The 57,671-nt window shown below is 63.1% G+C and carries 48 protein-coding genes, 1 other RNA gene and 1 riboswitch (2 of these 50 running past the window's edge); of the genes, 39 read left to right on the forward strand and 10 right to left on the reverse strand.

Going from position 1 to position 57,671, the window contains the following annotated elements:
* The 3 genes in view from J1902_RS02375 to J1902_RS02385 are tightly spaced (at most 56 nt apart) and all read left to right on the forward strand, a layout consistent with a single transcriptional unit that may run on beyond the window.
* Positions 1 to 1,134, forward strand: partial view of a CpaE/TadZ family protein gene (locus tag J1902_RS02375; RefSeq protein ID WP_207614661.1) — the 3' portion only. 180 nt of this gene lie to the left of the window's left edge; only the last 1,134 of its 1,314 coding nucleotides appear in the window; its start codon lies off the left edge, out of view; its stop codon occupies positions 1,132 to 1,134.
* 56 nt (positions 1,135 to 1,190) lie between these two features.
* On the forward strand, positions 1,191 to 6,044 hold the full coding sequence (locus J1902_RS02380) for an NAD-glutamate dehydrogenase (RefSeq protein WP_207614662.1): 4,854 nt from the start codon (positions 1,191 to 1,193) through the stop codon (positions 6,042 to 6,044).
* Between the two features lie 32 nt (positions 6,045 to 6,076).
* The gene (locus J1902_RS02385) at positions 6,077 to 7,546 is read left to right on the forward strand and encodes a sensor histidine kinase (protein WP_207614663.1); all 1,470 of its coding nucleotides are present in this window, start codon (positions 6,077 to 6,079) and stop codon (positions 7,544 to 7,546) included.
* A 111-nt stretch (positions 7,547 to 7,657) separates the two neighbouring features.
* On the opposite strand, the gene J1902_RS02390 is transcribed toward J1902_RS02385, so the two are convergent.
* The gene (locus J1902_RS02390; RefSeq protein ID WP_207614664.1) at positions 7,658 to 7,906 is read right to left on the reverse strand and encodes a WhiB family transcriptional regulator; all 249 of its coding nucleotides are present in this window, start codon (positions 7,904 to 7,906) and stop codon (positions 7,658 to 7,660) included.
* Positions 7,907 to 8,269: 363 nt separating this feature from the next.
* Here J1902_RS02390 and J1902_RS02395 point away from each other — a divergent pair, with 363 nt between their 5' ends.
* Positions 8,270 to 8,656 (forward strand): hypothetical protein, encoded by a 387-nt coding sequence (locus tag J1902_RS02395; RefSeq protein ID WP_242701509.1) that lies wholly within the window; start codon positions 8,270 to 8,272, stop codon positions 8,654 to 8,656.
* On the opposite strand, the gene J1902_RS02400 is transcribed toward J1902_RS02395, so the two are convergent.
* Positions 8,615 to 12,610, reverse strand: a complete 3,996-nt coding sequence (locus J1902_RS02400; protein ID WP_207614666.1) for an FtsK/SpoIIIE domain-containing protein — start codon at positions 12,608 to 12,610, stop codon at positions 8,615 to 8,617. The two genes, J1902_RS02395 and J1902_RS02400, sit on opposite strands and share 42 nt — an antisense overlap.
* 367 nt (positions 12,611 to 12,977) lie before the next feature.
* Between J1902_RS02400 and J1902_RS02405 the strand changes: the two genes are divergently transcribed.
* The 19 genes from J1902_RS02405 (at position 12,978) to J1902_RS02495 (ending at position 34,693) form a co-directional block, all read left to right on the forward strand.
* Positions 12,978 to 13,562: an acyltransferase gene (locus J1902_RS02405; protein WP_372434335.1), complete on the forward strand. Its 585-nt coding sequence runs from the start codon at positions 12,978 to 12,980 to the stop codon at positions 13,560 to 13,562.
* Positions 13,559 to 14,650, forward strand: a complete 1,092-nt coding sequence (locus J1902_RS02410; RefSeq protein ID WP_207614668.1) for a DegT/DnrJ/EryC1/StrS family aminotransferase — start codon at positions 13,559 to 13,561, stop codon at positions 14,648 to 14,650. The genes J1902_RS02405 and J1902_RS02410 overlap by 4 nt, the downstream gene beginning before the upstream one ends.
* Positions 14,650 to 15,651 carry a Gfo/Idh/MocA family protein gene (locus J1902_RS02415; RefSeq protein WP_207614669.1) on the forward strand — a complete coding sequence of 334 codons (1,002 nt, stop codon included), beginning with the start codon at positions 14,650 to 14,652 and terminating at the stop codon, positions 15,649 to 15,651. Before J1902_RS02410 ends, J1902_RS02415 begins: the two co-directional genes overlap by 1 nt.
* Before the next feature lie 195 nt (positions 15,652 to 15,846).
* Positions 15,847 to 17,034, forward strand: coding sequence for a UDP-galactopyranose mutase (gene glf / locus J1902_RS02420; protein WP_207614670.1), 1,188 nt, complete (start codon positions 15,847 to 15,849; stop codon positions 17,032 to 17,034).
* Entirely contained in the window at positions 17,031 to 17,897 is an 867-nt protein-coding gene (locus J1902_RS02425) for an ABC transporter permease (protein ID WP_207614671.1), read from the forward strand. Before glf ends, J1902_RS02425 begins: the two co-directional genes overlap by 4 nt.
* On the forward strand, positions 17,897 to 18,628 hold the full coding sequence (locus J1902_RS02430) for an ABC transporter ATP-binding protein (protein ID WP_207614672.1): 732 nt from the start codon (positions 17,897 to 17,899) through the stop codon (positions 18,626 to 18,628). The genes J1902_RS02425 and J1902_RS02430 overlap by 1 nt, the downstream gene beginning before the upstream one ends.
* Before the next feature lie 46 nt (positions 18,629 to 18,674).
* Positions 18,675 to 20,315, forward strand: coding sequence for a glycosyltransferase (locus tag J1902_RS02435; protein ID WP_207614673.1), 1,641 nt, complete (start codon positions 18,675 to 18,677; stop codon positions 20,313 to 20,315).
* Positions 20,312 to 21,214 carry a glycosyltransferase family 2 protein gene (locus J1902_RS02440; protein WP_207614674.1) on the forward strand — a complete coding sequence of 301 codons (903 nt, stop codon included), beginning with the start codon at positions 20,312 to 20,314 and terminating at the stop codon, positions 21,212 to 21,214. The genes J1902_RS02435 and J1902_RS02440 overlap by 4 nt, the downstream gene beginning before the upstream one ends.
* A gap of 174 nt (positions 21,215 to 21,388) precedes the next feature.
* Positions 21,389 to 22,669: an acyltransferase family protein gene (locus tag J1902_RS02445; RefSeq protein ID WP_207614675.1), complete on the forward strand. Its 1,281-nt coding sequence runs from the start codon at positions 21,389 to 21,391 to the stop codon at positions 22,667 to 22,669.
* Positions 22,670 to 22,820: 151 nt separating this feature from the next.
* Positions 22,821 to 25,088: a glycosyltransferase family protein gene (locus J1902_RS02450; protein ID WP_207614676.1), complete on the forward strand. Its 2,268-nt coding sequence runs from the start codon at positions 22,821 to 22,823 to the stop codon at positions 25,086 to 25,088.
* 3 nt (positions 25,089 to 25,091) lie between these two features.
* Positions 25,092 to 26,090, forward strand: coding sequence for a glycosyltransferase family 2 protein (locus J1902_RS02455; protein ID WP_207614677.1), 999 nt, complete (start codon positions 25,092 to 25,094; stop codon positions 26,088 to 26,090).
* Positions 26,087 to 28,333: a hypothetical protein gene (locus J1902_RS02460; protein WP_207614678.1), complete on the forward strand. Its 2,247-nt coding sequence runs from the start codon at positions 26,087 to 26,089 to the stop codon at positions 28,331 to 28,333. Before J1902_RS02455 ends, J1902_RS02460 begins: the two co-directional genes overlap by 4 nt.
* A gap of 216 nt (positions 28,334 to 28,549) precedes the next feature.
* Positions 28,550 to 29,692, forward strand: coding sequence for a DegT/DnrJ/EryC1/StrS family aminotransferase (locus J1902_RS02465; RefSeq protein WP_207614679.1), 1,143 nt, complete (start codon positions 28,550 to 28,552; stop codon positions 29,690 to 29,692).
* A 50-nt stretch (positions 29,693 to 29,742) separates the two neighbouring features.
* Entirely contained in the window at positions 29,743 to 30,678 is a 936-nt protein-coding gene (locus tag J1902_RS02470; RefSeq protein ID WP_207614680.1) for an NAD-dependent epimerase/dehydratase family protein, read from the forward strand.
* Complete coding sequence (locus tag J1902_RS19630) at positions 30,678 to 31,127, forward strand: acyltransferase (RefSeq protein WP_207614681.1); 450 nt, start codon at positions 30,678 to 30,680, stop codon at positions 31,125 to 31,127. Before J1902_RS02470 ends, J1902_RS19630 begins: the two co-directional genes overlap by 1 nt.
* Complete coding sequence (locus J1902_RS02480; RefSeq protein WP_207614682.1) at positions 31,124 to 32,179, forward strand: lysylphosphatidylglycerol synthase transmembrane domain-containing protein; 1,056 nt, start codon at positions 31,124 to 31,126, stop codon at positions 32,177 to 32,179. The genes J1902_RS19630 and J1902_RS02480 overlap by 4 nt, the downstream gene beginning before the upstream one ends.
* Positions 32,180 to 32,234: 55 nt before the next feature.
* Positions 32,235 to 33,419, forward strand: a complete 1,185-nt coding sequence (gene lhgD / locus J1902_RS02485) for an L-2-hydroxyglutarate dehydrogenase (RefSeq protein WP_207614683.1) — start codon at positions 32,235 to 32,237, stop codon at positions 33,417 to 33,419.
* A gap of 118 nt (positions 33,420 to 33,537) precedes the next feature.
* Positions 33,538 to 34,059: a helix-turn-helix domain-containing protein gene (locus J1902_RS02490; RefSeq protein ID WP_207614684.1), complete on the forward strand. Its 522-nt coding sequence runs from the start codon at positions 33,538 to 33,540 to the stop codon at positions 34,057 to 34,059.
* The gene (locus J1902_RS02495; protein WP_307794349.1) at positions 33,971 to 34,693 is read left to right on the forward strand and encodes a transposase; all 723 of its coding nucleotides are present in this window, start codon (positions 33,971 to 33,973) and stop codon (positions 34,691 to 34,693) included. The genes J1902_RS02490 and J1902_RS02495 overlap by 89 nt, the downstream gene beginning before the upstream one ends.
* A 104-nt stretch (positions 34,694 to 34,797) precedes the next feature.
* Here the strand turns inward: J1902_RS02495 and J1902_RS02500 are convergent, their stop codons facing one another.
* Positions 34,798 to 37,137: a GH25 family lysozyme gene (locus tag J1902_RS02500; RefSeq protein WP_307794350.1), complete on the reverse strand. Its 2,340-nt coding sequence runs from the start codon at positions 37,135 to 37,137 to the stop codon at positions 34,798 to 34,800.
* Positions 37,138 to 38,097: 960 nt separating this feature from the next.
* On the opposite strand from J1902_RS02500, the gene J1902_RS02505 reads away from it, so the two are divergent.
* The 16 genes from J1902_RS02505 to J1902_RS02580 all read left to right on the forward strand — a co-directional run bounded on the left by J1902_RS02505 (position 38,098) and on the right by J1902_RS02580 (position 52,271).
* Positions 38,098 to 39,582: a polysaccharide pyruvyl transferase family protein gene (locus J1902_RS02505; protein ID WP_207614686.1), complete on the forward strand. Its 1,485-nt coding sequence runs from the start codon at positions 38,098 to 38,100 to the stop codon at positions 39,580 to 39,582.
* Between the two features lie 64 nt (positions 39,583 to 39,646).
* On the forward strand, positions 39,647 to 40,705 hold the full coding sequence (locus J1902_RS02510) for a glycosyltransferase family 2 protein (protein WP_207614687.1): 1,059 nt from the start codon (positions 39,647 to 39,649) through the stop codon (positions 40,703 to 40,705).
* A gap of 125 nt (positions 40,706 to 40,830) precedes the next feature.
* Complete coding sequence (locus tag J1902_RS02515) at positions 40,831 to 42,054, forward strand: TadA family conjugal transfer-associated ATPase (protein WP_207614688.1); 1,224 nt, start codon at positions 40,831 to 40,833, stop codon at positions 42,052 to 42,054.
* The gene (locus J1902_RS02520) at positions 42,054 to 42,908 is read left to right on the forward strand and encodes a type II secretion system F family protein (RefSeq protein ID WP_207614689.1); all 855 of its coding nucleotides are present in this window, start codon (positions 42,054 to 42,056) and stop codon (positions 42,906 to 42,908) included. Before J1902_RS02515 ends, J1902_RS02520 begins: the two co-directional genes overlap by 1 nt.
* Entirely contained in the window at positions 42,905 to 43,846 is a 942-nt protein-coding gene (locus J1902_RS02525) for a type II secretion system F family protein (RefSeq protein ID WP_207614690.1), read from the forward strand. The genes J1902_RS02520 and J1902_RS02525 overlap by 4 nt, the downstream gene beginning before the upstream one ends.
* Before the next feature lie 76 nt (positions 43,847 to 43,922).
* Complete coding sequence (locus J1902_RS02530) at positions 43,923 to 44,126, forward strand: hypothetical protein (RefSeq protein ID WP_372434336.1); 204 nt, start codon at positions 43,923 to 43,925, stop codon at positions 44,124 to 44,126.
* Positions 44,127 to 44,129: 3 nt separating this feature from the next.
* Positions 44,130 to 44,558, forward strand: a complete 429-nt coding sequence (locus tag J1902_RS02535; protein ID WP_207614692.1) for a TadE family protein — start codon at positions 44,130 to 44,132, stop codon at positions 44,556 to 44,558.
* A complete protein-coding gene (locus tag J1902_RS02540; RefSeq protein ID WP_242701511.1) occupies positions 44,539 to 45,045 on the forward strand; it encodes a hypothetical protein in 507 nt (168 codons plus the stop codon). Before J1902_RS02535 ends, J1902_RS02540 begins: the two co-directional genes overlap by 20 nt.
* Positions 45,046 to 45,155: 110 nt before the next feature.
* Complete coding sequence (locus J1902_RS02545; RefSeq protein WP_207614693.1) at positions 45,156 to 45,569, forward strand: pilus assembly protein TadG-related protein; 414 nt, start codon at positions 45,156 to 45,158, stop codon at positions 45,567 to 45,569.
* A 70-nt stretch (positions 45,570 to 45,639) separates the two neighbouring features.
* Complete coding sequence (gene prfB / locus J1902_RS02550) at positions 45,640 to 46,755, forward strand: peptide chain release factor 2 (RefSeq protein ID WP_207614694.1); 1,116 nt, start codon at positions 45,640 to 45,642, stop codon at positions 46,753 to 46,755.
* A 153-nt stretch (positions 46,756 to 46,908) separates the two neighbouring features.
* Complete coding sequence (gene ftsE / locus J1902_RS02555) at positions 46,909 to 47,673, forward strand: cell division ATP-binding protein FtsE (protein ID WP_207614695.1); 765 nt, start codon at positions 46,909 to 46,911, stop codon at positions 47,671 to 47,673.
* Complete coding sequence (gene ftsX, locus J1902_RS02560; RefSeq protein WP_207614696.1) at positions 47,670 to 48,584, forward strand: permease-like cell division protein FtsX; 915 nt, start codon at positions 47,670 to 47,672, stop codon at positions 48,582 to 48,584. Before ftsE ends, ftsX begins: the two co-directional genes overlap by 4 nt.
* A 37-nt stretch (positions 48,585 to 48,621) precedes the next feature.
* The gene (locus tag J1902_RS02565; protein WP_207614697.1) at positions 48,622 to 50,028 is read left to right on the forward strand and encodes a M23 family metallopeptidase; all 1,407 of its coding nucleotides are present in this window, start codon (positions 48,622 to 48,624) and stop codon (positions 50,026 to 50,028) included.
* A gap of 67 nt (positions 50,029 to 50,095) precedes the next feature.
* Positions 50,096 to 50,566 (forward strand): SsrA-binding protein SmpB, encoded by a 471-nt coding sequence (gene smpB / locus J1902_RS02570; protein ID WP_207614698.1) that lies wholly within the window; start codon positions 50,096 to 50,098, stop codon positions 50,564 to 50,566.
* Between the two features lie 131 nt (positions 50,567 to 50,697).
* Positions 50,698 to 51,066: a transfer-messenger RNA gene (gene ssrA / locus J1902_RS02575) on the forward strand.
* 224 nt (positions 51,067 to 51,290) lie between these two features.
* Positions 51,291 to 52,271, forward strand: a complete 981-nt coding sequence (locus tag J1902_RS02580; protein ID WP_207614699.1) for a S1C family serine protease — start codon at positions 51,291 to 51,293, stop codon at positions 52,269 to 52,271.
* An 84-nt stretch (positions 52,272 to 52,355) separates the two neighbouring features.
* Here J1902_RS02580 and J1902_RS19635 read toward each other — a convergent pair whose 3' ends face one another.
* From J1902_RS19635 to rsgA, 7 genes are all read right to left on the reverse strand, one after another.
* Complete coding sequence (locus J1902_RS19635; RefSeq protein WP_278253585.1) at positions 52,356 to 52,490, reverse strand: hypothetical protein; 135 nt, start codon at positions 52,488 to 52,490, stop codon at positions 52,356 to 52,358.
* A 47-nt stretch (positions 52,491 to 52,537) separates the two neighbouring features.
* Complete coding sequence (locus tag J1902_RS02585; protein WP_242701513.1) at positions 52,538 to 52,912, reverse strand: hypothetical protein; 375 nt, start codon at positions 52,910 to 52,912, stop codon at positions 52,538 to 52,540.
* A 41-nt stretch (positions 52,913 to 52,953) separates the two neighbouring features.
* A complete protein-coding gene (locus J1902_RS02590; protein ID WP_207614700.1) occupies positions 52,954 to 53,667 on the reverse strand; it encodes a metal-dependent transcriptional regulator in 714 nt (237 codons plus the stop codon).
* A gap of 30 nt (positions 53,668 to 53,697) precedes the next feature.
* Positions 53,698 to 54,483: a class I SAM-dependent methyltransferase gene (locus J1902_RS02595; protein WP_207614880.1), complete on the reverse strand. Its 786-nt coding sequence runs from the start codon at positions 54,481 to 54,483 to the stop codon at positions 53,698 to 53,700.
* Positions 54,484 to 54,592: 109 nt separating this feature from the next.
* Positions 54,593 to 55,999: an aminotransferase class V-fold PLP-dependent enzyme gene (locus J1902_RS02600; protein ID WP_207614701.1), complete on the reverse strand. Its 1,407-nt coding sequence runs from the start codon at positions 55,997 to 55,999 to the stop codon at positions 54,593 to 54,595.
* 34 nt (positions 56,000 to 56,033) lie between these two features.
* Positions 56,034 to 56,148: riboswitch (SAM riboswitch) on the reverse strand.
* Positions 56,149 to 56,329: 181 nt separating this feature from the next.
* Positions 56,330 to 57,142 (reverse strand): histidinol-phosphatase, encoded by an 813-nt coding sequence (hisN, locus tag J1902_RS02605; RefSeq protein WP_207614702.1) that lies wholly within the window; start codon positions 57,140 to 57,142, stop codon positions 56,330 to 56,332.
* Between the two features lie 55 nt (positions 57,143 to 57,197).
* Positions 57,198 to 57,671: the end of a ribosome small subunit-dependent GTPase A gene (rsgA, locus tag J1902_RS02610; protein ID WP_207614703.1), read on the reverse strand. The gene runs 642 nt beyond the window's last position; only the last 474 of its 1,116 coding nucleotides appear in the window; its start codon lies off the right edge, out of view — the gene reads right to left on this strand; its stop codon occupies positions 57,198 to 57,200.

Consider the following 57,671-nt stretch of genomic DNA (forward strand, 5'->3'; position numbering starts at 1 on the left):
GCCTCCTTGGTGGACCGGCTCGCAGCCGTCGGCGTATCCATAGTGGCCTTGACCGATGACGCTGAGGAAGCATCCAGGCTACGCGGCATTGGCGTAGTGCCGGCCCTTCGCGGCATCGACCCCCCAGCCCTGGCTTCGAGGATTTCCGATGCCGTGGACCTGCTCTCCGGGCGGAATCCCGGGCACGCCCACCATCGGAACACCGGTTTCGCTGACACGGCGGCTGAAATGCAGCAGATCCCGGCCGTCGGGGAATCTGAGCCGGTGCCTGCCGGCCAGGGCCAGATCATCGCCGTCTGGGGTCCCACGGGAGCTCCTGGGCGGACACTTGTAGCCACCAACATCGCCGCTGAACTCGCGGCTGAGGGGAAGTCCGTGCTGCTCGTGGATGCGGACAGCTACGGGGCAAGCATCGCAGCAGTCCTGGGCCTCCTCGATGAATCCGCAGGACTGGCACAGGCTTGCCGGCTCGCCGACCAGGGGCTGTTGGACACCGCGGCTTTGAAAAGGATTGCGACGCCGGTGTTCACCAAGGCCGGCGAATTCCGGGTCCTCACTGGCATATCGCGCGCCGACCGCTGGACAGAGCTCCGGGCTGCCGCGCTCTCCTCGGTGCTGGAACGGGCCCGTGAGATAGCCGACGTCGTCGTCGTGGACGCGGGCTTCTGCCTCGAAGCGGACGAGGAGCTCAGCTTCGACACCATGGCGCCGCGGCGAAACGCTGCAACCCTTCGAAGCCTGGAAGTTGCAGATACTGTCTACGCCGTGGGCTCCGCGGACGCAATCGGCGTTCCCCGTCTCGTCCGTGCGCTGGCTGAACTTGAGCTGGCGGTTCCGCAGGCGTCGCCACGGGTGGTCCTGAACAAGGTCAGGCCTTCGTCCGCAGGGCGGTTGCCGGAACGCCAGCTGGCGGATGCCTGGGACCGCTATGGCCCGGGTACGGCGGTGGATGCCTACCTTCCGGCTGATTTTGACGCTTGCGATGCCGCGCTGCTGTCGGGCTCCGTTTTGTTTGAGGCAGCGCCCGCTTCTGCACTCCGTCGTGCCATCGCGGACCTGGTCTGTGCACCTGTCCAGCAAAATCGCAAATCCTCTGTACTTTCTTCCAGGGCGATGCGCCTCCTTAAGCGTTAGGCTCGCCATGTGGGCTGCAAAGTCGCAGCAATCAACGTGTATGGAGGCGTTTGTCGATGTCGTCAGGATCCAGCGTGGAGGATCAGTCCAAGTCAACAGTTGTCCGTGAAGGATTCTTCGGAGACTACTACGAACATCTGGCGGAGGAGGACTCCCGGGCGTACTCACCTGAAGTTCTGACCTCACGGGCTGCCCAGCACCGGGAGATCGCCACGTCCCGCCGGCCAGGGCACGCCACCATCGAAATCGTCCACGAGAAGGACCGCAGCGTCCTGTACATCGTTACCGACGACATGCCGTTCCTCGTGGATTCCGTGAATGCCGAACTGGTGCGGCAGAACTGCGCCATCCGCCTCGTCATGCACCCCCTGTTCATCGTTACCCGGGACCGGAGCAGCGGGGACGTCACCGGAATCTCCCGGGTCCCTTCCAACATCGGACTTTCCAGCGGCGACACTGCGGCGCTGCCGGTCGTCTCCCATCTTGTGGGGCAGGGCGACAACGTCTCGCACATGGAGTCATGGATCGCCGTCGAGATCGACCGCGTCAGTGACGAGGTGCGTGGACAGCTCATCACCGGGCTCCGGCGCGTCCTGGGCGACGTCGCTGTCTCAGTCGAGGACTGGCCCAAGATGCGCAGCAAGGCCCTTGAACTTGCCGCGTCGCTGGCGACAGTCACGCACCCCGAGCAGATCGCCGAACTGCGGCAGGCCCAGGACCTCCTGCGCTGGCTCGACAACGGCAACTTCACCTTCCTTGGCTACCGCGAGTACGACCTCGTCAACGAGGACGGCGAAGACGTACTTGAGCTGCGCGAGGACAGCGGCCTGGGTCTGCTGCGTGCCGGCGACGACACCCGCCAGATCCAGCACCTGACCGACGCCGGCCGGAAGCGTGCCCGCGAGAAGCGCGCGCTGGTCATCACCAAAGCCAACTCCCGCTCCACAGTGCACCGCCCGGCATACCTTGACTACATCGGCGTGAAGAGCTTTGACTCCGCGGGCAATGTCAACGGTGAGCGCCGCTTCATCGGCCTCTTCGCCACGAGCGCCTACACCGGATCGGTGCGCAGCATCCCGATCGTCCGCGAGAAGGTCGACTCCGTCCTGCGCAATGCGGGATTCCCGCGTGACTCGCACTCCGGCAAGGACCTCCTCGGCATCCTGGAGACCTACCCCCGCGACGAACTGTTCCAGATCGAAGTACCGGATCTTGCCGCCACCGCCACCGGCATCCAGCGGCTGCAGGAACGCCGCCGGACCAAGCTCTTCCTGCGCCCGGACATCTATGGCCGCTTCATGTCCGCCGTCGTCTACCTGCCGCGTGACCGGTACACCACCAGCGTCAGGCTGCGCATTGAGCAGGAACTGCGCGAGACCTTCCAAGCTGAAAGCATCGACTACGAGGCACGGATCACCGAATCCGCACTGGCCCGTGTGTTCTTCCGCATCCGCCTTCCCCGGACCGCCGAACTGGCCGAGGTAAACGCCGAGGAGCTGGAACTCCGGCTCGTGAGGGCCTCGCGCTCTTGGGGCGAAGGCATAGCCGGGGTGCTTCGTGGCAACCGGGCAGCGGACGACGCCGAGGCACTGTCGGCGTTGTGGGCCGAAGCTTTCCCCGCGGGCTACCGCGTGGACTACGAGGTGGAGGACGCGCTCGAGGACATCGAACGGTTCGAAACGTACGGCGCCACCGCTGAGCGAATGGCCGGTGCCGGCCAGGTCCGCCCGGGCGTGCACGTGTACCTCCCGGCCGGTGCCGGGGAATCGCTGGAAGAGGATGCACGCGTCAAGCTCTACCTGATGGAACCCAAGAGCCTCAGCCAGATCCTGCCGTATTTCCACAACCTTGGCCTGGAAGTCCTGGATGAGCGCCCCTTCGAGATCGAAACCGCCGACCAACGCGACTTCTTCCTCTATGACCTGGGCTTGAAGTACCCGGCAGGCATCGACGCCGTTGCAACCGGAGAACTGCTGGCAGATTCCTTCGGTGCAGCCATCACGGGTGCGGTGGAGTCCGACAGCTTCGACCGGCTGGTCCTGCGCGAAGGCATGCACTGGCGCCAAGTGGTGGTCCTGCGTGCCTACGCCAAGTACATGCGGCAGATGGGGAACACCAACTCCTTCGAGTTCATGGCAGACACCCTGCTGGCGAACGCTGACGTCACCCGCGGCCTCAGCGCCTTCTTCGCAGCCCGCTTCGATCCTGCCGTGGACGAAGCGCAGCGTCCTGCCCGCCAGGCCGAAGCCCGCGCGGTGCTGGCTGAAGCCATCGAAGAGGTCGCCACGCTCGACGCCGACCGTGTGCTGCGGACCTTCATCAACCTGATCGAAGCCACCCTGCGCACCAACTACTTCCAGGGCAAGCCCTACGTCAGCTTCAAGCTCAGCCCCACCATGATTGAAGGCCTGCCGTTCCCGCGGCCGATGTTCGAGATCTGGGTCTACTCGCCACGCGTTGAAGGCGTCCACCTGCGCTTCGGCAAGGTGGCCCGCGGCGGTCTGCGCTGGTCGGACCGGCGTGAAGACTTCCGCACCGAAATCCTCGGCCTGGTCAAGGCCCAGACGGTGAAGAACGCGGTGATCGTCCCCACGGGGGCCAAGGGCGGCTTCTTTGCGAAGCGCCTGCCCAACCCGGCGGTCGACCGTGCGGCCTGGATGGCCGAGGGCATCGAAAGCTACAAGACCTTCATCCGCGGCCTGCTGGATGTCACGGACAACCTCGTGACCACGGCCGACGGCGAACAGCTCGTGCCGCCGTCGGACGTCGTCCGCCACGACGGGGACGACTCCTACCTCGTTGTCGCTGCCGACAAGGGCACGGCGACATTCTCGGATACCGCCAACGGCCTCGCCGCGGAATACGGCTTCTGGCTGGGTGACGCCTTCGCCTCCGGCGGCTCGGTCGGCTACGACCACAAGGCCATGGGCATCACGGCCCGCGGCGCCTGGGAATCGGTCAAGCGCCACTTCAGCGAGCTGGACCTTGATACCCAGTCCGAAGAATTCACCGTAGTGGGCGTCGGGGACATGTCCGGCGACGTTTTCGGCAACGGCATGCTGCTTTCACGGCACATCCGCCTGGTGGCGGCCTTTGACCACCGCCACATCTTCCTGGATCCGACGCCGGATGCCGCGGCCTCATTCGGCGAGCGGCAGCGGCTGTTCGAACTCCCGCGCTCGTCGTGGGAGGACTACGACAAGGCTCTCATCAGCGCCGGCGGCGGCGTCTACCCGCGCCAGGCCAAGGTGATCCCGATCTCGGCGCAGGTCCGCGCCGCACTGGGCCTGCCGGACGGCACCACCCAGCTCAGCCCGCCCGAACTGCTCCGGGCCATCCTGCTGGCACCTGCCGACTTGCTCTACAACGGCGGCATCGGCACGTACATCAAGGCAAGCACCGAAACGCATGCCCGGGTGGGGGACAAGGCCAACGACGCCATCCGCGTCGACGGCCGTGAACTGCGGGTCAAGGTGGTCGGCGAGGGCGGCAACCTGGGCCTGACGCAGCGGGGCCGCATCGAAGCCGCCCTCCAGGGCGTCATCCTGAACACGGATGCCATCGACAACTCCGCCGGCGTGGACTGCTCGGACCATGAAGTCAACATCAAGATCTTCGTGGACCGGATGGTGGCGGCCGGCAAGCTGGAGGCCGCCGACCGTGCCGCGTTCCTCGCAGACATGACGGACGAAGTGGGCCGTCTGGTGCTCGAGGACAACATCGACCAGAACATCCTCCTGCTCAACGACCGCACCCGCGTGGCCGAGTGGAGCCCGAGCTACGAGCGCCTCATGGACTGGCTTGAGCGCTCCGCCGACCTCAAACGCGAGCTGGAAGCGCTGCCCACCACGGACACGCTGCGCGAGCGGCTGGAACAGGGCCAGGGGCTGACGTCCCCGGAGCTGGCGGTCCTGGCGGCCTACGCCAAGATCGAGCTCAGCTCCGCCCTGCGCGACAGCGATCTCGCCGACGACCCGTGGTTCCGTCAGACGATCCGCGCCTACTTCCCGAAGCAGCTTCGCGAGAAATTCGACGCCGAACTGGACACCCACCCGTTGCGCCGGGAGATCATCGCCACGGTGGTTGCGAACGACATGATCAACATGGGCGGCATCACCTTCGCCTTCCGTGCCATGGAGGAGACTTCCGCCAACGAGGTTGCCGTCGCCAAGGCGTTTGTGGCGCTGCGGGAGATCTACGACCTCGATTCCATGATTGCTGAGCTGAATGCTTTGCCGGCATCGTTCCCCACCGAGCACTGGAGTGAAGTCCACCTCGACATCCGGCGCCTGCTGGACCGCGCGGTCCGATGGCTGCTGGGACAGGGCACGCCCTCCCAGTCGATTGCCGACGTCGTGCAGCAGTTCAAACCGCTCATGGAACCCATGCGGGCCCGTCTGCTGGACTACCTGCGCGGCGACGACAAGGTCCGGATTTCCGGCCTGCTCGAGAAAGCGCACAGCTGGGAACTGCCGGAGACACTGGCGCACCGCTGGGCCGAGCTCTTCGAGAGCTTTGTCCTCCTGGACATCGCCAGGATCACGGAGTCCGGCAGCAACCGGGGGGACGACGTCGCCCATGTCTACTACACGGTCTTCAACCGCTTCCATGTGGACTCCCTGCTGGAGCGGATCAGCGCACTGCCCCGGGCGGACCGCTGGCAGGCCCTGGCCCGCGCGGCGCTCCGTGATGACCTCTACTCCACTGTTGCGGACATCACGACGTCGGTCCTGGAGTCGACGGCGTCCGGCGCCTTTGCCGAGGAGCGGCTGAGCTCCTGGGAAGCCCAGAATGCGGAACAGCTGGGACGCGCGAAGAGCATGTTTGACGAGGTCAATTCCCTCGAAGCGGACGACATGGCCTCCCTGTCGGTAGCATTGAGGCTCTTGAGGTCAATCGTTCGACGCTAGGGGACAAGCCCGGCGTCGCAAATGGAGGTGCAGTGGCAATCTTTACGGACCCCATCAGGGAACATGCTGATTTCGGGCCTGGGGATGCCGAATGGCTGCACCTCCTGGTCGGCGACTGGCAGATGGTCGCCGACTTGGCGTTCGCGGACCTGGCCTTGTGGTTCCCGCATCCGGAGCTGGGCTACATCGCCCTTGCCCACGTGCGGCCGTCCACGTCCCACACCGTGTTCCATGCCGACTTTGTTGGCGAGGGGATCCGTTCGGACCTGCGGCCGCTCGTGGACAAGGCGTGGTCCAGCCGTTCGATCGAGCGCTCCAGTGAAACCAGCTGGAGCAGCGAGATGGCGCTGCGGGTCGAAGCCGTCCCCATGGTCCGGAACGGGCGCACGCTCGCGGTGGTGACCTCGCACATGGACCTGTCCAGCTCCCGGATGCCGTCCCGGCTGGAACTGACGTACCGCCAGTGCGCGTACGACCTGCTGCGCATGGGTACATTGGGGCTCTGGCCCGATTTTGCCTCGCCCACGGGTTCACGCCGTGGTGCACCGCGCGTCGGCGACGGGCTGATCAGGCTCGACGCCGACGGCATGGTGCAGTATGCGAGCCCCAACGGGGTGTCCGCGTTCCGCCGCCTCGGCGAGGTGGAATCCCTGGAAGGCCGCTCTTTGGCCGAAGTGACGGCGGGTCTGCTGAAGGACCGGCGAATGGTCGACGAGACTCTGCCCCTGGTAGTGACCGGCCGCATGCCGTGGCGCAGCGAAATCGAATCGCGCGGCGTCAGCCTGTCGCTGCGTGCCATTCCCTTGCGCGACGAGACCCAACGTTTCGGTGCACTGGTCCTGTGCCGCGATGTGTCCGAGCTCAGGCGCCGTGAGATGGAGCTCGTCACCAAGGACGCCACCATCCGCGAGATCCACCACCGTGTGAAGAACAACCTGCAGACCGTGGCGGCCCTGCTGCGCATGCAGTCGCGGCGCATGGTCAGCGACGAAGCCAAGCAGGGGCTGGAGCAGGCCATGAGGCGTGTCGCCACGATCGCGCTGGTCCACGAGACCCTGTCCCAGGGACTCACGCAGAGCGTTGACTTCGACGAGCTGATCGGCCGCCAGTTCAGGCTGTCGGCAGAGGTGGCATCACCGTCCCAGCACGTCCGCACCGAGCGCTCCGGCCTCTTTGGTGAGCTGCCGAGCGACTTCGCGACGCCGCTGGCCTTGGTCATCAACGAGCTCGTCACCAACGCCGTGGAGCATGGGCTTGAAGGCCGGACCGGGACGGTGTGGCTGCTTGCCGACCGCGCCAAGGGGGACGGCGCCGATGAGTTCCTCACGGTGACAATCGCCGACGACGGCGTGGGACTTCCGGACGGACAGTACGCCGAGGGCCTTGGCCTGCAGATCGTGAGGACGCTCGTGACCAGTGAACTGGGCGGGAGCATCCAGTGGATTCCCCGTGACGGTGGCGGAACCGCCGTCGAGATCGTCCTGAACCTCGCCCGGGCGTAGGCTTCGCGAGCCCGGACCTGCGCCGGCTCTCGAAAAGCAGGCTCCTGACAACAAGGAAGGCCGCAGACCAATGGTCTGCGGCCTTCCTTGGTATGGAGACTCGGGTAGCGCCTAGGAGGCGCGGCGGGCCCGGGCGGCGCGGCGCTTCAGCGCACGGCGCTCGTCTTCGCTCATACCGCCCCAGACGCCGGCATCCTGTCCGGATTCGAGCGCCCACTGGAGGCACGTGTCGATTACAGGACAGCGGCGGCAAACGCTCTTCGCTTCCTCGATCTGCAGAAGTGCTGGTCCCGTGTTGCCTACTGGGAAGAAAAGCTCCGGGTCCTTGTCGAGGCAGGCTGCGCGATTACGCCAATCCATGCTGATCAGTCACTCCATTCGTGAGAACTAGATGAGCCTTTTGTGAAAACATTCACGAGAAGCTCCAAAGGAAAGGGGCCCTGTGGGCCCCCTTTGTCGTCTGAGTCAAGCGTTTCATGTTAACGCCTTGTAAACAAGGGGTATGAGCCGTTGAAATGGCGCGAAACCGTGAGCGATGCATCACATCAACTGCCAGTGTCCTCACTGGTATCCGACTATGTCCGGTAGTGTGCCAGTGTGTCAAGACCTCCTGTGAACCCTGCCCAGCCCGCCTTTGGACCGGAGGAGAACGGCGAACCCGGAGCGTCCCCGGGGGGGTTCGCCGGCGAGGCTGGAAGTGCGAGGCCTGCCGGGCCGCGCCCCTTGGGCATCATTATTGTCTCCCTGGTTGTCGGGGCCGAGGCGCTGACACTGCTCGGTGCTGCTGCCGTCTACGGATACCAGTTGGCCATTGGTGCGCCCGTGACGTCCTTCGCCGGTGCCCTGTTCACGCTCGCCCTGCTCCTGGGGCTGTCTGCTTGGCTCTTCGCCACGGGCTTGTTCCTGTTCCGGGGGTACCGTTGGACGCGCGCTGCGGCGCTGGTGGCGCAGCTGTTCGTCCTGACCATCGGCGTGCCGACACTGGCTGAGGGAGTTGTCCTGCCTGGGCTGGTGATGGTGCTTCCTGCCGTCGCGGCGATCCTCTTCCTATTCGGCAAAAGAGTCATTTCATTTGCCTCGCGGACTGGCGGGTCCGCGCCGGTCCTCTGAACCGGCTGCTGCGATCTGGATGGTTTGCGTGCTGCCGTCCTGGACCAGCACGGCCCGGCCCGGTGTCCGGGCCGGGTCCGCATCGATCCGAAGCCCGAAGAAGTCGCCGTCGGCCGGATTCCGGGGGCCAATCAGCAAGCCGTGGCCGTGGTTCCGGGCGCTCAGGCAAAGGGGACTCCTGTGCAGGAGCGGCGTGTTCAGTGCGGCCGTGGCCACGACGGTGAAACCCATCTCATTCAACGCCGACAGCTGCGTTCCTGCCGAGGCCGTCAGTTGCTCGGCGTCGTCAACCAGCAGGATGCCTCGAAGCGGGACGTCGCCTGGTGTCCCGCGATTAGACCCGCCACCGTCTGGTCCGTAGGTGGCATCTTCGCGGACAGCTGAGAACGCCCTCTGCCGGAAGGCCGTCCAGAACCGTTCAGGGTGGTCCTGCGGCCCTGGAGCTATCCAGCGGTAGCGGGGATTGAGCACGGGCAATGCACGCAGCAGGCCCGTCTTGCCGGAACCGGGACTGCCGAGCGCCAGGAACACGCTTCCCGCAGCCAAGCGAACAGATGCGGCCTCAAGTTCATCCCCGCCGAGACCGAGGAGGAGCGAGTATCTGGCCGCCGTTGCATCGAAGGCTGGACGCTGCGGCCATCCTGAGGCGGAGCCGTGCGCACGGCCCAGAACGTCGTCGACCGAGGTGAATGCGGGGAGGGGTTCCACGCGGAACGGCGTGGATCCCGCCGCCGCCGTCCCTGCATAGGGCCATGGAGTGTCCGGCGGGGGCGCGGCAAACTGGGCCACTGCCATGTTCCCGTCAAGGAAGCTTCCCGAGGCGAGAGCCCTGCCGGCGACGTTGTCGATTGCCCCGAACCGTGGCCACGCCAGTCGGCTCTCTTCGGTGCTTCCGGTGGGGAAGAACGCACGGTTCGGCAGTGCTGCGAACAGGCGGGACGCCACCAGTTCACGGTCGCCGGAGATGATGACGGTGATGCCTGCGCGGCCGCCGTCCCGGACAAGGCCTTGCAGGAGATCCTCCGCCCACGTCACAGGGCTGGAACGGAAGGCGGACATCCAGGCGCCCCAATTGCAGACCACAAGTGCCAAGGGCACGCGTGTCTCCTGCTCCGGGCGGGCTTGTCGTGAGGCCATCTCGTCCGTCAGCCGCTCCAGAATCCTGGCGGCACGGCGGGCTTCGTGAATCCCTGCCACGGCGCCAACGCGGTCTGCGCGGGAAGCCCCTGTGAACGAAGCGTCGCCGTCCAGAATGTAGAGATGCGATTCCGCAGGAGCAGTGGCCAACACTGACGCGATGGCCAGGACTGCCTCGGAAACGCCGCTGGCGCCAGGCCCCACCAATCCAAGATGTCCGTCGGCCCATGGCCGCCACAGCAGCCTTACCACCTGCTGATCGGCCGGGACGTCAACGAGCCCAAGGCAGACGGTGGTCGTCCCGATGGCTTTGCCCGCGGCCGCACGTCGGCCGGGCAGAGGAACATGCAGTTCCTTGCTGCCGATCGTCAGTGCCTCGGGCAACGGTGCGGCAACGGGCCGTCGGGGTGCTTCACCTCCCAGCTCCGCCCAAAGCCTTCGAGTTGCCTCGACGATCGGAGCGGCCGCCTGGGCCGGGGTCGCCGTCGGGCGGGAAACGGCCCTCGTATGCCCTGCCATTCCCGCCCGGAGTGCTTCGATGGCGGTCCGGGAAACCGCGGCCGACTGGCTGGTGCCGCCGGTGGGTCCAGTGAGTGATGCGGTCTGAAACAGCACCGGAGATGCGGATCCTCGTGCAATGTACGCGCGGCCCGGGAGCGAAACCGGGATTGACGCAGCATCCCGCGAATTGATGACATCCAGCGACTCCATGTCCGATTGGACCCGCAGTGCGATGCTCGTGGTGACGTTGGCACGGATGTCGGCGTTCAACGCCCCCTGGGGCCGCTGGGTTGCCATGACCAGGTGGACGCCCAGCGACCGCCCGATGGCGGCAACCCGCATGAGTTCCGCCAGCGCAGCGGGTGCCTCCTCCACAAGCATCCTGAATTCGTCGACCACCACAAGCAAATGTGGCAGCGTCGGCAGTGCTGGCGAGGCCTGGCCGTGGTAGGCGATGAGATCCGGCGCCTTGGCCCGGGCGAGCCATTCTTCTCGACGCCTCACTTCTGCCCTCAGGGACATGAGGGTGCGCTCCAGCGCATGCTGGTTCAGGTCTGTCAGCAGGCCAACGCAGTGTGGAAGGTCGATGAACGGTCCCAGCCCGGAACCGCCTTTGAAGTCAACAAACAGGAAGTTGACCCGGTCAGGGGCGTGGCTCAGGGACAAGGACGAAACCAGTGTCCGGAGGAATTCGGACTTACCGGATCCGGTGGTTCCCGCAACGAGGAGATGCGGTCCGTCGGTTTGCAGATCCAAGCTTGTGGGCCCTGATCCTCCATGGCCGACAACCGCGGGAAGACCCGGCGTGGATTGCCCGGATGCCCAGCGGGCAGCGATGCGCGCGGGGTCGTACGGCAACAGTTCACTAAGTCCGCATGCGTCCGGGATTCCCGGTGTAGCCGATGACGCTTTCGAAGCGGCAGCAATACTTCTGCAAAACCTGTCGAAGACCTCGGCAGGGACGAGGTCCGCGTCGAACTCCGTGGTGCGGCCGCCTGAGCGCAGGACTGCCTGCCTTCCGCCGACGTCCACGACCGTGTCCGAGGCATTCGTATTCACCGGCTGGGCGAGTACTACGTGCCAACCTGCTTCCTCGGCCACTCGACGCAGATCGGAATCCCTGGTGCCTGCGGCAGTATCGCCCATGAGGAACAGCCACCCCGGAGTTTCCGAACCGGATGCCAAGGCACGCCCGGCCTCCGTTGGATCCGAACAAAGAAGCGCTCCCGGCAGGAACCTCGCAGCCAGGGGCAGCAGCGCCGCGGGCCCATGGAGCAGGACAGGGAAGCCCGCGCAAACGGGGAATGAGGCCAACTGCATGAGGAGCGAGCGAAGCATACCTTGGACTTTCCGATCAGAACCGGACAGGGCGATGATTCTGTTCGCGGGGTCAAGAGCCAGCGGCATGACCCGCTCCGGGGGTTCAAACTCCGGATCGGCCGGCTGGACGCTGATGTTGGATTTCTGCAGGCAGGTGCCCATCCGCAGCCACACGTCGGCGGTGGCCCCGGTCACCGCAGGCCTCTCCACCTGGTGTCTGTCAGCCTCGACAGCCAGCACGGCGGCGCTCGGCAAGCAGCGCCGTCGTCGTTCATCATCCTTGCCGGCTGCCGCGCGGACGGCCTTCCGGAAGGCCCGGCGGTGCCCGCGACCAGACATCGCGGGGGCCAGCACTGCAACGGCAGACACTGCCGTGAACGCCAGGAACATCCACATTCCGGTAACAAGGGCCATCCCCACGCCAAGAGCGAGCGGCAGTCCAGCCGTAAGCAACAACTGGCTGCGGGCGCTCCCGTCAGGGCGTCGGGGAACGGTCAAAGGTTCTGCCACGCTCCGGCCTGCCTCCATCAGATCAGCCGTCCCGCCCGGGTCGTCGGCGAGCTGGATGGACATGCGGGAGCTCCCGCAGCGGATTTCGGACTTGGTGGAAACACCGCAACTCCGGATCTCCTGTCCATCCACGGCCGTGCCGTTCGCGCTCTTGTTGTCGGTGATGGTGATGGCGGTATCCGTGACATCAAGCTGGGCATGGTTCCGCGAGATGCCCGGGTCCGGGATGGAAACCGCTGCGCCCCGTCGCCCGATCCTGTAGGTGCCACGTTCCAGCGGGATCACAGTGCCTGCGGCAGGGCCCGTGTGGACCAGCAAGCGCAGAGGTGGGTGCGGTATCGCCGCAGCTGCGGCCGAGGATGGCGCGGCAGGGGAGGGGCCGCCGTCGACAAGTACGGCGCCATTGACCAAAGGAACCGTTCCGACTTCCAACACGCTCAGCGGCGTCCCGGCCACGGTCAGTTCGCCGGTTATGAATGTTCGCATCACTTCGGTTTGCACCTCGGTTCCCGGCGTGCCGTCGGCAACTGCAATGGACAGCTCATCGGGTTCTGCGCTGCGAGCGGCAAGTGGGCCACGGACCAAGGAGCAATGGAGGATCATGGCTGGGGTTCTCCCTTCTTCGGGCGGGGGCGTCTCGCCTGTCCGAACCACGGTAGACGCGGCCCGCTGGAGCTGTCCGGGGGTGACCTCCGCTATGTGGACAACCCCGCCCACACGCACAACACGGAAACTGTCTTAAATTCCGGTCGGGCCTGTGGGCTGCTCCCGGCCGCGTTCGGCGTCTCTCATCTCGGCTAAGATAGGCTACGTTGTCCGCGACCCCCATTAGGAAGGATCATCGCCAGTGATAGTGGTAGCTCCCAGCGCTGACGTGTCAGACAAGGCTGTGATCGGCGACGGTTCCAAGATCTGGCATCTGGCGCAGGTTCGCGAGGACGCTGAACTCGGCGCTAATTGCATCGTCGGGCGAGGCGCCTACATCGGCACCGGTGTCAAAATGGGGGACAACTGCAAGGTGCAGAACTACGCCCTGGTCTATGAACCTGCCGTCCTGGGTGCCGGTGTGTTTATCGGCCCGGCGGTTGTCCTGACAAACGATACCTATCCTCGGGCAGTAGCCCCGGACGGGAGCCTCAAGAGCGCACACGACTGGGAGCCGGTCGGTGTGACCATCAAAGACGGAGCCTCTATCGGCGCCAGGGCTGTCTGCATCGCGCCTGTCACCATTGGCCGGTGGGCGACCATTGCCGCCGGTGCCGTCGTCACTAAAGAAGTTCCCGATTTTGCTCTCATGGCCGGAGTTCCTGCCAAGCGCCTTGGATGGGTCGGCAAGGCGGGCTTCCCGCTGACGCAGGATGGCGATACCTGGGTTTGCCCGAAAACGGGCGACAAGTATGTTGAACACAATGAAACCCTCCGAGAGGTAGAGGCATGAGCCAAGAATTCATTCCCCCCGCGAAGCCGATCATCGGCGATGAGGAGCGGCGTGCGGTGGACGCCGTTCTTGCGACGGGACAGTTGGCTCAAGGGGCCGAAGTTGCAGAGTTTGAGAAGGAATTCTCTCAGGTACTTCTGGACGGGCGCGCTGCCGTCGCAGTGAACTCCGGAACCTCAGGCCTCCATCTCGGCTTGCTTGCTGCAGGGATCGGTCCCGGCGACGAAGTGATCGTCCCGTCCTTCACGTTTGCTGCCACGGCCAATTCCGTTGCCCTGACCGGCGCAACGCCCGTCTTCGCCGATATCGAGTTGGATCACTACACGCTTGACCCGGCATCGGTTGAAGCGATGATCACAGATAAGACAGCGGCGATCATGCCGGTGCACCTTTACGGCCACCCCTTCGACGTTGACGCCATCGGCGCCCTCGCCGCCAAGCACGGCGTGAAGGTCTTCGAAGACGCAGCTCAGGCACACGGTGCTGCCGTGAACGGCCGCAAGGTGGGAACCTTCGGTGATTTCGCAATGTTCAGCCTGTACCCGACCAAGAACATGACCTCGGGTGAAGGCGGGATGGTCAGCACCGGTCTGACCGACGTCGAACGCCGTCTCCGCCTGCTGCGCAACCAGGGCATGGAGCGCCAGTACGAGAACGAACTCGTCGGTTTCAACGCGCGCATGACCAACATCCACGCTGCAATTGGCCGCGTCCAGCTGACAAAGGTCGGCGGCTGGACACGTACCCGCCAGGAAAACGCCGCGTTTCTCGACGCGAACCTCTCGGGCGTCATCACGCCCGAGGTGGCCGAGGGCTGCGAGCATGTCTACCACCAGTACACCATCCGGGTTCCGGAAGGGCGTGATGCCTTTGCCCAGGCACTAAAAGATGAGTACAACGTCGGCTGCGGGGTTTACTACCCGATCCCGAACCACCGGCTGGCACCGTTCCAGACCGATGACGAATTACCCGTTACCGAGGAAGCTGCACAGACGGTTCTTTCGCTGCCTGTGCACCCCTCGTTGAGTCAAAACGATCTCGAGCGAATCGTTGAGGCTGTCAACAAGCTGGCGAAGGCAGGTAGCTAATGGCAAATCTGCGTGCGGGCCTTATTGGCCTCGGAATGATGGGACGCCACCACGCGCGCGTGCTGCGCGAGGTAGAAGGTGTGGATCTGGTTGCCGTTGCCGATGCGTTTGGTGATCCGCACGGCGTTGCCGACGGACTCAGTGTCTGCGGCAGCGTTGATGAACTGATCGATCAGGGTATCGACATGGCAGTCGCGGCTGTGCCGACCATTCTGCACGAGGAAGTTGCCCTCAAATTTGCTGCTGCCGGGATCCACTGCCTCGTCGAAAAACCGATCGCCAACGACTCAGCTTCCGGCCGCCGGATCGCTGCAGCCTTCGAGGCAGCCGGTCTGGTCGGCGCCGTTGGACACATCGAACGCTTCAACCCTGCACTGCAGAACCTGCGGGCGCGGCTGGAAGCAGGCGAGCTGGGAGATGTCTACCAGATCCAGACGCGCCGCCAGGGACCGTTCCCGGCCCGCATCGCTGACGTTGGCGTTGTCAAGGACTTGGCCACCCACGACATCGACCTGACGGCCTGGCTTGCACAGAGCCGCTTCGTTGAGGTTTCCGCCCACACCAGCACCCGAAGCGGCCGCCTCCATGAGGATATGGTCTCTGCAATCGGACGCCTTGAGAGCGGAGTTATCACGAGCCACGTTGTGAATTGGCTCTCACCGTTCAAGGAGCGGGCCACGGTTGTCTCCGGTGAACGGGGCGCCTTTGTCGCCGACACCATCACAGCCGACCTGACATTCATTGAGAACGGCACCTTCGAAACCGAGTGGGATTCCGTCGCGGCATTCCGCGGTGTATCGGAAGGCTCCAGCACTCGGTTCGCCCTCGCGAAGCGCGAACCGCTGAAGATGGAACACGAGGCGTTCCGCGATGCAATCCTTGGCAAGTCCATGAACATTGTCACCCTCGCCGAAGGACTCGCGACGCTGCAGGTGGCCGAGGCCGTCCTCGAATCGGCAACGAACAACACTAGCGTCAGCCTGGCTGAACTGGCCATTTGAGCCACCGGGAGAATCGCCTGCGCAGCGTCGCCCGGACGTTGAATGCGCAGCCGGCTCTCTGATTTTTCCATACCGCACGTAGCGTGCCACCGACGGCGGCCAGCCGCTGATTCATGCCCCCGATCAACATCGGGTAGCCTAGATCAGCGGTCGCTGCGTTGTTTGACCGCGCCCTCAATCAAACCAGGAGAGTTTGTGACCGCTGACCTCGTCATCGTAGGGTCAGGCTTCTTCGGCCTGACAATCGCAGAACAGGCCGCCACTGAGCTGGGCTTGAAGGTCGTCGTCATCGACCGCCGCCATCACATTGGTGGCAATGCTTACAGCGAAAAAGAAGAGCAAACCGGCATCGAGGTGCACCGCTACGGTGCCCACCTTTTCCACACTTCGAACGAGCGCGTCTGGGAGTATGTCAACCGCTTCACGACGTTCACCAACTACGTGCACAAGGTGTACGGCGTCCACAAGGGCGAGGTCTACTCCCTGCCGATCAACCTGGCCACCATCAACCAGTTCTTCCGTGCCAACCTGACTCCGGGCCAGGCACGTGAACTGATCAAGGAACAGTCCGGTGAGCTTGCTGGCACTGATCCCCAGAACCTCAACGACAAGGGCATCCAGCTGATCGGGCGGCCCCTGTACGAGGCGTTCATCAAGCACTACACGGGCAAGCAGTGGCAGACGGACCCCAAGGACCTGCCGGCCGGCATCATTTCCAGGCTCCCTGTTCGCTATAACTACGACAACCGGTACTTCAACGACAAGTACGAGGGCCTGCCGACGAACGGCTACACCGCCTGGATCGAAAAGATGGCGGAACACCCGAACATTGAGGTCAGGCTGAACACCGACTTCTTCGACGAGTCGCACGAGTACAGCAAGGACAAGGTGGTCGGCAACATTCCGGTCATCTACACCGGCCCCGTGGACCGCTACTTCGACTATGCCGAGGGAGACCTCTCCTGGCGCACCATCGACTTCGAGGAGGAAGTACTCGACGTCGGCGACTTCCAGGGCACGTCCGTTGTCAATTACAACGACGACGATGTTCCCTACACGCGCATTATCGAACCGCGCCATTTTCATCCGGAGCGCGATTACCAGACCGAAAAAACTGTCATTATGCGGGAGTTCTCACGCGCTGCTGAAAAGGGCGATGAGCCGTACTACCCGATCAATACGGCTGCTGACCGCGAACGCCTTAGCAAGTACAGGGATCTCGCAGCGGCCGAGCAGGACGTTCTTTTCGGCGGGCGGCTCGGCACCTACAAGTACCTCGACATGCACATGGCTATTGGTTCGGCCCTGACCATGTTCGATAACAAGGTCCGGCCGCACTTCGAAAACGGAGCCACGCTTGAAAGCGGGGGAGTCGACGCGTGAGCAGCGAGTCGTTGGCCGCTCCTGACAAAAGCGGCGGCCTTCTTGATGTACTTCGCCGCCGGGACCTGCTTCGGCTGATAGTCCGCAAGGAACTGAAGGTCCGCTACCGCAGCTCCGTTCTCGGGCTGCTCTGGTCCTACGTGAGGCCAGGCGTGCAGTTCCTAGTTTTCTATTTTGCCCTCGGGGTGTTCCTAGGACTTAACAAGCAGCCAAACTTTGTGATCTACATGTTTTCCGGAATTATTCTGGTGAATTTTTTTTCGGAGGCATTTGGTCAAGCGACACGGTCTGTTGTTGCCAACGGCGCGCTCGTCAAAAAGATATACCTTCCCAGGGAGTTGTTCCCCGTGGCCTCGGTATGGGTGGCGATTGTTCACTTCCTGCCGCAGTTCCTGATTCTTTTGGCCGCCTGTTTCTTTTTCGGCTGGACCCCAGGCTTCGGTCAGCTGATGGGGGCGGTCGGAGCATTTGTCATGGTGACCATGCTTTCCCTGGGGCTAGGGCTGCTTTTTGCGGCGGCCAACGTTCTCTTCAGGGACTCGGAGAACATCGTAGACCTCATGCTCATGATGGCCACGTGGCTCTCGCCGGTGCTTTATGCCTGGTACCTGGTGCGGGACACGTTGGGGGAGACCTTCTATTTCTTCTATCAACTGAATCCAATGACCATTGCGGTGGAGCTGTTCCATGCCGCATTCTGGTCGCCCACGGCTGCTGTCAGAAATGCTCCGGAAGGCGCACGGCTGCCGGACAACCTCCTGTCGCTGTGGCTTCCGGTCGGTCTGGTGATTTCTCTATTGATCCTCATGTTGGGACAGTCGGTCTTCCGTCGCCTTGAGGGCAGATTTGCGCAGGAGCTGTGATGGGATCAGAAGCAATCGTCGTCGAGAACGTTTCCAAGCGGTTCAACTTGCGGCACACCCGGTCCCTCAAAGAGACGGTCGTATGGCTGTTCAAAGGACGCCGCGGGGAACTTTCGTCCACGTTCATGGCGCTTGACGGCGTCAACGTCAGCGTAGACCGCGGGGAATCCGTAGCATTGTTGGGATTCAACGGATCCGGCAAATCGACACTCCTGAAACTCATTTCCGGAGTTATGAGTACGGACACCGGAAGCGTGCGGACCCGCGGAAAAGTGGCTGGTTTGATTGAGGTGGGGGCCGGCTTCCATCCGGATCTGACTGGCCGCGAGAATGTCTATCTCAATGGTGTGATTCTTGGGATGACCGAACAGGAAACTGCAGAACGCTTCGACGAGATCGTCGAATTCTCCGAGATCGGGAAGTTCATCGACACGGAAGTGAAGTTTTACTCATCGGGCATGTTCCTTCGCCTGGCGTTCTCGGTCGCGGTGCACACCCGCCCCGACGTCTTCCTGATCGATGAAATTCTTTCTGTAGGTGATGAGCCATTCCAGAAGAAGTGCCTCGCCCGGATCCAGGAACTTCGCGACAGCGGCTGCACACTGGTGGTCGTCAGCCATGATCTGGATATGGTGAGTAGAGTCTGCAGCCGGGGCGTTGTGCTTCGACAAGGCAAAAAGGTCGCCGACGGGCCGATCGAGGAAGCAGTCCGGCTGCTCCGGGAAAGCTGATACGGAACCAATACGCTGATGAACAAGACTGCAACGGGGAATACAGATGACTAACGCCCGCAAACTCTTTGAAATCGTCGACGACGGCGATTCGGGACTCGCGGGGGGCGATGGCCGCCTCTCCGAGCGCGAACTTGGCTTACTGGTGGGAGCCCTCAACTATCACTCTCTGATCCAGCCGGGCCGAGAGTTCAAGACAGTCGTTCTCCGGGGCCCGGACGGTGCCCTTCCCAGATTGACGAATGCATCCTGCCATCTCCTGGAGTGGGATTCCGACCGGGCTGTTGTCTGCACAGTAGGTGTGCGAAGCAGCGTTTCCGGCGGTCCGGGCGGTGCTTCCCCCCTGGTTCCCCTCGTGATTGACCTTGGAGGCGAAGGTTCTGAGGGTGGCGCCGCGTTCTACGACCGGGCGGGCCTCAAGGGCAAAGTGTTCCGCCGGGCCCGGTTCGGTGCTCCGATCGCGTTCGATGCCTTGCGTCAGGGGCTCACGGACGTCTACGAAAAACGCGTCACGCCCAAGCGCCGTGCACACCGCATGGCTGCAATAGAGTCGACCGCGATGTCCGTCACGCCTTCCAACAAGGAGCGACAGCCAGCCATCCTCTTCGGTCTGCATTGGTTTGAGATGGGCGGGGCGGAACGGTGGGCCCTGGAGTCCATTGCTTTGGCCAAGGAGGCCGGATTCCTCCCGATCGTGGTGACGGACCGGGATTCGTCACATCCCTGGATAACACGTCCGGAACTGGACGGCACACTGGTCCTCCCACTGAGCATTCCGCTTCCGGGCAACGAGGATGCAGATCTGTTGTTGGCGCTGCTTTCCGAATTTTCGATCCGGGGCATCCACGTCCATCACAATGGCTGGCTCTACGAGCGTCTGGCCTGGTTCAAAGCCATGGACCATTCAATTCAGATCGTGGATTCACTCCACATCATTGAATGGCGGACGGGAGGATTCGTAGAGGTCGCCGTTAAGCTGTCCAACACCATTGACGTGCACCACGTTATCTCGCCGCATCTGCGTGATTACCTGACGCTGGAACGCGATGTCCCCAAGGAGCGCGTGGCGCTTGCCCCCCTCTATGGCCTCAATACAGGCGACAATGCACCCGCGGCGGCGGCACCGGCGCGTAAGGACCAGGGAAGCCCCTTCACCGTGTCTTTCATCGGTCGTCTTACCCAGCAGAAGCGTCCCTACCTTTTCCTCCGGTACGCGGCACAGCTCCGGCGTTCCGTCCGGGAAGACATCAGGTTCATTGTGCATGGCGACGGGATGCTCGCAGACGAGACGGTAAGACTTATCACCCGGTACGGCTTGTCGGATTGTCTGGAGTTGAGGCGTCCGCCACGGTCCGTGGAGGAAACCCTTGCCGACTCCGACCTGCTCGTCATTTCCTCTGACAACGAAGGCCTGACTTTGACGACTTTTGAAGCGACGGCTCAGAATGTTGCCGTGCTTTCGACGGATGTCGGGTCGCAGGCTTCTCTCGTGTCAGCCAAAGCCCTTGTGCCGCGGCAACCGTTCGCGTTTATCAAACATGCCGTTGAGCTGACCAAGGACATCATGGCCTCTGAAGAGCTGCGAACACGGATTCTCGACGAACAGAGGGAAAAAATCATCGCTTTGAAGGAGCTTCCTGAGGCTCGGGCGTGGACGAAAACACTTTACGAAGGATGGAAAGCATGACCGACCTAGTTGCAGCCGTAGTCGTCACGTACAACAGGGTTGACAAACTCGGGCGGGTACTCGATTCGATTCTGGCCCAGACACGCGCTGTCGACCAGCTCATCGTTATCGACAATGCCAGTTCCGATTCGACCCCGGAGTTGCTTGCGAGCTACGGCGATGACCCCAGGGTTGAGGTCGTTCGCCTGGAAACCAACACTGGCGGGGCAGGCGGTTTTGCGGCCGGTATGGAAAAGGCCTACGAACGCGGCGCGGACTGGGTTTGGATCATGGACGACGACTGCTACACCGGGGAGACAGCACTCGAAAAGCTGCTCGACGGGCACACCGCGGCAGAGAAGGAACTCGACCGAAAAGTTCCGTACAGCTGCTCCCTTGTGCGGTATACGGACGGTTCGATCTGTGAAATGAACAACCCTGGCACTACCTGGGACTGGGGGCGGCTCATCGCCAAGGGGCAGAACACCGTGGTTATCACGAACTGCTCGTTTGTATCGGTCCTGATTCCGCGACGGTCGATTGCCAGATACGGTCTGCCTCTGGTCGAATACTTCATCTGGTTTGACGACATGGAGTACACGCTGCGGATCAGCGCCGACGGTCCGGGTGTGCAGATCCTGGACAGTGTTGTCACCCACGACATGCCTGATAATCGCGGCGTGAACTTCGGCGATCTGAACAGCAGTAACGCCTGGAAGTTCTACTACGGCGCGCGCAATGAGTCTTCCTACCGTTGGCACCACGACAACAAACTTGACTGGCTGAAGTTTGTCTTGGGAACGTACGTCTGGATGCGTAGGGGCCGCGTGAGCCGCAGGCTGCAGCTTGGCGTGGCCAAACGCATCCTTGCGGGTCTGAAGTTCAACCCGGTCCCGAAGCAGGTACGCAGCGTTCGCTGAGCCCGCCCAGGTTCAGCCCCTGGTGAATAACGCGGGCCAATAAGAAGCCTGTCCGCCTGTCGCTGCCGGCGGCGCGCATCCTCACAGCCAGGTCCCAGAGCGCATCCGGTACGCTTGGTAGCGCGCCCGGCGTCTGATGCATGGCACACAAGTCGCATAATCCGAAGGAAACCCATGTCCGCCAGCCCCTTATTGGCAGGGAACGTCGTGAAACAAGCGGGCCCCATCGAGCAGGTCCATGCTTTGACGGGGGTCCGGATCATTGCGGCCCTGTGGGTCATCCTCTTTCACATCCGCGGCAACATTGCCAGCGAATTTCCCTGGCTTAGCCGAATCATCGGACCAGTATTGGCTCATGGGGAGTTGGGTGTGGACCTCTTCTTTGCCTTGAGTGGCTACGTACTGGCCTTGAATTATGGGCAGCGTATGGGTTTCAGCCTAAACAAAGCAGCCACGGTTAAATTTTGGTGGGCCCGACTTGCCCGCGTTTGGCCCGCCTACGTCTTCATGCTGCTGTTTGCGGCAATCTGGCATGGCTTGTTGATTGCCCGGGGCGTTCCAGACCCGGTTGCAGTCCGGGACTACGGCATTGGCAGCTTCCTGCGCCAGTTGACGTTGGTGGTGCAGTGGACCGAGCCGGGCTTCGAGCGTCTGACATGGAACGGTGCCGCTTGGTCGGTCTCGGCGGAGGCATTTGCTTATCTGCTTTACCCCGTGATTGCGATTCTGGTGTTCCGTCTCAATCGGGCACTCAGCACGAAATCCCTTCTCGCGGTGACACTGCTTACGTTGTTCCCGGTTGTGTTCTTCTCGTACGCGCTTGGGCTCTACGGCGAATGGATGTGGCTTTTGCGTATTCTTTGCGCCTTCGTGGCCGGCAACCTGATGTTCTTTATCGTTAGCCGCATTCCCCGGACCGACCAGAACCGGACGAACGCGAGCCACATCGTCCTTGGTGCGGCTGTCCTGATCATCGCAAGCTGCTACGTGCTGGACCTTACGGGCCGGACCAAGTACGTTGGTCTCCTTATTCCTTTGCTGGTGGTGCTGGTCGGGGCGTTGGGAATTGCCAACAGGCATGTTGTCCGCCTGCTCTCGGCCCGTGTTATGGTCATTGGCGGTATGGCATCCTACAGCATCTATCTGGTCCATATGCCCGTGATTGAAATCTTTTGGGCTCTCCAGGGGTGGTTCCCGACAGCGCTGGGCCCGGACACGGCCGGCGCCAAGTTGGGTTTTGTTATCCTGCCATTTCTCGTCTGCCTGCTCGGTTATCTGCTCTGGAAGTTTTTTGAAGAACCCGCGCGCCGAAAGATGCGGCTGATGTCCACGCAGAATATCCCGGAACGGGCCGTCGACGATCCTGCGGAATCCGCAGTGCTTCACGAGCGGTCCGCCGTACACGAGACGGCACCCACAGCGCCGGCCGAGCCACAGCACAGCGCCCGCCACTAACCGCCTCGGCGGGGAGGTGTCGCTGCTCGGGTAGGCTGGGACCGAGGTTCGTCAGAACCATCGTATGGTCGCGCCCAATTCTGGTCCCGTGGCGCAGCCATGCCTCGGAGGACGACCAAATGATTAGCTTGAAGACTGGAATAGGACTTCCGTGGTAACAGAAAATCCACTTTCGAAGGCGACCCTGCGGAGCAGACTGAAACACCTGCTGCCTCCACTGTCCATGCTGGCAATGGTGGCGGTCGGCGTTATCCTTCCGTTGCGGGGATCTGCAGGCTTTTACGTCTGGGATGATACTGCCGCTGCCGCGGTGGGTGTCTGGCAGCGCATCGGACAACAGTATGTTCACGGCAGCATTCCTTTCCTCCAGATCGACATGTGGAGGGGAGGAAATTTTGCGGCTGAGGCCGCCACTGGAATGTTCAACCCGGTGATGGCCGGACTGATGGTGGCCACGTATTTCATCAACGACGTCGCAGCGGCCATCACCCTCGCAAAATTTGCCATGTTCGCCATCATGGCGCTGGGTATCTATCTCCTGACACGTTCGTACGGTGCGAAGCCTTGGATCAGCGCGCTGGCCGGCTTGACCCTGCCACTGAGCGGCTACACCCTCTACATGGACGGTGCAGCCTGGATTAACGGTCTCATCATTACGTCGCTGACCCCCTGGGTCTGGTGGGCATGCAAGAGATATATCGACGGGCGCGGATCCATCGTGTGGACTGTAGTGGCCGGCTTCGTGCTGGGATCAACCGGAAACCCGTACGGGATGGTTGCCCTTGCGGCAACATTTGCCGCTGTTTCGATTGAGGTTGCGTTTCGCCGCCACTACGTCGTGGTTGCCAAGCTGATCGCGGCGATGTTCGCTGCCGCCCTCGCCTGTGTCATGGTTTATCTGCCGTTCTTTCTGACGGTCGGCGTTGGCTTCCGCGCGGACAGCACAACCATGAACAATGAGTTCTTCTCACCTAGCCTAAGCGCGTTCCTGGGCATGAGCACGCCCAGTTTCCAGCCGTTCATTCAGACGTTTGCGGGATCGTGGTTCACCTTCCCGGTCATGTATCTCGCATGGTTCATCCTCCCGCTTCTTCCATGGCTACGCTGGAAGGAATCCCTGGTCCATTGGAAGGCGCTGACCGGTATCTTCGCCTTCGGGTTGTTTTACCTGTTGCTGATTCTCGGGCCATCAAACCTGTGGATGTTCCGGCTCCCGCTTCGGCTACTGCCGTTCGTGTACCTGCCGGTTCTGGTGCTGTTTGCCATCGTCGCGAGCCGTGGCTGGCAGCAGGACCGACGCCGGATCCGGACGGCCGTCAGCTTTGCGTTGGTATTCGTCGGTGCCTGGCAGTCCTTTTCGGACTTGCCGGCAATCCTCTCCCTCCACGCGGCCAGCCTGGCGATTGTGGTGATTCTGGTGGCCGGGCTGCTCCTGTTCCGTTGGGAGGGCCCCCGGTTGTTCGCTTACACCGCTGTGGCCAGCCTCGTGGTGCTCTTCATGCAGACCACGTGGATGCCAGTGAACAACACGGTCGCAAGCTACTCATTTCCGCACAACCGCAGCCAGATGGTGGACACGTTTACAAGCCGCTATAAGGGCAACACCGTGTTCCTCGTGGATCGTTCGCTGATCCCTGTCGAGCAACAAAACCGCAATGGCATTTGGAAGGACGCACTCATTGGCAACATGCCTTCCGTGGCAGGACTTGAATCCACAACGGCCTATTCGGGCGTCGGCTTCAATAAGTTTGATACGGCGTCCTGCAGCTTCTACTACGGCGGCGCCTGCCCCGAAGGGTGGCGCCTGTTGTGGGCGAATCCGGATGGCAGCAAGATAAGCTTGGCTGACCTGGTGCGTGCGGAAACTGTGGTCCGGAGAAACGATCCGTTGCCGGCCAGTGCCGGCGACGCTGCCGGAGTGACTTCGCCCGAAGCGCCCCCGGGGTGGACCAAGGCATCAACCAACGAGAACGTCACGGTCTATACCCGTGACGAGGCACTGCCTTATCCTGACGGCAGAATCAGCTACCAAGGGGCCCAACTGCGGGTCAGCCAGGACCACTCGATATCGGACTATGCTGAGTCCGCCGTCGTGACCAATGACTCCGGTGCCCCACAGGACCTCGTCTTTGCCCGGCTGGCCTGGCCGGGGTATTCAGCAACGCTCGACGGAAGGCCGCTCCCGACGTCGATTGGTCCGGCCGGTCTGCTGCAGGTGCAGATTCCCGCCAACACAACGGATGGCGAACTAGAGGTCAGCTTCAAGGTCCCCGGTACCCTTGCATCGTCGATCGCCTTCGGTACCGGAGTGCTCATCACCGTCGCACTGGTTGTGCTCGAGCGGCGTCGGGGAATTCCGGGCGCCCTGCGCAAGACACGGGCTGCCAAGGCAGTTGAACCAACGAAACAGGAAGCATAGGCAATGAACGCCCCCGAAAACGCACACGGTCTGGACGCCGATCCCACACATCGGAACCGACGGCCCCTGGTATCGCTGATTTTCCCTGCCTTTGATGAACGCGAAAGCGTCGACGGCATGTTGGATTTCTATCGTGAAATCCGGGCGGAGTATGCAAAATTCGATTTTGAGATGATCGTCGTTGACGACGGATCCACAGATCAAACTGCCGAGGCACTGTATGCAGGCGCCGCCGATGGAGACCAGGTCAGGATCATAAGCCTGTCCCGCAACTGGGGATCCCACGCCGCCATCACCGCAGGAATCGAGAACTGTGCCGGCGATGCGGCGATCACCCTGAGCGCAGACCTGCAGGAACCCCTAAGCGCCATCGGCGATTTTCTTGACGAATGGGAAGCCGGGCATGACGTCGTGTGGGGCCTGCGCTCGGTCCGGGCTGCCAAGAAGGGCGCCAACGACCTCCTCGCGACGACATTCTCGAAAGTGTTGAACACCAACTCCGTTATTCCGACGTACCCCAAGGAAGGTCCATCTCAGATCCTGGTCTCCCGCCAGGTCATGGAAGTCATACGGTCCATGCCGGAGGCTAACCGAAACGTCCTGGGCATGATTGCATGGACAGGTTTCTCACAGGGCCGAATCTATTTCGAACAGAAGCCGCGTCCTTACGGCGGCAGCAAATGGACGCGCAAGAAGAAAATCAAACTGGTTCTTGACTCTTTTGTGGAATTCTCGACGGCGCCCCTTGAATGGCTGGGCACTCTTGGTTTTGCAATGGGTATTTTAGGCGGCGTACTGATCCTGTCGGCACTGGTCACCGCCTTCACCCCAGCGTCAGGTGTTGCCGGGTATTGCGTGATTGCTGGCCTGGTGCTTTTGACAGGTGGACTGAATCTCTTTGGGTTGCGGGTTCTGGGTGAGTACGTATGGCGAGGTGGGGATGACGCCCGCCGCCGCCCCACCTACATAGTCCGCGAGATTAGGGATTCCTCAGATAAATGAGTGAAGTCACTGAAAGCGACGCTGCACAAATGGGCTCGGAATCAGAAGTTCGCCGTGCTGTGACATTTCCCCGTACGGAGGCTCCGCCCGGACGTGTCTTTGACATGCTGCTCGTCGGCTCTGTCATTACGGTCACCGGACTGGCCTTGCGTCTGTTCATTCCAGGCCTTTACTTCTGGGGCGATAACGCTGATTCGTTTATTCCGCTGTGGCACCGCTTTGGTCAGGATCTCCGACAGGGCCAATGGCTGACGATGGATCCAAGCGGCTGGAGCGGCGGCAACTACGCAGCCGAGGCAGCGTACGGGATATTCAATCCCGTAACCCTGCTCAGTGGTGTTGTGATTTCCTTCCTGCAGGATCTCAGCTGGGGCGCAGCACTCATCATGGTCGAGTTCCTGGCCCTGCTCGGCATCGCCGTCTATTGCCTGGCCGTCAGCTACGGATCAGCGCGAGGGCCAGCAGTGGCGGTTGCCGTCGCTGTGCCATTTGGCGGCTTCACGTACTTCTATGGTGCGAATAACTGGGCCTCGGGCCTGATGGCTCTGACCTGGGTGATTTTCTTCTGGTGGGCAACCCACAGATCAAGCCAGGGACTCCGGGGGCCGCTTCTTCCCTTTGTTTTCGGGGCGCTCGCCATAACGACAGGGAACCCGTACGCCATTTTCGGTATTCTCGCGGTTCTGATGGCCGTGGGCCTGGAGATGCTGGTATTTCGGCAATGGAAGGACTTTCTTTACCTGTTCCTCCTGGGGCTGTCTCTCGGGGCGGTAGTGCTGCTCGTTTTCCTGCCACTCATGGAGTCGAGCGCGGTGCTGGGCAGACAGCCCATTGCAGGTGCTGAAAACTCGGGATACTTACGGCCCGAGCTCGGTGATCTGCTGGCCATGAGCCTGCCCGGCTATCAGCCGCATTTTGCTGCTTGGACTGGAATCCGGGACTATGTTCCGTCCACGTACCTCGCCTGGTTTATCGTCCCGTTCCTGCCCTGGCTGCACCTGGGTATTGTCAAAGCGCGGTGGCGGAGCCTCGTCAGCCTTCTGGTCTTCCAGGCGGGATATCTGCTTTTGGTCGTCGCCCCTTCGGATCTCTGGCTCTTTCGGTGGCCTCTCCGCACCATCGAGTACCTGTACGTAGGCGTTGCAGTGCTGTTCGCGCTGACCATTAGCGGAGGTCTGGCGACCAGCCACCGCAGGGTACGGATCGCTGCCACATCGGTCATTCTGGCGTTCGGACTGTACTATTCGTGGGCCGAAACCCCCGAGCATCTCAGTTTCCACCTTCTCGTTTCCTCGGTGCTCGTGGCGTTGACAGGCCTGGGACTGGTTGCCTACTGGAAGCTGGGGCTTCGAGGTCTCATGTCCGTGCTGCTGCTGGGCACACTGGTGATCTCGGCCATAGCCGCGCCGCGGTACTTCTGGGGAAATCAGAAGCTCGGGCTGGCTGTGGATATCAAGCAGGCGCACGACCTTACCAGCGTGGAGGACAAGAGTGCCGCGTTGCATGGGAACGTACTGATTCAGTCGACCCTAAAGGCCGAGAACAGTGAGGACGCTATCGCCAGTGGCGAGATCATCTCGGCCAACATCGCGGCGGCGGCCAGGGTCAACTCGCTGGGCCGGTATACAGGTATTGGCTTTGCAGCGTTCAATGGCTCGCTCTGCCTCGATTATCGCGGTTCAACTGCCTGCCCCGTTGCCGTGACGGCCCTTTTTTCAGACGTCGGCGGTGGGTTCGATGGAACGATGGCTGATGCATTGCAGGTCGAGTCCGTTGTGGTCCAGAAGGGCTACCATAACGCCGACTTCCTCTCCACCATTCCTGAGGACTGGGAACTGACAGCAGAGGACGACTACCGTTACGTGCTGCATCGCAAAGTCCAGCTCGAAAAGCATGGAACGGTTTCGGTGTCGACCAACGGCATGGACATTTCGACCATCGCTTCAGGTCCGCATCATGAGGCGTTCCGTTCGGAAGCAGCCAGCGACGGATCGGTTCTTCTGGCGAGGATGGCATGGCCGGGTTATCGTGCCACCGTGGACGGGAGATCCGTGCCGGTAAACCTGAGCTCGGGGGGGCTGGTCAAACTTGATATCCCGGCCGGTTCGCATTCCGTCGTGGTTGACTACAGGAGCCCCGGGCTTACCCGGGGGCTGGCGGCAGTAGGCAGTGCCTTCGCCGCCGTGGTGTTGTTCCAGATTCTGTACCTCTTGAGGAGATGGCCCTATGGCCGCCGAAAGTAAGGCACGACCTTGAAAACCGCACTTGGAACAAGGGCGTCGCGACCTGGCGGAGAATGAAAGTCGGATGTTACCGGGCTGGTATGATCTTGGCGGACGACTTCCCCGAACTATGCGGGACTTCAAAGTCGGGATTTCGGGAGAAACTCCTGCGAAGACAACTTAGCAGCCAGCTGCCCGGGCGTCCGGGTGCGGCTAACCACAGAAACTTGGAGCGCAATGCCACGGCAGATTCCACTCGGCCAGCCCACTGTTGGGCAAGAAGAACTTGATGCCGTAAAGGCTGTATTCGAATCCGGCTGGCTTTCGGGTGCGGGCCCGGCATGCAAGGCCTTCGAGGAAGAATTTGCTGAGGCGATCGGCGTGCCGTCCGCGCTCTCAACCTCCAACTGTGGCTCGGCGCTTCACCTCGGACTTATGAGCCTCGGCGTCAAGCCTGGCGACGAGGTCATCGTGGCCGACTACACGTTCCCGGCCACAGGCCACTCGGTGATGTGGGCCGGTGCGAAGCCGGTGTTCGCTGATGTCCGCCCGGACATCTGGACGATTGACCCGCAGGCTGCCGAGGCCGCGATCACCGACAAGACCGTCGGCATCATCGCCGTCGATGCCTTTGGGCAGCCGGCTGACTACGATGAGCTGAATGTCATCGCCAAGAAGAACGGCCTCTGGGTCATGGAAGACGCGGCCTGTGCCGCTGGAGCCAGCTACAAGGGCCGCAACGCCGGTGACTTGGCCGATGTCTCCGCCTTCAGCTTCCACGGACGCAAGGGCATCACTGCCGGCGAAGGCGGTGCGCTGACCAGCTCCAACTCCGAGCTGATAGAGCACGCCCGCAAGCTCCACACCTACGGCATCGCCCCGGCGCTGACGCGCGAAGGCGCCACCGACCTGCCGGTCCCGTCCTTCGATGAGCTCGGCTACAACTATCGGCTCTCCGACGTCGCTGCTGGCATCATGCGCGTGCAGCTCAAGCGCATGCCAACTCTTATGGCCGCCCGCAACCGGGCAGCCGACCAGTACCGGGAGCTCATCGGCGACCTCGAAGGCGTCACCATCCCGGCCGCACTGTCCGACCGCACCCACCCGTACCAGTCCTACGTGCTCACGTTCGACCGGGAAATCAACCGCGGTGCCGTCGCGATGGCACTGCGCGCAGAGGGCGTCGGCTGCAACTTCGGCACCTACGCCTCCCACGTCCAGCCGCTCTACGCCACCGACGTGGTCTGTGAAGTTTCCGCGGACCTGTTCAAGCGCCAGTTGGCCATCCCGATGCACGCCGAACTCAGTGAAGACGATGTCAGCTATGTGGCTGAGACGTTGCGCAAGGTGATGGCGGATCAGTCCGTCCGCGCCCTGTAAGTCCACAACCCTCAAGCTTTCCAGGCCAAGATAGAAGGAGCCATACCGACATGAGCGACGACAAGAAGACAGTATTCTTCACCGGTGGTGCAGGCTGGATCGGTCTGAAGACCGTACCCATGCTGCTGGACAAGGGCTACAAAGTCCGAATCTTTGACAATATGTTCCGCGGCGACCGCGATGCCGCCAACAAGCTGGCCGAGACCGGTCTGGTCGACATCGTTGACCAGGACGTGCGCTACGGCGGTGCCGTGCATAACGCCATGAAGGGCTGCAGCTTCGTCATCCACGCTGCCGCCGACTCGGTGAACCGCAGCCAGGCCGCCCCGTACGAGTCCATGGACATCAACGTCGTCGGCAGCCACAACGTCTTCGCTGCGGCCGCAGACCACGGCGTGGAGCGCGTCGTGTTCTGCTCCAGCGCCTCGGTCTACGGTGACCCGGAGAAGCTGCCGATGCACGAGGATGACACTCTGCGCCCGATCACGCCTTACTGCATCACTAAGCGCTCCAGCGAAGACATCCTGGCCTACTACGGCCGTCGTTCGGGTCTGTCCTGGAACGCCCTGCGGTTCTTCAATGTCTACGGTCCCGGCCAGAAGCTCACGGCTTACTACACTTCGGTGATCAACCACTTCGTGGCCCGCATCAAGAACGGCGAGTCGCCCATCATCGACGGCAAGGGTGAGCAGTCCATGGACTTCATCCACGTGCACGACGTCGCCCGCGGCATCGTTGCTGCGATGGAATCCGAGCAGGACAAGCTTGCGATCAACCTCGGCACTGGCATCGACACCACCGTTGCAGACCTCGCCCACATCCTCATCAAGGCTGTCGGCGCCGACGTCGAACCCATCTTCAACCCGCGCGATGTCATCGTCAGCCGCCGTGCTGCCGACATCACCCGTGCCAAGGAAGTCCTTAATTGGGAGCCGACCATCAAGGTCGAAGATGGCATGACCGAGTTGATCCTCAGCGGCAACTAATGTCACGCACCCCCGGCAAACTGCCTGCAAATGAATACCACGAGGCAGCATGGATTATCGGGGAGCCCTCTGTGGGTGAAGGCACCTGGATCGGTGCCTTCACCCTCATTGACGGCTCAGGCGGCCTCACGATTGGAGAAGGCTGCGATATCAGCAGTGGCGTGCACATCTACACGCACTCTTCGGCCAAGCGCTGTGTTTCCGGCCGGCGGTTCCCTGACGTGGAACGCCAGTCCGTCACGATCGGCAACCGCGTCTTCATCGGAGCCAATGCCGTTATCATGATGGGTGTCACCATCGGTGACGAGGCTGTTGTGGCGGCCGGGGCTGTCGTGTCCAAGGATGTTCCTGCCCGGACGGTAGTGGCGGGCGTCCCCGCCCGGAAAACCGCCGACGTCGTCATTGATTCGTCCGGTCATCCAAGCTTTCAAAAGGCCTTGAATTCATGACCTCTGCTGATATCCGTGATCCCGACAAGACTTCGTCTCCGGCACCGATGGAGCAGGGGGAACCGGACTCACACCAGCACATCCACGGAGAACACACGGCCAAGCCGACCCTCAAGTCCCGGCTGTCCGTGGCATTCCGCGTCCTACTCATCGCCGCGGCCCTCCTTTTTGCGGTGCTGTTCATCTCCGACAGATGGGCAGAAGTCGTCACGGCTTTGTCCCGGCTGTCCTTCCCGCTGGTCTTCCTCTCCTTCGTCGCTGTCATGGCAGGAATCATCTGCGGACTGATGAGCTGGCAAGTCCTCCTGGAGCACCTTGGACCCAAGGTCGGGGTGATCCGCGGAGCCCAGATCTTCCTGGTCGGATCGATCGGAAAGTATGTTCCCGGATCCGTCTGGGCTTACATTCTGCAGATCGAACTGGGCAGCCGCTACGGGGTCGCCCGTGCCCGCGTCTTCGCATCCACGCTCTTTTCCGTGGCGGTCGCCGCCGTCGGCTCGCTGCTGGCCGGTGGCCTGATTGTTCCGATGCTGGTAGCCAACCAGCCGATCTTCCTTTGGTTGTACGCGCTGCTGCCGATCGGCCTCGTAATGCTCCACCCGTGGGTCTTGACGAAGCTGGCCCGCCTGGGCTTTAAGCTGCTGCGCAAGCCTCGCCCGGACCACGGCCTGGGCTACGCGGTGGTAGCGCAGTCCCTCGGCTGGGCGCTGGCGGCCTATGTGCTCTATGGCATCCACCTGTACCTGATGGCGTCGAGCATCGGATTCTCCGGAGTCGGAGAGCTTTCCACGTCGATCGGTGCCATGGGTATCGGCATGATCGCCGGTCTGCTCGCCTTCTTCCTTCCTTCAGGCCTTGGTGCCCGTGAGGCGATCATCGTACTGGTCCTTGGACCCACCGTCGGCGTTGGCACAGCGACGGCTTTCGCGCTGCTGTCACGTGTCATGTTCACGATTGCGGACTTGGCCATGGCCAGCGCCGGTGCTCTTACGGCCGTGCGTCAGCGCCGTCGCGACGTGCCACTTCATGTCCGTGCGGACGAAGAAGACTAACGTCGAATCTCTCTTTGCCGTTTCGTAGTTTTCCTTTCCAGAATGTGAGTTGCTTATGTCCCGCGTAATCGTTGTCGGAGCCGGAATCGTCGGCCTGGCCGTAGCTTACGAGCTGACGAAGCGCGGTGATGTGCCGATCGTATTGGAGAAGGAATCTTCCGAAGCCCGCCACCAGACCGGCCGCAACTCCGGTGTCATCCACTCGGGCCTGTACTACAAGCCCGGAAGCCTGAAGGCGGCAATGGCCGTCAAAGGTGCAGAGTCGATCAGGGCTTTCGCCGAGGAACACGGAATTGACGTCGAGATTTGCGGCAAGCTGGTGGTTGCGGTGGAGCAATCCGAGGTGCCGGAGCTCGAGAAGCTTTACGAGCGCGGACTGGCCAACGGTGTTCCCTGCCGGATGATCAGCGCCGAAGAAGCCCGGGAATTCGAACCCCATGTCTCCTGCGTCGCCGCCCTCCGGGTGGAGAGTACCGGAATCATCGATTACAAGGGTGTTTGCCGCAAACTCGTCGAACTGATCCGTGCCGGGGGCGGGCAGGTTATCTTCGGGGCCGAGGTCCGGAGCATCGTTTCCGACGACAACGGTGTAACCGTCGACTGCCGCTCGGCAAGTTACGAGGCCGACTACCTGGCCAACTGCGCAGGGCTATACAGCGACCGCATCGCGAGCGCCGCTGGGTTGACGCCCGAAGCCCGCATCATTCCGTTCCGCGGCGAGTACTTCGAGCTTCGCCCCGAGGCTCACCACCTCGTGAAAGGGCTCATCTACCCCGTCCCTGACGCGCGGTTCCCGTTCCTGGGCGTGCACCTGACGAAGATGGTGGAGGGCGGCGTCCACGCCGGCCCGAACGCTGTCTTCGCCTTTGCCCGCGAGGGTTACGGCTGGACAAAAATCAACGTCAAGGAACTCTTGCTGAGCGCTAGCTGGCCTGGTCTCTGGATCCTGGGTGCGAAGTTCATTGGGCCCGCCTTGAACGAGACACGGCGGTCCCTGTCCCGGTCCCTGTTTGCCAAGAGCCTGCAGCGGCTTGTCCCTGCGGTTCGCAAGGAGGACCTCGTTCCCACCCACGCCGGGGTACGGGCCCAGGCCATGCTTCGCGATGGTTCGATGGTGGACGACTTCCTGTTTCAGAGGGCGCCGCGGCAGATCCACGTGCTTAACGCCCCGTCGCCGGCAGCAACTGCCGCACTCGAGATCGCGAAGGATGTCGTCGAGGAGCTTGACTCCTTCAAATAGTACCGCGGCCTGCAAGGTTTGCTTGCTTCGGCTGATGGGCGGGCGCGGTTCCGTTGCGGGCGCGGTGCTTTCGGCGCAAGCTGGTGGTGCGGGTTTCCGCCCTTCCCAGGAGGCTGCGATGGCACACCGCGTGGCGGTACGAGAAATCGACAACGACGAAGAGGCCCGGCTGCTGCAGCTCGTGCGGCGCGGCTCCGGACCCGTGGTGACTTGGCGCCGGGCCCAGATGGTGCTGCTCTCGGCCCGGGGCATGGACGTGTCCATGCTCGCCGAGGTCGCCTTCACCAGCCCGGACCGGGTCCGCGACGTCCTGCACAACTTCAACGACGACGGATTCGAGTCGCTGCACCCCCACTACGCCGGAGGGCGTCCCCCGAAATTCACCGATGCTCAACGGGACGAGATCAAGAAGATCGCGCTGGGGCGCCCCGCCGACCACGGCCTGCCGTTTTCCACCTGGGGCCTGTCGAAACTGGCCGACTACCTGGTGGACAAGGGGGTGGTGGAAGACATTTCCCACGAGGGCCTGCGCGTGCTCTTGCGCGAACAAGGTGTCTCCTTTCCAGTCCATCAAGACCTGGAAGGGCAGCACGGATCCCGACTACGAGGAAAAGGCCAACCGCGTCCAGGCGCTCTATGAAATCGCCGATGGCAAGGCGGAACCCGGCCAGGGCGACCCTGACGTGGTGATCTGTTTCGACGAGTTCGGGCCCTTGAATCTCCAGCCCCGCCCGGTCACCAGTGGGCCCCGGCCGCCACGGGACCCGGTGACGTCAGCCCCGCGCCGGCGACGGAGACGGGCGAGCTACAAGCGTCCCCACGGGGTCAGGCACCTGCTGGCCGGCTACGACCTGTCCACCGACCGGCTCTACGGGCACGTCAAGACCAACAAGCGCCGGACCGAGTTCCTGGCCTTCCTGCGCTACCTGCGGTCGCTGCACCCGCTGGGCCAGCGGATCGCCATCATCATGGACAACTATGGCCCGCACCTGTCCACCAGGGTGGACACCCGGGTCGGGGACTGGGCCGCGGCGAACAACGCCGAACTCGCCTACGTGCCCTTCTACAGCTCGTGGCTCAACCGGATCGAACCGCAGTTCACCGCCCTGCGCTACTTCGCCCTCGACGGCACGGACCATCCCAGCCACACGGCGCAGGCCGGCATGATCCGCCGCTTCATCAGCTGGCGCAACCACCACACCACCGACCCGAAGCTGCGCAAGGTGATTCACCGTGCCTCTAATCAAACGGGCAAAGGTTGCCTGACGCGGTAATAGGATGCCAGCGCCGATGATGGTCGGACACGGAGTAAAGAAGCTGGAGCTGCGACGGATGTCGCAGCTCCAGCTTCTTGTCGTGCCGACAACCGCGGGACGGTCTACTGTCGTGGACTGGAACCCAGCACGTACAGCTGGGACCATCCGGCGCCGAGACTGCTGACGCGACCCCATGACCCGGTCCCGGTGAAACCGTATGAACTCAGCTCATCGCTTCCCCAACGGGCCACAAGGCCTGGCTTGCCATCGCCGAATTGGTTCCGGGCCGCGCTCACCGCTGTCACGCCTGCCCAGCCCGTTCCCACGACGGGGCGCGCCTCGGCCACAAAAGCACCTTGGCCGTCCGTGCGGTACAGCAACATGTTGCCTGCAGTGGTGCGGGCCAGGATGTCAGTCTTTCCGTCGCCGTTCCAATCAGTGACGGTGACGTCCATGTCAGACCATCCGACACCTAGATCGTTTCCTTGATAGGCCAACGCGGACCCTTGCGGGTTGGCGTATTGCCACATCCGTCCGTCAGCACCCGTGGCAAAGACCGAGGGGAATGTATCTGTGGACCGCCACTTTCCTACAGTGAGCCTCATCGTTGCGAAGCCGGAACTGCCGATTGCCCGAGGGGCGTCAAAGCCGCCGGCGCGCAAACCGAAGTAGACATACAGCGGACCTGATTTGGATTGAGCCACAATGTCGATGACGCCATCTTGGTTCCAGTCCGTGGCAAAGGCAGTCTTAGTGTCGGTCCATCCAGTCCCGATGGTCATGGGAGCTGTGACTCCGCCGTTGCCCGTCGCCGGGTATCGCTGAAGGCGGCCCTGGCCATCAATGGCGAGAACGTCGGCTTCACTTTTAATGGAAGGATTCTCCACCGGAAGCGGCGGCGGCGGGGGCGTCAGATCCTGGGATCCCGCGATTTTCAAGTCTTTCCAATTGCCGGGGACCACGTAGGCGGCGTTCCACCCACCGGTTCCGTTCATGGGGTAGTAGCGAAGCGTGCCGTTGATCCAGCGACCCAGGAGTCCTGTGAAGGATGACTGGTCGAAGTTCCAAATGGGGCTGACGCTGTTGATATTCTCCCAGCCGCTGCCGACTGCAGGCCTCGGCTCCGAACGGAAGGTTCCGTTGCCGTCGGACCGGTAGAGGAGTAGCCGGCCGTCCACTTGCTTGGAGAGAATGTCCGGTGCGCTGTCGCCGTCGAAGTCGACCAAGGTAACGGTAGATTCGCCCCAACCGACACCAAGTGATGTTGCCGAAGGGCCTATGTTCCGACCATCCAGGTTGTTGTAATACCACAGATTGCCGTTGGGATCCTTCGCCGCAATGCCGGGATAACGGTCGGTCATGCGCCAGCGGTTAACGCTGAGCTGAAGCCCGGCCCAGGCAGTTCCATTTGCTATGGAGTACGGGCCTGCGAAGCCACCGCTGGCACCTCCGTAAAAGACGTTGACGCGGCCGTCAGTCCATTGCGCAACGACATCAATCACGCCGTCCTGGTTCCAGTCGGTTGTGAATACAGCCTTGGTGTTCTGGAATCCATTTCCGATCGTGTACGGCTGCTTGTAACTGCCCTGGCCATTCGAAGGATAGTTCCAGAGGTTGCCCGCAGTGTCCACTGTGACCACGTCAGCTGAACTTCGTATTGACGGCGAATATAGCGAGTCGGAGACTGCCGCAAACGTCTGGAGCTGCTGGTAGGTCCCGTTCCACACATTCGAGTCCCCAGCAAACGGTCCAGTGCTGCTGTACTGCCACATGCTGAATTGGCTCCAGCTAGCGGGCAGCGTGCCTGGGGAATTGGTAGGTGAATACGGATACGCTGCAATCCAGAGCGGATAGTCCCCGAAGCCGGTGGCGTTTCCGGTGCAGCGAGACCACCAATCTGTGGTGCTGTAGATGACGGGGTAACGGCCGGTCAGTGACCTCACGGTGTTGCCGAAATCTGTGATCCAGGTCGTCATCTGCGCCGCCGACATTCCATAGCAGACGTTGCCGAAGTAGAACCCGTTGATGGTCCGGCTTTCATAGGGGTTGTACTCGATATCCAGGACGGGTGGGAGCGTGTAGCCATCTGCGCTCCAGCCGCCCCCATTGGCCACAAAGTACCGAGCCTGGTCGGCACCCGAAGACCAGTTGGGAATCGCGAAGTGGTACGCTCCCCGGATCATGCCGATATTGCGCGAGCCGTTGTACTGCTGGGCGTAGTTCCCGTTCAGGTAGTAGTTGCCTTCGGACGCCTTGACGTAAGCCCAACGCGAGCCCTGGTTCCACTGGGCCGGCCAATCGACATTGCCCTGGTGCGCGCTGACGTCCTGGCCCTGAACGCCGATCGACGGACGCCAATGGCTGGGATCAGTAGCCGCCGGGACTGCGAGGGGGACAGCGCCACCCACAGAACGGGAACCTGGCGACACCGATGATGCTTTTGTCTGCTTGTCAGCCAGCACTCGCGGGGACCGTTGCCCCATCTCTGCGCCGCCTGCAGGGATGGCCTGACGCATGGCTGCCTTCATGGCCTCGGCAACGGGAGAGCTATCTCCGGGCGTGGCCGGCATTGGCGCGGCAGGGGAGGGGGTGGCCGTTGTCGGAGCCGACGATTGCCCGGGCGCCGGGAACAGCGTCACGGACCGTCCGTCGCCGGTCACGGGAGCCGGGCTCTTGGGTTGACCGGGCGTGGCTGTCGACTCGGGGGAAAGTGGGACCGAGGCCGACGGCCTCGGAGCAGGTTCTACAGGTTCGGACCAAGCAGGACCGCTGACCGAGGCAGTGGTCAGCAGTGCCAGTGACAGAGTGAACCCTGTGCGGGCCAAGACGAAACGACGAAAAGTTCCAGCTTTTGTATTTTTCATTTTCCATTCCGGCCGGCGCCGCGTCGGCAGCGGTGCGTGGTGTTAGATTGCGAACGAAGCTTCGGCGACTAACGCCCTTCGCATGACACCAAAGGCCAGCTCCTAACTGGCCAACAGTAACATTCTGGGTCTGGAGTGACCAGTGATGCAGGTGTTATTGAAGGGGTGCCCAAGAACCCGCCCGAGGCGTTGTCGCCTTCATGGCCGCCGCTCTCGACCTGCACATCCAGAATTTGGGGCTTGTCCCTGCCCGCACCCGGGTACGCGAATACTCTCCTTCGTCACAGCCTGACGCTGCGTCCTCGGTATTTGGCCGAGGAATGGAAAGCAACCTAGAATTACGAACGGCCCACGGATCGTTGAACGGCTTGACGCCGACAGTACTGGGACGCGTGGAAGCAGGAAGACCAGCCGGCAATCGCATGGCATCTGGACTGCCAGCGGGGCCTATTCAGGACAGCCGCCACAGACTGGCGGCCTGGAAAACGGTTCTGATCCGTGCCGCATCCGGGATCTGGCTGCGGCTGTATGGCGACATGTGAGGATACAAGCAGTCAAATGCGCGTCGTGATTCTAGCTGACATCGGTCAGCCTGTCTACCATGTTGGTGACGAAGCAATGGCGCATGCTGCTGTTTTGGAACTGGCTTCCCGGGGTGTCGAGGACGTCGTGCTCCTCAGCCGGGACGCCGGGGATTCAAAGAAGCGCTTTTCCACCGGCGCGGTTCCCACTCTGCAATTCCCCTGGCCGCCCTTGGAGCGTGAGAGACATTTGCAGGATGTCACCCGGGCCCTGCACGGGGACCGTACGGCGCTGCCGCCGGAGGACCCCGCCTGGGAGGTATTCAGCACCATTGCTTCTTCAGACGGAGTGCTGATCGCCGGCGGAGGCAATCTGAATTCGGTCTATGGCTGGCTGTTGTACGAGCGTGCCGCGGTGGCGCGGATCGCCGCGTACTACGGCAAGCCGCTGGTGGTCTCCGGCCAGACGCTCGGACCGGCTTTGGTCGGACCTGACGGTTGTGTGCTGCAGGAAATGCTGACCGCAGCCGAACTGGTTGGAACCCGCGAAGCCGGATCGTTTGAGCTGGCTTCTGGCTGGGCCCTTGAAGATGGCAGGCTTGTGGCAGGGCTCGACGACGCGTCCTTCCTTGCGTCTTCAGCCGCGCCTGCCGGGGAGCAAATTCAGCAGGAGCCGTACATAGTTGCGACGTTCGGCCCCGGGACCGGCGGGCTCGACCAGAAGACGTTTTATGGGCAAGTAGCCGCGATCCTTGACGACGTGGTTGCCTTTACCGGTCTGAAGGTCTTGCTGGCACCGCACATGGGAACCCCGGACCAATGTGATGCCGACGTCGAATCCCATGAGAATATCCGCTCCCTTACCAGCTCCGGCATGGTGGAGTGTCTGCCCATCCAAGGCGCTGCTGAGACGGCAAGGCTGACGGCATCAGCCGATTTGGTGCTCTCATCGCGGTACCACCCTTTAGTATTCGCCATTGATGGCTGCACACCGGTTGTTGGCCTGTCCGTCGATGATTACAGTGATGTGCGCCTCAAGGGTGTCATGGTCAACTGGGGTCTGGAGGACTTGAGCCTGACCCTTCCCTCGCTGCTCTCGGGAGACTATCTGAGCGCAGTCCGCGATGCATGGTCACGGCGCGGTGACATCCAGGCACATCTGGCCGCCCACCGCGGGATGCGCGTGGAAGAGGCGGCAGTTTGGTGGGACGCCGTCGTCGGGGTCTTCGCCGGAGACGATCCCGGGCTCGTACGGGGCCTGAACCCAGCACCGCCCCTAAAGTTAACGCGGCCCTCCGCAGCTGAAACGGAGCTGCCACGGCGGCTGTTTAATTCGCTGACCGCCCAAATATCGGTCTCAAGGCTGGAACTCGAACGGCTCCGGGGCGAGCTTGATCTTTGCCGGTCAGGGGCTGAAACGGCACGAACGGAACTCAGCAGCATCCGGTCATCCCGTTCCTTCCGGTTGGCCAGGAAGCTGGCTGGGATTGCTGCGAAAATACGGCCCCGCAGGCAGCCCTGAACTTTCCGTTCGAAATTCTTTCCCCGCAAGCATGTCCCAGTGAAACCACGCAGGAGCCAGCCCTATGCCAGAGATGCCCTCCGCATCCGTCGCCATCGTAATGCGTACCAAGAACAGACCGGTTCTGCTGGACCGGGCGGTACGGGACGTTTGTCAACAGACCTACCAGGACTGGACATTGGTCGTCGTGAACGACGGCGGCAATCCAGAGGAAGTGGAATCTGTTGCCGGCCGCTATGCGGACCAGACTGACGGACGCTTGTCGATCATCCATAACGTGAATTCAGTGGGCATGGAAGCTGCCTCCAACCTTGGCGTTCGGGCCTCGGATTCCACGTACATCGTGATTCACGACGACGATGACGAATGGCGGGAGGATTTTCTCCAAGCGACCGTCGACTACCTGGAGCGCTCGAACGACGAGGGTGTCATGGTGCGCACCGAGATCGTTTACGAACGGGTCCAGGACGACACCATTGAAGAACTGAGCCGCGAGATCTTCGAACCGGAGCTCTCTGAAATCACTTTGTTCGACTTGCTGCGGGTAAACAGGGGCGTTCCGATTTCCTTCCTCTACCGCCGCAGCGTCCATGAGCGGATCGGCTACTACGATGAGAATCTGCCTGTCGTGGGGGACTGGGAATTCCATCTCCGCTTCGCGAAGTACTCCAGCATCGGTTTCCTGGACGGTGAGCCTAGGGCTTTCTGGAACCAGCGGCGGGAATCGGCCGGCGACATGGGCAACAGCGTCATTTCCCAGCAAGACCAACACCGGAAGTACGATCTGCAGGTCCGCGATCAACATCTGAGGGAATATGCAGAGAAGAACGGTCTGGGGGCACTCCTGTATCTGACCAAGATCCTGGACATCCAAGGCCAGGAATCACGGGGGCGTTCCGATCATTCCGACAGCATGGTGTTTGAGACGCTGGAAATAGTACGCGGATTGACCAGCAGGATCGAGCATCTGGAAAACGTGCTGAACCGCCTCGAAAGTCCTGTGGCTAGTCTTGATGCCACTGTAGGCCGACTGGAATCTGCTGTCAGCGATGCCAGTATTATCAGCCTGGCGCGCAGGCGTTACCGCAGATTTAGGGAACGCATGCTCCGGCGTCGGGGGTAAGCCCTGCCGCATGAAGGTTATCCACAGCTCTACTTGTATGAATTGTTCGAGCAGACTGGTGTCCTTTAGCTTTAAGGCAGTTGAACTGCCTCAGCCTGGAGGTGGTCGTCGTATTGGGGGCACTGATGGATGCAGTAAGCATCGTCGAAGGCGAAGTCCGGGAATTGATTCGTCGTCGCGGGCTGGATCCGTTGAAGCAGTCCGGCGAGGTGCACCGGCTGGTCGAGGCCGCGGTCAGTGACTACGACGAGCGCGCGCTGCTTGGCCCGCTGCCGCCGCTGGGACACCTCGAGAGTGCCCGGAAGTACGTGTTCGACGCCGTGGCCGGCTTCGGCGCTCTCCAGCCCCTTCTGGATGATCCCACCATCGAAGAAGTCTGGCTCAATGCCCCCAACGAGGTCTACGTTGCCCGGAACGGCGAATCGGAACTGACCTCCATCATCCTGAGCGAGCAGCAGGTCCGCGATTTGGTGGAGCGCATGCTGAAGAGCTCGGGCCGCCGTCTGGACCTGTCTTCCCCGTTCGTGGATGCTGCCCTGCCGGACGGCTCGCGGCTCCACGTCGTGATCCCAGACGTGACCAGGAAACACTGGGCAGTCAACATCCGTAAGTTTGTCGCCAAGGCCAGCCGGCTGGAGCATCTCGTGGAGCTGGGCACGTTGACGCCGCAGTCGGCACGGTTCCTGGGCGCCGCAGTGGCTAGCGGCCTCAACATTCTCGTCTCCGGCGCCACCCAGGCAGGCAAGACCACCATGCTCAACTGCCTGGCTGCCAGCATCGGTTCGCGCGAACGCGTGATCACGGTCGAGGAAATCTTTGAGCTCCAGTTCCCGCTGCGTGACGTCGTCGGGCTCCAATGCCGGCAGGCCAACCTGGAAGGCGAGGGCGAGATCCCGCTTCGCAGGCTGGTCAAGGAAGCCCTCCGCATGCGGCCTGACCGGCTGGTGGTGGGCGAAGTCCGCGAGGCGGAGAGCCTCGACATGCTGATCGCGCTTAATTCAGGCCTTCCCGGCATGTGCACGGTCCACGCCAACTCGGCCCACGACGCCGTCACCAAGATCTGCACGCTTCCCCTCCTCGCGGGCGAGAACATTTCAAGCGCCTTCGTGGTGCCCACTGTGGCATCATGCATCGACCTTGTGGTCCACTGCAGCCGGCACGCCAACGGCAGGAGGCAGGTCACCGAAATCCTGTCCCTTGGCCGACGGGTGGAAAACGGCATCATCGAGTCTTCCACGGTTTTCGGCATGGTGGACGGACAGCTTCAAGCCAAACCCAACTCCATGCCTGCGGCGGAGAAGTTCGCGCGGGCCGGATACGATGTCGCGGCGCTGCTGGAGCAGTACTGATGGCGCCGCTGCTGGGCGTGATCTGCGGCCTCGGGGTCTTCCTGATCTGGTGGTCGGCCTGGGAGCAGCCTGCGGTTTCCGTCCGGGAAGCGAAGCCCAAACGCCTCGAAACCCTGCTCATGACGGCAGGCATTGAGAAGGTCACCGGAGCGGGACTTCTGGCCAGCTGTGCCGGGCTCGGCCTCTTCTCCTTGCTTGTCTTCTTCATTGTCACGGGATCCCCGCCGGTCTCGCTCTGCTTCGGGCTCTTCGGCGCCTGGCTGCCCATTGCCTTGGTCAGATGGCGGGCCCGCAAAAGGACGGCGATGCTCCGCCAACTTTGGCCCGACGTCGTCGATCACCTGCGCTCCGCCATCCGTGCGGGGCTCTCGCTTCCTGAAGCGATCATCCAGCTCGGATACAAAGGACCCGAGGAACTGCGCCACCTGTTCCTCGACTTCGGTGCCGACTACCGCTCGGGCGGACACTTTGATGCCGCCCTGGGCAAGCTTAAGGACCGTTTGGCCGACCCCGTCGCCGACCGCATCATCGAGGCACTCAGGATGACCCGCGAGGTGGGTGGATCCGATCTTGGGCGGCTTCTGGGAACACTGGCCGAATTCCTCCGGGAAAGCGCCAGGACACGTAGCGAGCTTGAGGCCAGGCAATCATGGACCGTCAACGCGGCCCGGCTTGCCGTGGCCGCGCCGTGGATTGTCCTGGTGGTGCTGGCCAGCCGTCCCGAGGCCATGCACGCCTACAACTCTGCCTTGGGCGCAGCGGTGCTGCTCGGCGGCTTGCTCATCTCGATGTTCTGCTACTCGGTCATGCTGCGCATTGGCGCCCTTCCCGAGGACGAAAGGGTGCTTCGATGACCACCCTGACGGCCATCACGGTGCTTTGCGGGCTGCTCCTGGGAGCGGGCCTGTGGCTGGTCCTGGCCAGGCTGCCGTTCATGCGGGCAACCACGTTTATCGAGCGCATCGAGCCCCAGCTGAAATCGCAGAACCTCGAATCGCGCTTGCTGCGGTCCTCGAACCACAACATCACCCCGTTCGGACCACTGGAACGTATCCTGCGCCCCGTGGTCCAGGACGGGCTGCATTTCCTGGCCCGGTTCAACTTCGGATCCACGGCACTGAACAAGCGTCTCGCCCAGGCAGGCTCCGGCAAGGCAGCGCTCGACTTTCGGGCCGAGCAGCTCCTATGGGCTGCCTGCGGTTTTGTGGTCGCGGTGCTGTTTGTTGTCTTCAGCGCAGCTGCCGGGCGCTTCAGCCCCGTGTTGGCGGTGGTTTCCGTCGTCGGCTCCGCATTCGGCGGATTCCTCCTCCGCGACTACATCCTGGGCGTCCAGATCAAACGCCGCGAGGCCAGGATGCTGGCAGAATTCCCGAGCCTCGCCGAACTGATGGCCTTGGCCGTCAGCGCAGGGGAGAGCGCCATGGGTGCGTTGGACCGAGTGTGCCGCAGCGCCCGCGGCGAACTTGCCAAGGAGTTCTCCCTGGTGCTGGCGGACACGAGAGCCGGCAAGCCCCTTGTAGAGGCGCTGCAGGAATTCTCGTCCAGGACCGAACTGCCGCCCTTGGTCCGCTTTGTTGACGGACTGGTGGTCGCCATCGAACGGGGCACCCCGCTGGCCGACGTGCTCCGTGCACAGGCCGCGGATGTCCGGGACGCCTCCAAACGCGAGCTCATGGAATCGGCCGGCCGCAAGGAAATCGGCATGATGGTGCCCTTGGTCTTCGGGGTGCTGCCACTGACTGTGCTTTTCGCCGCCTTCCCGGCGATCGCTGCACTGCAAATGAATCTTTGACCAGGCAGACGCCACACACAGAAATGGGAACCACATGAAGAAGATTGGGCTCCACAGCCTGTTGATCGCGCTGACCATGTTGGTCTGGCCGCTTACTGCCAGAATCAACACGGCGTTGGGGAGGGGAGCAGCAGCCACGGACCACCGCGAAAGGGGAGACGTCCCCGGCTGGGTCATGATCACGCTGATGTCAGCGGTGCTCGTCGCAGGCTTGCTGGCCGTGGCCACGCCTGCCCTCGAAGGCCTTTTCAATCAGGCCATGGACAAGGTCGGCAAGTAGGCGATGCCCGGACACAGGACGGATCCCGGAGGAAAGGCTGAATCCGCCCCCGCTCGCACCAGCCCGGACGAACGGGGATCCGCCGTGGTCGACTTCGTGATGGTCGGCGCCCTCGTCACTGTGTTCTTCCTGGCGATCATCCAACTGACGCTCGTGCTGCATATCCGCAACACGCTCATCGATGCCGCCTCCTCCGGCGCGCGGCATGGTGCGCTCGCCGACAGGACCCCCGCCGACGCCCGGGAACGCACCGCCGGACTGATCGGTACTGCCCTCAACGGTGAATTCGCCAGGGACATCACGACGGCGGAAGCCACCTTCCAGGGCGTCCGCACCCTGGAGGTCACCGTCAGGGCGCCGCTGCCGGTCATTGGGCTGATCGGTCCCGCCGCCGTCCTGGAGGTGAAGGGCCATGCTGCTGTCTCCGGCTGATGTGTCCGCCGCCGTCGCCGCCCGCTGCCGTGTTGCGCTGTGCCGTCCCGGCCCCGAGGACACTAACAGGCCAGGGCATGAGGAAGGCAGCGCCGTGGTGGAGTTCACGTTCCTGGCACTGCTGCTCATGGTGCCTGTGGTCTACTTCATCGTCACGGTCGGCCAGCTCCAGGGCGGCTCCTTCGCCGTCGTCGGTGCGGCAGACCAAGCAGCAAAGGTCTTCGTCGCGCAGCCCGACGCCGGCAAAGCCCAGGCAGCGGCCGAACAAGCCGCCCTGATCGCCCTTGCTGACCACGGACACGGAGCCGAACGTGCCGCCGTCGACATCAGCTGCGACCGCAGCGACTGCCTGTCCGCAGGCGCCGCCGTCACGGCCACTGTCCGCCTGACGGTACCGCTGCCCATGGTGCCGTATGGCGACACACTCAACCTGGATGCCGGCCACCTCACGGCCTCGGCCACCCAGATCGTGGGGCGGTTCCGGTGACGGGCCGCGGATCAAGGGGACCCGAGCCAAGGGGACCCGAGCTCGGAGGGCCGGAGTCGAACGGTGCGGAGCCCGGCGGACGCGGCCGAACCGGCAACGAAGACGGCCAGATGATGCTCCTGATTGTGGGCTTTGTCCTGATAGCCCTGCTCCTCGCCACCGTGGTCACCGCGGTTTCTGCCGTCTACATCGAGCACAAGAAGCTGCTCTCAATGGCCGACGGCGCCTCGGTGGCCGCCGCCGACAGCTACACCCTGGGGCAGCTCGAAGGCGCAGCCGGTGAACCCAGCGCGCTGCTCAACGGTGAGCGCGTACGCAACGTCACGCAGAGCTATCTCACCTTGAACAGCGCCTACTCGCGCTTTGACCGGCTGGCCATTGCCGCCGGAACCGGGAGCCCGGACAGCGCTACGGCCGAGGTTGTTCTCAGCGCAGTGGCGCATCCACCTGTGGTCAGTTTCCTGTTGCCCGACGGAGTCCTCATTGAAGCACGGTCCACTGCCAGATCACGGCTCATCCGATAGCCGGTCCGCGGCCGTCATATGCCCGGCTCTGGGCAGGGGAGCATGGTGGATGGCGTAGGCTTGATAGACCATGGCTCAGATTGATTTTCCCGCAGAGATCCGCGCGCTTCGCGCCACCTACAGCTCCATCGAGAACGTTTCCGATGTTGAGGCGATCAAGGCAGACATTGCCGAGCTGAGCGAAATGGCCGGTGTCCCGGACCTGTGGGACGATCCTGCCGCGGCGCAGAAGATCACGTCCAGGCTCTCGCACCGCCAGTCGGAGCTGGAGCGGCTGACGACGCTCGCAGCCCGCATTGACGATCTTGAGGTCCTGGTGGAGCTTGGCCAGGACGAAGGCGATGAGGACTCGATGGCTGAGGCCGCCAAGGAACTTGAATCGGTCCGCAAGTCCCTGACTGATCTGGAAGTCGTCACCCTGCTTTCGGGCGAATACGACGAGCGCGAGGCCGTGGTGACCATCCGCGCCGGCGCCGGCGGCGTGGACGCGGCCGACTTCGCCGAAATGCTGATGCGCATGTACCTGCGCTGGGCCGAGCGCCACGGCTACCCGACCACCGTCATGGACACGTCCTACGCCGAAGAGGCCGGCCTGAAGTCGGCCACCTTCGAAGTCAAAGCCCCCTACGCCTTCGGCACGCTCAGCGTGGAGGCAGGCACGCACCGTTTGGTCCGGATCAGCCCTTTCGACAACCAGGGCCGCCGCCAGACGTCTTTTGCCGCCGTCGAGGTCATCCCGCTGATCGAACAGACCGACTCCATTGAGATCCCGGACAACGAAATCCGCGTGGACGTCTTCCGGTCCTCGGGCCCGGGCGGCCAGTCGGTCAACACCACGGACTCCGCCGTCCGCCTGACGCACATCCCCACCGGGATCGTCGTATCGATGCAGAACGAGAAATCCCAGCTGCAGAACCGTGCGGCCGCCATGCGTGTGCTCCAGTCCCGCCTCCTCCTCGTCAAGAAGGAACAGGAAGATGCCGAAAAGAAGGCCTTCGCCGGCGACGTCAAGGCTTCCTGGGGCGACCAGATGCGCTCCTATGTCCTGAACCCGTACCAGATGGTCAAGGATCTGCGTACCGAGCACGAAGTGGGCAACACCTCCGCAGTGCTCGACGGCGACATCGACGACTTCATCGACGCCGGTATCCGCTGGCGCACAGAGAACCGCAACACCGCCAGCTAGCAGCGATTGGCGACACGCCCCGGAATCCCCGTGTTTCGCGGACCCGGCCTGCGTATAGTCGAGGAGCCGGTGCTCTCTTTCCCCCACCTAAAGCCCCTGCGCCGGCTGTTGGACTGCGCCATGAGCGACGTCCGGCGGGGGTTCTGAAAAGCCATGATCAGATTTGAGAATGTCACCAAGGTCTACGAGCAGAACGCCAGGCCGGCGCTCGACTCCGTCAGCCTCGAGATCAACCGCGGCGAGTTCACCTTCCTTGTGGGTGCCTCGGGCTCCGGTAAGTCGACGTTTCTGCGGCTGATCCTGAAAGAGGACCGGGCCACCTCCGGTTCGGTGTACGTGGCCGGACAGAACGTTGCCAACATTTCCAGCTGGCGCGTCCCCAAACTCCGCCGCGGCATTGGCGTCGTTTTCCAGGACTTCCGCCTGCTGCCGCAGAAGAATGTCTTTGCCAATGTGGCCTTCGCCATGCAGGTCATCGGCAAGAGCCGTTCGGTCATCCGTGAAACGGTTCCGGAAGTGCTGAAAACTGTTGGCCTGGAGGGCAAAGAACGCCGCATGCCGCACGAGCTCTCCGGCGGCGAGCAGCAGCGTGTGGCGATCGCCCGCGCCGTGGTCAACCGGCCCGGCATTCTGCTGGCAGACGAGCCTACCGGCAACCTGGACCCCATCACGTCCATGGGCATCATGGGTGTCCTGGACAAGATCAACCAGAACGGCACCACTGTTGTGATGGCAACGCACGACGACGACATCGTCAATGAAATGCGCCGCCGCGTGGTGGAACTCAAGGACGGCACCGTGATCCGCGATGAAGCCAAGGCCCTCTACACCTCGATGATCCCGGTGGTGGGGGAGTCCCGGCGGCTCCGCGATGCCAGTGGCGAAGAGCTGGTCCGTGCGCAGGGAGGCCAGCTGTGAGGCTTGCGTTCATCCTCGGTGAAATCGGAAGCGGCCTCCGCCGCAACCTGTCCATGGTGGTCTCGGTGGTCCTGGTGACCTTTGTATCCCTGACCTTCGTGGGCGCCGCCGGCATGCTGCAGATGCAGATCAACCAGATGAAGGGCTTCTGGTACGACAAAGTCCAGGTAGCCGTCTTCCTCTGCAATGACGGCTCGACGGCCGTTGGCTGCGCCTCCGGCCCGGCCACGAAGGAGCAGCAGGCCAACCTCCAGTCCATGCTCGAATCCCCGGCGGTCAAGCAGTACATCAACGACTTCCAGTTCGAATCCCAGGGCGAGGCGTACGCGCACTTCAAGGAGCAGTTTTCCAACTCCCCGATTGTTGATTCCGTGAGCGAGGACCAGCTCCCAGCGTCCTTCCGCATCAACATGAAGAACCCGGAGAAATACCAGATCATCAGCGAGACGTTTTCCTCGCAGCCCGGTGTCGAGACCGTGAGCGACCAGAGGCAGGTCCTTGAACGGATCTTCGCCTGGATGAACGGTGCCTCGGTCGCTGCTGTGGGAGTCGCTGCGATCATGATCTTCTGCGCAGTCCTGCTGATCACCACGACGATCCGGCTCTCCGCGTTCAGCCGTCGACGGGAAACCGGCATCATGAGGCTGGTGGGCGCGTCCAAGACCGTCATCCAGCTGCCCTTCATCCTCGAAGGCGTCATCGCAGCGGTGGTGGGCGCGGTGCTGGCCTCAGTCACGCTGTGGCTCATGGCCCACTTCTGGTTGAACGGGGACCTGTCCAGGCAGTTCCTGAACACACCCTTCATCTCATCTGCCCAGGTTCTGGTGATCGCTCCGGTGCTCATAGCACTCGGCGGCGGCCTAGCCGGAATATCCTCCCTGCTGACCCTTCGCCGGTACGTGAAGGTCTAGCGTGAAAAACAGTGCTGACAACCGTAAAGGAATCCTGATGACCGCGCTCAAGCTGAAGTCTCTGCACGGGGGCCGCTTGGCCGGCCGGGCCCGGATACTCGGCGCCACCCTGGTAGTCGGCCTCGCGGTGAGCATGGGGGCCGCGGCCCCGGTGGCGCGCGCAGACAATCTTGAAGACCAGCAGGCCGCGCTGCAAGCTGAGGCCGCCAGGGTTGAGCAGTCACTGGAGTTCGTGGATTCCAAGATCGCCAAGGCCGCCGGGGACCTGGTGATGTACCAGGGCCAGCTCCCCGGGGCACAGCAGGCGCTGCTGGAGGCCCAGGGCCGGGTTGCAGGTGCCGTCAAGGAAGTCGAGGCCCTCGCGGCCCGGGTGGATCTGGCCCAGCAGAACAAGGCCAAGATCACTGAACAGCTTGAGAACGACAAGCAGAAGATCAGCGACACCAAGAAACTGATCGGACAGATCGCCTCGCAGGCCTACAAGTCCGGCGGCGTGCCCACCAACATCGCCCTGCTGTTCGGCTCCAACGATTCCGGCAACCTGACCGAATCCATGGACCTCGCCGACCAAGCGATGCGAAGCCAGAACGCGGCGATGAACAAGCTCACGCAGCAGAACGCCACCAACGTCAACTCCCAGGCGAGGCTTGCCGCCGTCGAGGAGGAAATCAAGGACCTGAAGTCCAAGGCCGATGCCGCCCTGGAGCGGGAGAAGGCTGCCCGCGATGAGGCCGCCGCCAAGAAGGCGGAAGTTGACCGCCTCATCGATGACACCACACGGCTGAATGCCCAGTTGCAGGCGGCCAAGCCGGGCATCGAGAACGACCTCCGGCGGGTCAAGGCTGCCCAGGACGCGGTGGCGGCCGAGATTGTGGAGCGCGACCGCAAGCTCCGCGAAGCATGGGAGGCAGAACAGCGCCGGATCGCCGAGGCTGCGGCCGCCGCAGCTGCGGCCGCTGCTGCGGCGCAGGGTCAGGCGCCGCCTCCCGTGGTGGATTTTGTTCCGCCGATCGGCTCGCCGTCGGCCTTCGGCCTGCGCCACCCCTTCGCCGGCATTCCCATCACTTCCGGCTTTGGCTGGCGCGCCACACCGCCGGGCACCATCGACTTCTACGGCACGGGCGGTTACATGCACGCGGGCATCGACTTCGGTGCGCCGTGCGGCACCCCTGTCTATGCCGCTGCCGCGGGTACTGTTTTCTCCTCCGGCTGGGGTAACGACGGCGGCGGATACCGGGTGAAGATCTCGCACGGTGTGATGGCTGGCAACTCGCTGACGACGATCTATTACCACAACTCAAGCGTGACCGTCTCGAGCGGCCAGCACGTGAGTCAGGGCCAGCTGATCGCCTACTCCGGAACCACCGGCAACTCCACCGGGTGCCACTCGCACTTCGAGACAGTCCTGAATGGGCAGTGGGTAGATCCCATGACGCTCCTCTAGTCCATTCCGGGCTGTTCCGGCGCTGGCGTAAACTAGTAGCAATCTGCAATTGACAAGGAGTTCTACCGTGCCCAAGGAAAGTGGCCGTAAGGTAGTGGCCACCAATCGGAAGGCCCGGCATAACTACCATGTCCTCGACACCTATGAGGCCGGCATCGCCCTCATGGGAACCGAGGTGAAGTCCCTCCGCGAAGGCCACGCCTCCATGGTGGATGGCTTCTGCACGTTCTATAACGATGAACTGTGGATGGAGGGCATCCACATCCCCGAGTACAACCAGGGGAGCTGGACCAACCACGCCGCTCGCCGCCGTCGGAAGCTGTTGTTGCACCGCGAGGAGCTCAACAAGATCTCCGTGAAGATCCGAGAGTCCGGCTTCACGGTGGTCCCGCTGCAGCTGTATTTCCTCGACGGCCGGGCCAAAGTGGAAATCGCGATTGCCCGCGGTAAGAAGGACTACGACAAGCGCCAGACGCTGCGCGAGCAGCAGGACAAGCGCGAGTCGCTGCGCGAACTGCGGGAGCGCAACCGCCGTTAGCTGCTATCGGCGCCGTGCCTCTGAGGATGGCCGTGTCCCGGGAATGATCCGTGCCGTTGATGCGTTATGATGAATAGCCCGGCAGGGTTTTTCGAGCAATCGGAGGGTCGGCCGGATTGATAACAAAATACGGGGATGATCGGTTTCGACGATGTTAGTCGCGACAGGTGAAGCGGGCCGAGGATGCAGAATTATCTCGTAAACGCTGTCTGCAAACCAATAAGTGCCGAAAACAAGCGCACTGACTTCGCTCTTGCTGCCTAAGCAGTAAGACAGTCCGTCAGCCCGAGGTTGCTATTGCCCCGGATCCTGGCGTCATTTAGATAGCCACTGCTGTTTGCCTGCGTCATCGGGGTAAACGGGACTCTTAGATGACTGGGCCCGGATCAGCCACCTGTTTGCAGGAGGGCTGGGGCCGAGAAAATCCGACGCAAACTGCGCCCGGAGAAGCCCTGTTAACACGACATCGGACGGGGGTTCAATTCCCCCCATCTCCACCCTGTCCCTAGGGACAACGTCCTGCGAGGGACAATGCGAAGCACCCCGGTCCTGGACCGGGGTGCTTTTCTTTGCCCGGAACCGAAACCGAAACCGGAACCGGCCCCGGGCCCCGGGTCGCTCAGGCGCGTTCACCCACGGCGTACGCGATTCCGGACTAGGCGGGCGGCCGCCGTCGTTGTACTGGGTAGGCAACACACCCGGCGGCGACCACAGGAGGCGCACGGTGAGCACAGCACCCGGCTTCGATCTTCCGGACGAGAACGACGACGTACTCGACCAGTATTCCCAGACGGTCATCCGTGTCGCGGAGTCGGTCACGCCCCACGTTGCGGCCATCGAAATGACCAGTGAGCGGCGCAACGGCCGGGTCAGGATGGGCAGCGGTTCCGCCGTCGTGTTCACGGGCGACGGCTACATGCTGACCAACGCGCATGTGGTGGCCGGCCTTCGCTCCGGCCGGGCGGTGTTCGCGGATGGCAAGCACAGCGACGTCGAACTGGTCGGCGCCGACCGTTTGTCCGATCTGGCCATTGTCCGGGGGTTCCGCAGCACGCCGCCGCCAGCTATCCTGGGCAACGCCGAAACGCTGCGCGTCGGGCAGTTGGTGATCGCGGTCGGCAACCCGCTGGGGCTGGCCGGATCGGTAACGGCCGGCGTTGTCAGCGGCCTGGGCAGGTCCATCCCCGTCAGGGCGGGAGCACACACGCGCGTGATCGAGGACGTCATCCAGACCGACGCGGCCCTCAACCCGGGGAATTCCGGCGGGGCCCTGGCCGACACCCGCAGCCGGATAGTCGGCATCAATACCGCGGTGGCCGGGCTTGGCCTCGGGCTGGCCGTGCCAATCAACGCCACTACACGGAGGATCATCGCGGCGTTGCTCAAGGACGGCCGCGTGCGGAGGGCCTATCTGGGCCTGGTCAGCACCCCGATCCCCCTCGACGCCAGTGCCGTGGTCCGTACCGGGCAGAAGGAAGCCCTGCGGGTGGTGGAAGTGATCGCGGGATCCCCTGCCGAGCGGGCCGGCCTGGAGGCGGGGGACCTGGTCCTCAGTGCCCAAGGGCGGGCCGTTTCAAGCGCCGAAAGCCTGCAGAAACTGCTGTTCGCCAACGCAATCGGGGAGCCCTTCCCGCTCACCGTCCTTCGGGAGGGCAAAAGCCTGCGCGTGATCGCCGTGCCGAGCGAAATGAGCGACGCCGGATAGGGGCACCATGCGGACAAGCCGCGGGACATCCACCGCACAAGTCGCCGCACAAACAGAAGCCGGGGCTGCTGGCCCCGGCTTTGCCTACTTCTTCTTGATGTGTGCCACGGGATCGATGTCGGCTTCGGCGATTCCCTTGGCGCGCTTGTCCGCCCGTTTTTCCTTGATGGTTTTGGCTGCTTTTTTGGCTTCGTGCCGGTGCGGCGACTTGTCAGGCATGGTGCACTCCCTCACTGCGGGGCCGGTATGACCCCTTTGTTTGTAAGCTACGCCTGTTTCGCGTCCACGTCGACGACGCCGATGAACCGGCTGCCGATGCCGTCGAATTCGCTGCGTACCTGGCCCGCGTACAGCTCCGGCAGCTCGCTGTTCCGGTGGTGGCCACAGAAAACGAAGGAAAAGTCCGGCCACCATTTCTTGGGGCGGATGGCCTCGGAATAGCCGCACACCGCGCAGCTGAGATGAACCCAGACGGGGCGTTTGCCGGTGCGGTTGGCGCGCGACTGGAGCAGCCACTGCGGGGGATTGTTCTGCAGCTCTGCCAGCTCGGCCTCGGTGAGCCTGGACGGAATGCCGTGGCGCTGGGCCATTTCCATCGGAATATCAAGGGCCAATGCGGCGTCACGTCTGCTAATCACCATTCAACGATACGGGACTTCTGCGGTCCGGCCGTCCGCGGCGCTCAGCGTTCGGTGAGGACACAGCCTTCGTGGACGGACTCGCTCTGCACCCAGAGAGCCGAGGTGACTTCGTCCGCAAGATCGAACTCGCGGCGTTGTGCGCCGCTGCCGATCCGCACCACCAGCGCGCCGCCGAACGGCTTGCGCCCCACGACTTCCACGTCGGCGTCGAGATTGATGTCCTCGGACGCGAGATAACGGAGCAGATCAGGGTTTTCGTCGCTGATGCGGGTGATCCGGCCGGAGTGGCCATTGTCGAGTTCGATCATGCGGTGCGCATGGGGCAAGCGCACGGAACCGTCCGCGGCGGGGATGGGGTCGCCGTGGGGGTCGCGGACCGGGTTTCCGAGCTTGGCCGACATCCGTTGGATGAAAGTTTCGGAGACGGCGTGCTCGAGCATTTCGGCTTCATCATGGACTTCGTCCCAGCTGTAGCCGAGTTCCTGGACCAGGTAGGTCTCGATCAGCCGGTGCCGCCGGACCATCGCCAGGGCCAGCCGCATTCCTTCGCCGGTCAGCGTGATGGCGCTGTAGGGCTGGTGGTCCACGAGCCCCTGGTCCTTGAGCTTGCGGACCATCTCGGAAACGGATGAATTGGCGACTCCGAGCCGCTGGGCCAGCTGCGAGGACGTAATGGGCTTGTCCTGCCACTCCGTGAAGGAGTAGATGACCTTGACGTAGTCCTCGATCGAGGAGGAGGGCGCACTGGTCTTCACATTCCCAAGCCTACCGTGGACGTGGCTGCGTCAGGCTTTGACGGCACGCCAGGTCTGGGTGAGGTAGGGCAGTTGCAGAATCTCACCCGGGGCGTGGCCCAGGTGCTCGAACAGGTACCACTCGAGATTTCCCACGACCTTGGCACGGGTGGCCTCGTTGGCCCGCAGATAGTAGCTGCGGGACTTCACCAGCTCCAGGATGTCCTCCGGGGTCAGCGGATCCTCCCAGCGCGTCAGGTGGCTTTCCAGCCCCGTGAACTCCGGGCCGATGTGCGGGCGGAAGTCCGGCTTGTGCACATCGCCCGCGTGCATGATGCGTGAAAGGCGGTGGACCCAGGGCACCGAGGTGTCCAGCTGGTTCCAGATCAGGCCCAAGGTGCCGTGGGGCCGCAGGATGCGGGCGATCTCCGTGCTGGCTTTGAGGGGATCGCACCAATGCCATGCCTGGGCAACACTGACGACGTCGAATGCTGAGTCCGCCAGTGTCGTTGCCTCGGCCGTTCCCTCCAGGGCATGGACCCCTGGGAAGGCCTTGCGCAGTTGCTCCAGCATGTCCGCGGAAGGGTCCACCGCGGCCACCTCGAGGCCGCGCTCCACGAGGAGCGCTGTGAATTTTCCAGTGCCTGCACCGAGGTCCGCGGCTGTCCGCGCACCGGCGGGCACGAGCCAGTCGGCGGAATCGGCAGGGTAGCCCGGACGGACCTGCTCGTAGTGCTCGCCGCCGTCCTGGAAGCTTTGCGCGAGTTCGCGACGGCGCTGCTCATGGAGTTTGGGGCCGTGGAGTTTGGGGCCGCCCGGGCTGCCTTTGGAACGCAGGGCCACGCACAGACTCCTTCACGGCTCGCTACAAGTACCCTACGAATTTACCGCACGCGGCAGGTTCGGCCGGGCCTGTGGCCGCGGTGCCGCGACCAGCCGCCGGCCGTCAGTCGATGGTGCAGGGGGCGGCGCCGGCCGTGCCCGGCGTGTTCGGTGCCCACTCGGGGTAGCTCCGGTGGTCGTTGGCCGGCACCCAGCGGCCCGCGTCCACCACGTAGTCCCAGCCGAGGCCGGTGCGCTTGAGCTCTTCGATGCCGGCCAGCAGGCGCGTGGCATCTTCCAGGCGGGATCCGACGCCGAAACTGGCGCGCAGAGAGCCCGAGGGCAGGCCGAGGCGCTTGAGCAGCGGGTGGGCGCAGAAGCGGCCGTCGCGCAGGCCAATGCCGTGTTCGGCAGCCAGATAGGCGGCGACCAGCCCGGCGTCGAAGCCCTGTACCGAGAAGTTCACGACGCCGATGGTGTCGTTTTCGGTGTCCGTGTCGCTGAAGATCTGGTGGACGGTGACGCCGTCGATCCGGTTGAGGCCTTCCACCAGGTGCGAGCGGATGGCGGCCTCGTGGGCATGCCAGGCATCCTGGTCGAGCGAGGCAAGAACCTGCGTGGCGCGGGCGAGGGTGGCAGCGCCCAGCACATTGGGCGAACCGCCTTCGTGCCGGGCCGGGCCCGTGGCCCAGCTGACGGAATCCAGGCGTGCCTCGCGCACGGCCCCGCCGCCGGCAAGGTGCGGGGTCCCGGCGTCGAGCCAGTCCGGACGGCCGACCAGCACGCCGGCGCCGAACGGCGCGTAAAGCTTGTGGCCCGAGAAGACGAGGTAGTCGACGTCGGACGCTGCGATGTTGATGCGGCGGTGCGGCGCGAGCTGTGCTGCGTCCACCACGATCCTGGCGCCGTACTGGTGGGCCAGCGTGGCCAGGGCCGCGATCGGCAGGATCTCACCGGTGACGTTGGAGGCGCCGGTCACGGCGAGCAGGCTGACGCCGCCCTGCTGCAGGGCTGCGCGGACGTTTGCGATGGTCTCGGCCAGCGTGTCCGCCGCAACGATGCTGCGGTGGGGGACACCCTGCCAGGGCAGGAGGTTGGCGTGGTGTTCGATGTCCAGGTAGAGGACTTCGCCGGTGTGTTCACCGTCCTGCACGGGCAGGCAGCCGGCCAGCAGGTTCAGGGAATCGGTGGTGTTACGGGTGAAGATGACGGAATCGTCCGGACGGCCGCCCACGAATTCGCGGACAATGTTCCGCGAGTTTTCGTAGACCGAGGTGCTGATCTGGGAGGCGTAGCCCGCTCCGCGGTGGACGCTGGCATAGAAGGGCAGGATCTCATTGAGGTGGGCAGAGACCACGGTCAGGGCCGGTGCCGAGGCGCCATAGTCAAGGTTCGCGTAGCGGACGTGGCCGCCCTGGATCAAGGGCGCCTGCAGTTCTGCGCCGGTAACGGCGGCCAGAGGGCGGGAGGCTGCGTTCGACTGGGCAGACGTCGGCTGGGCGGCGGTGGGAGTAAAAGTGGCAGTGCTCATGGGACCTCACTCAAGAAGGACCCCGCATGCAGGGGATCCGCGCTTGCCGCATCCATGTCCGGACCGGCCTGGTCGTCACCCGGGGCACCCCACCGCGAATGGAGGGTTGCCGTCCAGCAAACCGGGGTTTAGCGCTGGCACTCGTGACCTGTAACGAGACTAGGGCACAGCCATGGCCTCTTCCAACGCGGGAAGCGTTTGTTAAGCCGTTTGTTACGTTGCCCTTGAAACCGGCATTCTGCCGAAGAAAAAACGGCGGATGCCCCGGAAAGGGGGCATCCGCCGTCGAAAATTCTGTGAAACTTTTGCGGGACCCGCCTGGGCGTGGACCTAGAGAAGGTCGTCCAGTCCCGGGTTCAGCCGCTTCAGGACCTCCGAATGAAGGATGGAGTTGGTGGCAAGGGCGTTGCCTCCGAACGGACCGTCTTCGCCCTCCAAGGAGGTGAAGCGGCCGCCTGCCTCGGTGACGATCGGCACGAGGGCCGCCATGTCGTAGAGGTTCAGTTCGGGCTCGCAGGCGATGTCCACGGAACCTTCCGCCACCATGCAGTAGGACCAGAAATCGCCGTAGGCGCGCGTACGCCAGACATCCTCGGTCAGGCCCAGGAATTCATCCAGGTTGCCGCGTTCCTTCCAGCCGCCCAGGCTCGAGTAGGACAGGGAGGCATCGGCCAGCCGCGAGACGTTGGAGACCTTGAGCCGGGTGGCGGAGGCCAGTGAGCGGCCCATGTATGCGCCGGCGCCCTTGGCGGCCCACCAGCGCTTGCCCAGTGCCGGGGCGCTGACCACGCCCACCACGGGCTCGCCTTCGTCCACGAGGGCAATCAGGGTGGCCCAGACCGGGACGCCCCGGACAAAGTTCTTGGTGCCGTCGATGGGGTCGATGATCCAGCGCCGGGAGCCGTGGCCGCTGCTGCCGAATTCCTCGCCCAGGACGGCGTCCCGGGGACGCGAGCGCGAGAGCTGGCCGCGGATGGCTTCCTCGGCCGCCTTGTCGGCGTCCGTGACGGGGGTCAGGTCCGGCTTGGTCTCGATGTGGAGGTCCAGTGCCTTGAAGCGGCCCATGGTCTGGTCATCCACGGAATCGGCCAGCACATGGGCCAGGCGCAGGTCATCGTTGTAGTTTGAAGCGGCTTGGGTCATGGTTCCAAACTACCGTCAATCGCGTCGCCGCTCGGGGAGGTGGAGCGGCAACGGCCTAGTTGACCGTTCCGAGTTCCTTGGTTTCCTTCGCTTCCTGGCGCGGGTCCGCTCCCAGAAGCCGGCGCAGCGAACCCAGTCGGGCGACGCCGGAGGGTCCGGCGTGGCCGCCAGTCACCCAGGCGTCCAGTCCACAGTTCACGGCGGTGGCGTCGTGCTTGCAGCCGCGGTCACAGCTTTCCGTGCCCGGTTCGAGGTCCGGGAAGGCATGCAGGATGCGGTCAGCGTCCACATGGGCCAGGCCGAAGGACCGGATGCCGGGGGTGTCGATGATCCAGCTGCCGCTGGGGGCGTTGTTGAGCTTCAGGGCCAGCGCGGACGAGGAGGTGTGGCGGCCGCGGCCGGTGACCGCGTTAACGCCGCCCGTGGCGCGCTCCGCGCCCGTCAGGGCGTTGACCATGGTGGACTTCCCGACGCCGGAATGGCCCAGCATGACGGTGACCTTGCCGTCGAGGTGGGCGCGGAGCTGGGA

This window comes from Arthrobacter cavernae (genome assembly GCF_017368795.1).
GTDB lineage: Bacteria > Actinomycetota > Actinomycetes > Actinomycetales > Micrococcaceae > Arthrobacter > Arthrobacter cavernae.

Excerpts from the sequence above, each read along its gene's own strand:
- J1902_RS02380 (WP_207614662.1), top strand. The coding sequence starts at position 1,191 with ATGTCGTCAGGATCCAGCGTGGAGGATCAGTCCAAGTCAACAGTTGTC.
- J1902_RS02390 (WP_207614664.1), bottom strand. The coding sequence starts at position 7,906 with ATGGATTGGCGTAATCGCGCAGCCTGCCTCGACAAGGACCCGGAGCTT.
- J1902_RS02400 (WP_207614666.1), bottom strand. The coding sequence starts at position 12,610 with ATGCGAACATTCATAACCGGCGAACTGACCGTGGCCGGGACGCCGCTG.
- J1902_RS02410 (WP_207614668.1), top strand. The coding sequence starts at position 13,559 with ATGAGCCAAGAATTCATTCCCCCCGCGAAGCCGATCATCGGCGATGAG.
- J1902_RS02415 (WP_207614669.1), top strand. The coding sequence starts at position 14,650 with ATGGCAAATCTGCGTGCGGGCCTTATTGGCCTCGGAATGATGGGACGC.
- J1902_RS02430 (WP_207614672.1), top strand. The coding sequence starts at position 17,897 with ATGGGATCAGAAGCAATCGTCGTCGAGAACGTTTCCAAGCGGTTCAAC.
- J1902_RS02435 (WP_207614673.1), top strand. The coding sequence starts at position 18,675 with ATGACTAACGCCCGCAAACTCTTTGAAATCGTCGACGACGGCGATTCG.
- J1902_RS02440 (WP_207614674.1), top strand. The coding sequence starts at position 20,312 with ATGACCGACCTAGTTGCAGCCGTAGTCGTCACGTACAACAGGGTTGAC.
- J1902_RS02445 (WP_207614675.1), top strand. The coding sequence starts at position 21,389 with ATGTCCGCCAGCCCCTTATTGGCAGGGAACGTCGTGAAACAAGCGGGC.
- J1902_RS02455 (WP_207614677.1), top strand. The coding sequence starts at position 25,092 with ATGAACGCCCCCGAAAACGCACACGGTCTGGACGCCGATCCCACACAT.
- J1902_RS02460 (WP_207614678.1), top strand. The coding sequence starts at position 26,087 with ATGAGTGAAGTCACTGAAAGCGACGCTGCACAAATGGGCTCGGAATCA.
- J1902_RS02465 (WP_207614679.1), top strand. The coding sequence starts at position 28,550 with ATGCCACGGCAGATTCCACTCGGCCAGCCCACTGTTGGGCAAGAAGAA.
- J1902_RS02470 (WP_207614680.1), top strand. The coding sequence starts at position 29,743 with ATGAGCGACGACAAGAAGACAGTATTCTTCACCGGTGGTGCAGGCTGG.
- J1902_RS19630 (WP_207614681.1), top strand. The coding sequence starts at position 30,678 with ATGTCACGCACCCCCGGCAAACTGCCTGCAAATGAATACCACGAGGCA.
- J1902_RS02480 (WP_207614682.1), top strand. The coding sequence starts at position 31,124 with ATGACCTCTGCTGATATCCGTGATCCCGACAAGACTTCGTCTCCGGCA.
- lhgD (WP_207614683.1), top strand. The coding sequence starts at position 32,235 with ATGTCCCGCGTAATCGTTGTCGGAGCCGGAATCGTCGGCCTGGCCGTA.
- J1902_RS02490 (WP_207614684.1), top strand. The coding sequence starts at position 33,538 with ATGGCACACCGCGTGGCGGTACGAGAAATCGACAACGACGAAGAGGCC.
- J1902_RS02505 (WP_207614686.1), top strand. The coding sequence starts at position 38,098 with ATGCGCGTCGTGATTCTAGCTGACATCGGTCAGCCTGTCTACCATGTT.
- J1902_RS02510 (WP_207614687.1), top strand. The coding sequence starts at position 39,647 with ATGCCAGAGATGCCCTCCGCATCCGTCGCCATCGTAATGCGTACCAAG.
- J1902_RS02515 (WP_207614688.1), top strand. The coding sequence starts at position 40,831 with ATGGATGCAGTAAGCATCGTCGAAGGCGAAGTCCGGGAATTGATTCGT.
- J1902_RS02520 (WP_207614689.1), top strand. The coding sequence starts at position 42,054 with ATGGCGCCGCTGCTGGGCGTGATCTGCGGCCTCGGGGTCTTCCTGATC.
- J1902_RS02525 (WP_207614690.1), top strand. The coding sequence starts at position 42,905 with ATGACCACCCTGACGGCCATCACGGTGCTTTGCGGGCTGCTCCTGGGA.
- J1902_RS02530 (WP_372434336.1), top strand. The coding sequence starts at position 43,923 with ATGTTGGTCTGGCCGCTTACTGCCAGAATCAACACGGCGTTGGGGAGG.
- J1902_RS02535 (WP_207614692.1), top strand. The coding sequence starts at position 44,130 with ATGCCCGGACACAGGACGGATCCCGGAGGAAAGGCTGAATCCGCCCCC.
- J1902_RS02540 (WP_242701511.1), top strand. The coding sequence starts at position 44,539 with ATGCTGCTGTCTCCGGCTGATGTGTCCGCCGCCGTCGCCGCCCGCTGC.
- J1902_RS02545 (WP_207614693.1), top strand. The coding sequence starts at position 45,156 with ATGATGCTCCTGATTGTGGGCTTTGTCCTGATAGCCCTGCTCCTCGCC.
- prfB (WP_207614694.1), top strand. The coding sequence starts at position 45,640 with ATGGCTCAGATTGATTTTCCCGCAGAGATCCGCGCGCTTCGCGCCACC.
- ftsE (WP_207614695.1), top strand. The coding sequence starts at position 46,909 with ATGATCAGATTTGAGAATGTCACCAAGGTCTACGAGCAGAACGCCAGG.
- J1902_RS02565 (WP_207614697.1), top strand. The coding sequence starts at position 48,622 with ATGACCGCGCTCAAGCTGAAGTCTCTGCACGGGGGCCGCTTGGCCGGC.
- J1902_RS19635 (WP_278253585.1), bottom strand. The coding sequence starts at position 52,490 with ATGCCTGACAAGTCGCCGCACCGGCACGAAGCCAAAAAAGCAGCCAAA.
- J1902_RS02585 (WP_242701513.1), bottom strand. The coding sequence starts at position 52,912 with ATGGTGATTAGCAGACGTGACGCCGCATTGGCCCTTGATATTCCGATG.
- J1902_RS02600 (WP_207614701.1), bottom strand. The coding sequence starts at position 55,999 with ATGAGCACTGCCACTTTTACTCCCACCGCCGCCCAGCCGACGTCTGCC.
- hisN (WP_207614702.1), bottom strand. The coding sequence starts at position 57,142 with ATGACCCAAGCCGCTTCAAACTACAACGATGACCTGCGCCTGGCCCAT.